Raw genomic sequence first — 56,415 nt, 5'->3', positions numbered from 1 at the left:
CGGCTTCTTGGTCAGGAACCCGGCGGCAGCCGCGGCGTAGCCTGCGTGCTGTTCGTGACGGAACGACAGGACGCGAAGGCCCTGCGCCTGTGCATAGCGCCCCAGATCGGTGATCGGAATGCCCGGAACGTTGTAGATCGTCTCGACCCCGTTCAGCTTCAGCGCGTCGATCAGCAAATGGAAGCCATCCGTCAGGTCGCGCTGGCTCTGGTCGTCCGCGGCCGTTTCCATCTTTTCGGCAGTTGCCGTGCTGCTCATGTGTATCCCCCCTCGGTCGAGTACTCAGTCGTGGTCTTCTTGATCCTGATACCGGGATTCCCAGCGGTACCAGGTGCGGCTGATATGGTCGTGAAGCCGCATCGTGTGCTCCAGCACACGTTCCGCGGCGAGATCGGCGTTGCGTTCCGCAAGCGCCGCGATGATCCCCATGTGATCGACGACCGAGCGCCGGGCGCGGTCGTTCTCGCGCAGGGCACGGCGACGGATCGCCTGCATGTGCGCGAACATCTCGTCCGCCGTGCTGCGCAGAAGCTTGCAGCCCGACAGATCGAGAATTCTTTGGTGGAACGCGATATTTGCGTCCGAATATTCCTGCAGATCAGCGCGGTCGGCCTCGACACTGTGCTTCATCGCGTAGGTGCGCAGCGATTCCAGCTCTTTGTCGGTGGCGTTGGCGCAGGCAAGGCGAGAGGCCATGCTTTCCAGCGCCGCCCACAGGATCACCATGTCCAGCACTTCTTCGCGCGTCTTGCGGCGCACGAAGACACCGCGGCGCGGCACGCTTTCGACTAGACCTTCGTGTGACAGCCTCGCCAATGCCTCGCGGATCGGCGTCCGTGAAACGCCCAGCCGGTCCGCGACCTTGCGTTCGTCCAGACGCAGATCCGCATCTGGCTGATAGATGTCGATTTCCAAGATCGCCGCGCGCAGGGCCTTATAGGTATAGTCCTTGAGCGTGAAGGTCTCGTCGATAGGCTTCAGCTTGTCGTTGATCGACATGATCGGCTTCCCCGCCCCACGCCCCTCCCGGGCGAATACTCCACTGCAGACGACCGTTTCCTCCCCGGCCGGTGCGTGTTCTTGGTATACCTTACACCAAACGCATGACCCGTCAAACCGATTTTTCTTCGCGTTTTTAAAGCCAACGCCAAAGCTTGCCGTTGACTTGAGAACGCTTGGCATACAATATACCAGATGAGCAGGAGGGGGAGGATTCATGCTCATCCGGTCCAATGATTCGGCGCTGGTCGTCGTTGACATGCAGGAACGTCTGGTGCCCGCGATGCAGGCGCCGGCTCGGACGATCAAGAACGCGCGCCTGCTGCTTCGCGCGGCGCGTCTGACCGGCGTTCCCGCCTTGCTGACAGAGCAATATCCCCAAGGTCTGGGTCACACCATCCCAGAGATCGCCAATGAGGCCGAGGGCGTGCAGGTCATGCCCAAGATCCACTTCTCCTGCATGGAGGATGAGGATTTCGCCGCGGCGTTTCACGGTCTCGGCCGCAGCCAGGTCGTGCTGTCGGGGATGGAGGCGCATATCTGCGTCGTCCAGACCGCCGCCAGCATGGTCGAGGCGGGCTATCAGGTCTTTGTCGTCTCGGACGCCACGGCATCGCGCACGATGGAAAGCGAACGCGCCTGCCTGCAGCGGCTGAATGCCGCCGGTGTGGGTGTGGTGACGACAGAAATGGTCATCTATGAGTGGCTTGGAAAAGCCGGAACGCCGGCTTTCAAGGAGATGCTGGCGCTGGTCAAGTGACCGGCCCGGCCAACGCGGAAGGGAGACAGGATGAACATTCACGAACATCAGGCCAAGGAGATCCTGAAAGGATACGGCGCCCCCGTCGCCAAGGGCGCGGCGGTCACCGACCTGTCGCAGGCCGAGGCGGCGGTCGATTCGCTGCCCGGGCCTGTCTGGGTGGTGAAAAGTCAGATCCATGCCGGTGGTCGCGGCAAGGGCAAGTTCAAGGAGTTGGGTCAGGACGCCAAGGGCGGCGTTCGCGTCAGCTTCTCGCGCGACGAGGCGCTTGAAAACATCCGCGAGATGTTCGGCAAGACGCTGGTGACGGCGCAGACCGGCGAAGGCGGCAAGCAGGTCCAGCGCCTGTATGTCGAGGACGGCGCGGACATTGATCGCGAGCTGTATCTGTCGATCCTGGTCGATCGCGCGGTCGGCAAGACCGCGTTCGTCGTCTCGACCGAAGGTGGGATGGACATCGAGACGGTCGCCCATGACACGCCCGAAAAGATCACCACTCAGCCGATCGATGCCAGCAACGGCTGCACCGAGGCCGATGCCGCCAAGCTCGCCGATGCGCTGAAGCTGGAAGGCAGCGCACGCGAACAGGGGATGAAGCTGTTCCAGACGCTCTACAAGGCCTTCGTCGAGAAGGACATGAGCCTGCTGGAAATCAACCCGCTGATCGTGACCAAGAAGAACGAAGTTCAGGTTCTCGACGCCAAGGTCAGCTTCGACGGAAACGCGCTGTTCCGTCACGACGATATCGCGGCCTATCGCGACGAGTCCGAAGAGGACGCCAAGGAAATCGAAGCCAGCAAGTACGACCTCGCTTATGTCGCGCTGGATGGTGACATCGGCTGCATGGTGAACGGTGCCGGTCTCGCGATGGCGACGATGGACATCATCAAGCTTTATGGCGCCGAACCCGCGAACTTCCTCGATGTCGGCGGCGGCGCGACCAAGGAGAAGGTCACCGCGGCCTTCAAGATCATCACCTCGGACCCGAACGTGAAGGGTATCCTCGTCAACATCTTCGGCGGGATCATGCGTTGCGACGTGATCGCCGAGGGCGTGGTCGCCGCGGTCAAGGAAGTCGGCCTGAAAGTGCCGCTCGTCGTCCGCCTGGAAGGCACCAAGGTCGAGGAAGGCAAGAAGATCATCAACGAAAGCGGCCTGAACGTGATCGCGGCGGACGACCTGGACGACGCGGCGCAGAAGATCGTCAAGGCTGTGAAAGGGTAAGCGCATGTCCATCCTGATCGACAAGAACACCAAGATCATCGTGCAGGGTCTGACCGGCAAGACCGGGACCTTCCACACCGAACAGGCGCTGGCCTATCACGGCACCAAGATGGTCGCCGGGACGCATCCCAAGAAGGGCGGCGAGAAATGGACCGGATCGAACGGCGAAAGCCTTCCGATCTTCGCCTCGGTTGCCGAGGCGAAGGAGGCGACCGGCGCCACCGCCAGCGTGATCTACGTGCCCCCGGCTGGAGCTGCCGCGGCCATCGAGGAGGCGATCGACGCCGAGATCGATCTGATCACCTGCATCACCGAAGGCGTGCCGGTCCAGGACATGGTCCGCGTCAAGGAAAAGCTCGATGCCAGCAAGAGCCGTCTGGTCGGCCCGAACTGCCCCGGCCTGATGACGCCCGATGAATGCAAGATCGGCATCATGCCGGGTTCGATCTTCAAGAAGGGTTCGGTGGGCGTGCTGTCGCGCTCGGGCACGCTGACCTATGAGGCGGTGTTCCAGACCACCAACGCCGGCCTTGGCCAGACCACCGCGGTCGGCATCGGCGGCGATCCGGTGAAGGGAACCGAGTTCATCGACATTCTGGAGATGTTCCTGGCCGATCCGGCCACCGAATCCATCATCATGATCGGCGAGATCGGCGGTTCGGCCGAAGAGGATGCCGCGCAGTTCCTGAAGGATGAAGCGAAGGCCGGGCGTTCGAAGCCGGTCGTGGGCTTCATCGCCGGACGGACCGCACCTCCGGGCCGGACCATGGGTCACGCCGGTGCCGTCATCTCCGGCGGCAAAGGCGGCGCCGAGGACAAGATCGAGGCGATGGAATCCGCTGGCATCAGCGTGTCGCCGTCGCCCGCGAAGCTTGGCGAGACGCTGGTCGCGAAGTTGAAGGGCTGAATTCTCGTCGGGCCGGACAAAAGTCGTGCCGGCCCGACGAATGTACGCCTAAGTATACTGAAAAGACTGACTTTTCCTACTTCATTGGTCGCACAATGATGTGCTAGCATTTGACCATAGGCGCCATGTCGGGGAGAGGTTTCCCATGCGCCGTCAGACGTTCTGCCGGTGACGGCCGACACGGGTTTGAGGAGAATGCTCACCATGACTTATCGGGTTCTGATCTTGGGGGCCTCGTACGGCTCGCTGCTTGGCACCAAGCTGATTGCCGCGGGGCACGACGCCACGCTCGTCTGCCGCGACAAGACCGCGCGCCTCATCAACGAGAAGGGGACCGAGGTTCGCATCAAGCTGCGTGACGAGGATGATCATCGCGCCTTCCGCTCGGGCGATCTGCCCGGCAAGCTCGATGCGGTCACGCCCGAGGACGCGGATCCCGCCTCTTACGATCTGGTCTGCCTGGCCATGCAGGAGCCGCAATATTCCCACGCGGAACTGAAGGATCTGCTGCAGCGGATCGCCAAGGCGCGCGTGCCCTGCATGTCGATCATGAACATGCCGCCGCCGCCTTATCTGAAGCGGATCCCTGCGCTGAAGGATGCGTCGTTGGACGAGGCCTTCTGCGATCCGGCAATCTGGGATGCGTTCGATCCCGCGCTGATGACCCTGTGTTCGCCCGATCCGCAGGCTTTCCGCCCGCCCGAGGAAGACGCGAACGTGCTGCATGTCGGACTGCCAACGAACTTCAAGGTTTCGACCTTTGGCGATGACAAGCACGATGCGATGTTGCGCACCCTGGAAGCGGACATCGAGGCCGTGCGGGCCGACGGCAAGGACGTTCCGGTGAAGCTGCGCGTCTTCGACTCGCTCTATGTGCCCTTCGCCAAATGGGCCATGCTCGCCACCGGCAATTACCGCTGCATCCTTGATGACGGTGTCCAGCCGATTCGCGATGCGGTTCACAAGGATCAGTCGGCCTCGCGTGAGATTTACGGTTTCGTCAACGACGTCGTGGTCGGTCTGGGCGCCGCGCCGGAAGACATGGTTCCGTTCGAGAAATACGCTGCCGCAGCGGAAAAGCTGTTGAAGCCTTCGTCAGCGGCACGCGCCATAGACGATGGCGCGACCGGGATCGAGCGCGTCGACAAGCTGACGAAGCTGGCTGCTGGCGCGATCGGGCGCAATCACCCGGTTCTCGACCGGACGGTCGAGACGGTGGATTCCCGTCTCAAGCAGAACGCCACCGAGACGGTGTAAAGATGATGGCCGCGTCCCCTCTGCGTTGCTAGACCGACGCATGTGACGCGGCTCATTCTTTTCAACAAGCCTTTCGGGGTATTGCCCCAATTCACGGACCGCTCGGCCACGCCGCGCCCCGTGCTCGCCGATTATATCGATGTGCCGGGCGTCTATCCGGCCGGGCGACTGGACATGGACAGCGAAGGCCTGTTGCTGCTGACCGATGACGGGCGGCTGCAGGCCCGCATCGCCGATCCCGAACACAAGCTGCCGAAGACCTATCTGGTGCAGGTCGAAGGGATTCCGGATGACGCGGCCCTTGCGGCCCTCGCTGATGGCGTCACGCTGAAGGATGGTCTGACCCGTCCTGCCGAGGCACGACGGATCGAGCCACCCATGCTGTGGCCCCGTGATCCGCCCGTTCGCGAACGAAAAAGCGTTCCGGATTGCTGGATCGCGCTTATCCTGCGCGAGGGACGCAACCGGCAGGTGCGCCGGATGACCGCCGCTGTCGGGCATCCGACCCTGCGTCTCGTCCGGTGGGCTGTCGGTCAGTGGACGCTGGACGGGATCGCGCCGGGGACATGGCGCGACGCGCCATCGCCTCACCGCTAGCGGCTCTCGTCGTTTCCGGTGCTGCGTGATACCACAGGCTGAACCGGCTAAGGGACAGACACGTGGCGACCATAACAATGCGCGCAGCGAGGCGGGGGCGATGACGCCGAACGCGCGCGTCGCGGCCGCGATCGCGATCCTCGATGATGTTCTCGCAGGGGCGCCGGCCGAACAGGCCTTGCTGCGATGGTCGCGCGCGAGCCGCTTCGCGGGATCCGGGGACCGGGCGGCGGTGCGCGATCTCGTCTTCGACGCACTTCGCCGTCGTGGAAGCTGGGCCGCGCTTGGTGGCGGTCCCGATGCCCGCGCATTGATGATTGGCCGTTTGCGCGAGGAAGGAATTGATCCCGCTGCCGTGTTTACCGGGGCGGGGCACGACCCGTTGCCCCTGCTGGACACAGAGGGGTACGGTGACGCGACCGTCGAGCCCCTGCGCGATATTCCCCACTGGCTGATCCCGATCCTAAGCAATGACTTGGCCGACGATCTTGAACGCTTCTCCCAAATGATCCGCGATCGCGCGCCGGTTTGGTTGCGGGTCAACGCGCGACGCGGCAGCCCGACAGAGGCAACCGCGTCGCTGGCCCGCGATGGGGTGACGGCTTCGGCCCATGCCGACTGGCCCTCCGCTCTGGAAGTGACGGACGGTGCGCGGCGGATGACGCGAGCGACGGCCTATGTCGAGGGTCTGGTCGAGTTACAGGATCTGTCGCCGCAGATCGCCTGCCTGTCATTGCCGCTGGCGGACGGCGATCGCGTGCTGGACTATTGCGCAGGCGGCGGCGGCAAGGCGCTCGCACTGGCGGCACGGGCGCGCATCGACATCGAAGCCCACGACGCCGATCTTGATCGGATGCGGGATCTGCCCGCGCGCGCAGCGCGTGCGGGAACACCTGTCAAACCGGTCGACCGGCCTGACGGACTTTACGATCTGGTCGTTGCCGACGTTCCCTGTTCCGGATCGGGAACCTGGCGGCGGACGCCGGACGCCAAGTGGCGCCTGACATCGGAACGTCTGGCCGAACTCGTGGCTCTGCAAACGGCGATTGTTTCCCAGGCAGCGGACCATGTCCGGCCGGGGGGGCATCTCGCCTACATGACCTGCTCGGTGATCCGCGCCGAGAACGACGGGATCGTCGACCAGTTCCTCGACGCGCGGGACGACTTTACCCTGGTCTCGCGCGACCTGCTTCTGCCTCCCAAAGGCAGCGACGGTTTCTTCCACGCCTTGCTGCGGCGAACCGAAGATGGTTGAGCCGGTGCGCCGCGGACGAGCGTCCCCCGCGATTAACGCGATCTTAAGAAATCCGGCCCTAGACCTGCAGCAGTCGAAAGCTCGCTGGGTAAAGGTCGTGGCGCATATGGATGAACATCTGGGATTGTCGCGCAACGCGTTGTCCTTCGTGCCGATGCTGATGCTGCCGGCAGCGATCGGGGCCTTGGTCCTTCTCGCGTTTCCGGGCAGCGCAAGCGGCACCACCGCGATCATCTTCGCCTCTGTCGCGCTGTCCTGGTACCTGCTGGGCGGGGCGATATCGGCCAGCCACGCGCTGCGCGGCATCGCGTCGCGTCGGGCGCTGCGCGCGATCCGCGCGCAGGTGGTTGAAGCACCCGAGGCGCTGTGGATCTGCGACACGGCGGGGCTGGTCCTGCTGGAAAGCCCGTCCGCGCGTTCTGCCTTCGGCGAGATGACCGGGCGGCGTGTCGACGCGTTGGTCGGCCGTTTCCGTGCGGATGCGCAGGATGTCGTGGCTCGCCTTTCGGGACGCGCCTGTGAGGGTCGGCGCGCCGAACTGGACCTGCCCCATGGCGAGACGCTGGCCGTCAACCGCGTCGGCGGCTCTGATCTTCAGGTCTGGTCGCATCATCCGCGTGACGTCGTGCCGCCCCATGTCGAGGCCGATCCGCAGCCCGAGATTGCCAGCGACGTTGGCCCGGCTGCCGATTTCGAGCACCTGCCGGTCGCACTCGTCCAACTGGACGCAGCCGGTATCGTGCGCCAGGCCAACGCGGCGGCGCGCGCGCTGGTCGGTGGTCTTTTTGCGGATACGCCTCTGGGTGCGCTGCTGGAAGGCCCGGGCCGCGCGGTTGGGGACTGGGTTTCTGACGTCGCTGCGGGTCGCGCGGACAACCGGGTCGAAATCCTGCGACTGCGTCGCGACGACGCTGAACAATATTTCCAGGTTTCGCTTTCTGCGGACCGGGCCGATCCAACTGCACTGATCGCGGTACTGACCGATGCCAGCGCCCTGAAGAAGCTCGAGGTGCAGTTCGCGCAAAGCCAGAAGATGCAGGCGATCGGTCAGTTGGCCGGTGGGATCGCACATGATTTCAACAACCTGCTGACCGCGATCTCAGGTCACTGCGACCTGCTGATGCTGCGCCACGACAAGGCCGATCCGGATTACGCCGATCTCGACCAGATCAGCCAGAACGCCAACCGTGCCGCGGCACTGGTAAGCCAGCTGTTGGCATTCTCTCGAAAACAGACGCTGAAGCCCGAGGTTCTGGACCTGCGCGACACGCTGGCCGATCTGACTCATCTGCTGAACCGTCTGGTGGGCGAGCGGATCGCGCTGCGCATCCAGAACGAACCGGCGCTTCAGACGATCCGCGCCGACCGACGGCAGTTGGAACAGGTGATCATGAACCTGGTCGTCAATGCCCGCGATGCGATGCCAGAGGGCGGCGACATCACCGTCCGAACCCGGAACATCCATCTCGACCAGTGCGAAACCCGGGGCCGGGTCACCTTGCCGCGTGGAGCCTTCGTGCAGGTCGAGATCAGTGACGAAGGTACCGGCATCCCGCCAGACATCCTCGACAAGATCTTCGAGCCGTTCTTCACCACCAAGCGCGTGGGCGAAGGGACCGGACTTGGCCTCTCGACCGCCTACGGGATCGTCAAGCAGACCGGTGGCTATATCTTCTGCGACAGCGTGATCGGTCAGGGGACGGTCTTCACATTGCTCTTCCCGATCCACGAAGCCGCGCCCGATCAGATCGTCCGTCCCGGTCCGTCGCTCAAGGCTCAGGCCGGGCCGACGCCCGATCCCGAACAGCCCGCGACCGTTCTGCTGGTCGAGGACGAGGCGCCGGTCCGCGCTTTCGCTGCGCGCGCATTGCGCCTGAAGGGCTTCGACGTGCTGGAGGCGGATTGCGCCGAAGCCGCTCTGGACCTGCTGGCCGACGACCGCATCAAGGTCGATATCTTCGTCACCGATGTGGTCATGCCGGGTATGGACGGCCCAAGCTGGGTTCGCCGCGCGCTGAAGGACCGGCCAGAGGCGAAGGTCATCTTCATGTCGGGCTATACCGAGGACATTTTTGGCGAGGGGCATGCGCCGGTTCCGAACTCGGCCTTTCTCGCCAAGCCCTTCACGCTGGTCGAATTGACCGATTCCGTGTCACGCCAGCTGAGTGCGACATCGACGCGCGAGACGCGTCACTGAGATCGCGTTTTTAGCCCAGGGACCGGTAAAGCGTCACGTCGGCGTCCATCGCCTTCGTCAGCACCGCAGCCTGATCATCGGACAACGCGACGTCGACGCTGGGCGGCACGTTCAGGCGAGGCAGCTCGACCACACAGTCGAGCCGCTCTTCCAGGAAGTCGACGAAAGCGGGCATGTCCTCGTAACGGAAGATGCGATCGATCCTCGCACCGTCCTGGGTCAGCACGTCGGATTGGCGGCCGATCCCGAGCCGGTCGGGCCCGCCCAGGGCCGCATAGTCGCGAGCGAAATCCGCAAAGGTGATCCCGGCCATCGCATGAACGGGATCGTCTTGGTCGTCGCGCTGACGAAAGCGGTACCAGCTGCGTAGCCAGTCGATCGGCTCGCGCATCAGCGCGACGGTGGTAAACTCACGCCGATCCTCGGCGCCGAGCCAGGGTGCGACATGCGCGCGCCAGGTGGCTATCCCGGTATGCTTCAACGCGGCGGGTCGGGTGATCGCCACCGAAGCAAGCGGCTCCAGCGCGGCTTCGATCGCGGTCGACCCGGCCTTGGGCGTGGCCAGAAACACCAGTCGCTGGTCCCAGAAGATCAGCATCGTCCGTCCTTCCAATTCGGGCCGAGGCTGGATAGCGGCCGCAGATGGTCGTGTAAACGGCGAACAACGCATGCGTAAACGCTTTCTTAACCACGGATCGACAAAGATGAATTTGCGAATCGGCGCGGGCCGCGAAGATGCGATCCCGCTTGCAATTGCCGGGCTTTTCGCGCATTCAGGGCGAGAACAAGTGGCGAACATCCGCTTGGGTCGAGCAGATTGCCCCCAGAAAGGGGGTGTGAAATAACGGGTGAGAAAGCATGGCAATCGCGAGCATTCTTGACATGAACGACAAGCGGTCGGCGGACAGGCAGAAGGCCCTGGACAGCGCCCTGGCACAGATCGAACGCCAGTTCGGCAAGGGCTCGATCATGAAGCTGGGTGCCGACAACCCGGTCCAGGAGATCGAGGCGACCTCGACCGGCAGCCTCGGGCTCGACATCGCTCTGGGGATCGGTGGTCTTCCAAAGGGCCGGATCATCGAGATTTACGGGCCGGAAAGCAGCGGCAAGACGACGCTGACGCTGCATGCCGTGGCCGAGGAACAGAAGAAGGGCGGCGTCTGCGCATTCGTCGATGCCGAACACGCGCTGGACCCTCAATACGCGCGCAAGCTGGGCGTGAACCTGGACGAGTTGCTGATCAGCCAGCCCGATACCGGCGAGCAGGCGCTGGAGATTGTGGACACGCTGGTCCGGTCCGGCGCGGTCAGCATGGTGGTCGTCGACTCGGTCGCCGCCCTGACGCCCAAGGCCGAGATCGAGGGCGACATGGGCGACCATCAGGTCGGGGCGCAGGCCCGCCTGATGAGCCAGGCCATGCGCAAGCTGACCGCCAGCATCGGTCGCAGTAATTGCATGGTCATCTTCATCAACCAGATCCGGATGAAGATCGGCGTCATGTTCGGCAGTCCTGAAACCACCTCTGGCGGCAACGCGCTGAAGTTCTATGCCTCGGTCCGGCTCGACATCCGCCGCACGGGATCAATCAAGGATCGCGACGAGGTTGTGGGCAACTCGACCAAGGTGAAGGTGGTGAAGAACAAGGTCGCACCTCCGTTCCGGCAGGTCGAATTCGACATCATGTACGGCGAAGGCATTTCCAAGACCGGCGAGTTGATCGACCTTGGCGTGAAGGCCGGCGTGGTCGAGAAATCGGGCGCCTGGTATTCCTACGGTGACGAGCGCATCGGTCAGGGCCGTGAGAACGCCAAGCAGTATCTGCGCGACCACCCCGAGATGGCCTATGACATCGAGGACAAGATCCGCGCGAGCCATGGTCTCGATTTCGGCGCCACCCCGGACGAGGAAGACCTGACCGAGGATTGAGGCGGCAGTCGCCACGAATGTGACCCTTGATGCACCGCCGCGCCCCGCGCGGCGGTGTTTTCACATCGGCACACCCCTGCCATCTCTGCTCTTTCCATACACGGCCCCGTGATTTCCCCGAAGCGGATCGCTAAGCTGGCGCAAATCTCAGGGAAGGACGCAGCATGAAACATGTCTCCATCATCGCGCTAAGCCTTGCGCTGGCCGCCGGGCCGGCCTTTGCACAGGAAGGCTATCGCCACGCCGAAGAGGAGATCGGCACCGTCGAGCAGATCTATGACGGTGATCTGCTTCCCGATCTTGCCGTCAGCACGTTCCGCAACATCGACCGTCTGTTTCCGACAAGGACCGTGCCGGCCTCGGACAACCCGCATCCGCTGGAACCCGCCGCGACGCCGATGGGCGACGTCACCGCAGAGGCAAACGATCAGACCTACGAGATCGACGATTTCGTGGCGCTCGACAGCGTGACCGGGCTGATCGTCCTGAAGGATGGCAAGGTCGCCTACGAGATCTATCAACGTGGCAACGGACCCGACACGCGCTGGATGTCGATGTCGATCGCCAAATCGGTGACCTCGACGCTAATCGGGGCAGCGATCAAGGACGGCAGCATCTCGGGACTGGACGCGCTGGTGACCGATTACGTCCCCGACCTAGCCGGCAGCGCGTATGACGGCGTAACGGTCGAGCAGATCCTGCAGATGTCTTCGGGCGTCGAATGGGATGAAACCTACACCGATCCTGACAGCGACCGCCGTGACCTGCTGGCGGCCCAGATCGCGCAGGAACCCGGCGCGCTGATGAAGGTCATGGCCGGATTGCCGCAGGCGCATGAACCGGGGACCGCGCACAACTATTCGACTGGCGAGACCTCGGTCGCGAGTGAGATCGTGATTGGCGCGACCGGCAAGAACCTTGCCGACTACCTCGCCGAGAAGATCTGGCAGCCTTACGGGATGGAAGCCGATGCCGAATGGTGGCTGGATGCCGAGGGCGGTCACGAGATCGGCGGCAGCGGTCTGTCCGCGACCCTGCGCGATTTTGCGCGGTTCGGGCAGTTTTTCCTCGACGGGGGGATGATCGACGGACAGTCGATCCTGCCCGACGGCTGGACGGATACCGCAGGCCAGCCGGTGACATTGGCAAATGGCGAAACCGTCGAATACGGCCTGATGTGGTGGCCCGGCTGGACCGAGCCTTCGATCGCCGACAAGGCCTATCTTGCGATCGGAATCCAGGGTCAGAACATCTACATCAACCCGACGAAGAACGTGGTGATCGCGATGACCGCGGCGCAGCCCGAGCCGCTGGGCAAGGAGCCACTGGACCCGCTGGTGATGTTCGACGCCATCGCAGCCTCTTTCGACGAGGAATAAGTGCTGCTGCCGCCTAGCGGTCCGGGTCGATCGACATCGGCTTCTGGCCGCCGGGCGGCAGCCCGAAGAACCCCCGCACGGCGTCCAGAAAGGCGCCGTAGGGTCGGCCAAGCGCCATCATCAACGCCGCTGCACCCAGCGTGCCGCGCAGCAGTTCGGCAGCGCTGGCGCCGCCGGCCCAGATGATCGCCGCGTAGATCGGCACCTGAAACAGGAGCAACGCCGCAGTGTCCCAGCCCAGCCTGTGAAACCAACCGGACCTAGCGTGTGCCATCATCCAGTCGCGCCACACGCCGTAGGGTCGCGCGGTGAGCACCATCAGCGGCGCGCCGATCAGGCGCGCGCGAGCAACCTCGCCCCAGTCCATCCCGGCAATGAAACGCTCGTTCAGGGTCCCGGTGACGGTGAAGAACAACACCAGCGCGGTCGTGTCCGCCATGAAGGACAGTCCCGCCTTGCCCGAGTCGGTCTGCATGGATTGGCCCTTTCCACTTTACCCGTGCCGGGCCAGTGGCTAACAGTCAGGGTCGCCCGAGCCAAGGAAAACGCCATGCCCAGCCTGAACGACATCCGCTCGACCTTTCTGAGCTATTTCGAAAGAAACGGCCATCGCGTCGTCGATTCCAGCCCGCTGGTTCCGCGCAACGACCCGACGCTGATGTTCACCAACTCGGGCATGGTGCAGTTCAAGAACCTTTTCACCGGGGTCGAGACCCGCGATTACGTCCGCGCGACCACCTCGCAGAAATGCGTGCGCGCCGGCGGCAAGCACAACGATCTGGACAATGTCGGCTACACCGCGCGGCACCACACCTTCTTCGAGATGCTGGGCAATTTCAGCTTTGGCGACTACTTCAAGGAACAGGCGATCCCCTATGCGTGGGAATTGCTGACCCGCGACTTCGGCATTCCGAAGGACAAGCTTCTGGTCACGATCTACCATACCGACGACGAGGCGGCGGAAATCTGGAAAAAGGTCGCGGGTCTGTCCGATGACAAGATCATCCGCATCCCGACCAGCGACAATTTCTGGCAGATGGGTCCGACCGGTCCGTGCGGCCCGTGTACCGAGATCTTCTACGACCACGGCGACCATATCTGGGGCGGCCCTCCGGGTTCGCCGGACGAGGATGGCGACCGGTTCATCGAGATCTGGAACTTGGTCTTCATGCAGAACGAGCAGTTCGAGGACGGATCGATGCGCGCGCTCGACATGCAGTCGATCGACACCGGCATGGGGCTGGAGCGGATCGGCGCGCTGCTGCAGGGCAAGCACGACAATTACGATACCGATCTGATGCGCAGCCTGATCGAGGCGAGCGCGCACGCGACCTCCAGCGATCCCGACGGGCCGGGGAAGGTCCACCACCGCGTGATCGCGGACCATCTGCGGTCCACGTCGTTCCTGATCGCGGACGGAGTCATGCCCTCGAACGAAGGGCGCGGCTACGTGCTACGCCGGATCATGCGCCGGGCAATGCGGCACGCGCACATGCTGGGCGCACAGGATCCCGTCATGCACCGTCTGGTGCCGGCGCTGGTTCAGCAGATGGGTACGGCGTTCCCGGAACTCAGCCGCGCCAAGGCGCTGATCGAAGAGACGCTGCGCAGCGAGGAAACCCGTTTCCGCCAGACGCTGGACAGGGGCCTGCGGCTGCTGGACGACGAACTGGCAAAACTGCCCGAAGGGGCGACGCTGCCGGGCGAGGCGGCGTTCAAGCTTTACGACACCTACGGCTTCCCGCTGGACCTGACTCAGGACGCACTGCGCGAACAGGGCAGGTCGGTCGATACCGCCGGCTTCGACAGCGCGATGGCCGAACAGAAGGCCAAGGCGCGCGCAGCCTGGTCGGGCAGCGGCGAGACCAGCGATGCGGCGATCTGGTACGATCTGGCCGAGAAGCATGGCACGACCGAGTTTCTGGGCTACGACACCGAAGAGGCCGAGGGTCAGATCCTAACACTGGTCCGCGACGGCGCCGAGGCGGGTGAGGCGGGCGAGGGCGATCAGGTCCAGATCGTCGTGAACCAGTCGCCCTTCTACGCGGAATCCGGGGGGCAGGTCGGTGACACCGGGCTGATCAAGACGGAAACCGGTGCGGCGCGGGTGACAGACACGAAGAAGGTCGCGGGCGTCTTCGTCCACATGGCCGATGTGACGTTGGGCACGATCGCACGCGGGCAGGGCGCGCAGCTTTCCGTCGATCATGATCGGCGCGGGATGATCCGCGCCAACCATTCGGCCACGCATTTGCTGCACGAGGCGCTGCGGCGGTCGCTGGGCGAGCATGTCGCGCAGCGCGGCAGCTTGAACGCACCTGATCGGCTGCGCTTCGACTTCAGCCACAATCACGCTGTGTCCGCCGAGGATTTGTCGAAGATCGAGGGCGAGGTGAACGATTTCATCCGCCAGAACTCGGCCGTCGAGACGCGGATCATGACGCCCGACGACGCGCGCGGGATCGGGGCGCAGGCTCTGTTCGGCGAGAAATACGGCGACGAGGTGCGGGTCGTGTCCATGGGCCGGCAGGGCAATTCCGGCAAGGGTACGGACGGCCAGACCTATTCGCTGGAATTGTGCGGCGGCACGCATGTCGCGCGCACCGGCGATATCGGGGCCTTTGCGCTGCTTGGCGACAGTGCGTCCAGCGCGGGTGTCCGCCGGATCGAGGCTTTGACCGGCCAGGCGGCGCTGGATCATCTGCGCAATTCCGACCGCCAGCTTGGCGAGATCGCGGGTCTGCTGAAAGCGCAGGCGGGCGACGTGGTCAACCGCGTGCGTGCGCTGGCCGACGATCGCAAGGCGCTCGCCGCCGAGGTCGCGACACTGAAGCGTCAGCTCGCCATGGGCGGCGGTGGCTCGGACGAAGCCAAGGAGATCGGCGGGATCAAGTTCATCGGGCGCCGGGTCGAGGGCGTCTCGGGCAAGGAGCTTGGACCGCTGGTCGACGAGATGAAGGCGAAGCTGGGCAGCGGCGCGGTGCTGGTGCTGGCAGAGGCTGACGGCAAGGCCACGGTCGCGGCGGGCGTGACATCGGACCTGACGGATCGGGTCAGCGCGGTGAGCCTGGTTCAGGCGGCGACTGCGGCGCTTGGCGGCAAGGGCGGCGGCGGCCGTCCCGACCGCGCGCAGGGCGGTGCGCCGGACCTGCAGGCAGCCGATGCGGCCATCGCCGAGGTCGAGAAGCTGATCGGAGAAAGCGCATGACGGCCCTGTGGATCGCCCATGTCACGGTGACGGATGCCGAGGCCTATGGCCGCTACGCCAAGGCGGCGGGCCCGGCCATCGCGGCGTTCGGGGGCAAATTTCTGGCGCGCGGCGGGCGCTACAGGCAGCTTGAGGGGAACGATCGCGCGCGCAATGTCGTCGCGCGTTTCCCGAGCTTCGAGGACGCCGTCGCCTGCTATGAAAGTGATGAATATCAGGCCGCGCTGGCCCATGCGAAGGGCGCGTCAGAGCGCGATCTGGTGATCGTCGAGGAGACGCCGCAGGACGGCTGAGCGTTCGGATTCAGCTCGTCTCGCGCGGGATCTGATCCTGCCTTGGCATCGTCGACTCGGCCGGCTTTTCTGCTGGTATGTCAGTGACCTGAGGGCTGACCGGGGGCGTCGCGGGCGGCGTTTTTGGGGCCGGGGGAGGTGCGGCCTCGACCGGATATTCGGGCTGTGGTGTCCGCGACTTGGCGGGCTCTGCCACGCTGTCGAGAGCGGGCATCGCGCGACGGAACACCAGGATGTTGTGATAGATCGTCGTGCGGCCGGTCAGGCCGGTGCGCTCTTCGCTGGGCAGAACCTCGGCGCGGACATATTCCCAGCCTTCTGCCGCGAGGCGGTTCAATTCGCCTGAAAAGGCGACGGCGTAGCGGTCGACCGGCGTCTTGGCGCCCTTGGTCTTCTCGCCGCGGGTCGGGGCGGGAATGACGGTGTATTCGTAGCGCATGGGACGGTCCTGCCTTCGGGTCGCGCTCGTGATAGTCCAGATCAGGCGTTAAGAAAAGCGCGTGCAACGGCAGCGTACGGTGGTGCGCAACAGCGCAACACCTTGGAGTGCGAAAGGCCCAGCGTTTGCTGGGTCTGATGGGTCACAGTGTGTACACCGCGCGTACACAGGCTGTACACAACCTGTACACAGGCTGCGGACGTGCGGTTCGGACATTGTTAAGGTTTCCGGCTGTGCCGGAATGCCTCCGGCGGGGATATTTGCCTGACGGATGAGAGGGTTGACCCGCATCCCACGCCTCGCTGGCCGTTGCGTGCCGCCACTGGCCACGCTTGCACGTGTCGGTTGCGAGGTTCAGACTGACCGGATCAATCGAAACGGGGAGTGGAACGATGAAAGCGGGACAATCCGTGATGCTGGCTTTGCTGCTGTCGGGAACGGCGGCAGGGGCGCAGCAGGCGACCGACGCCGTGGCGCCGGAAGCCGCCACCGAGGCCGGGGCACAGACCGACGCGTTCGAGGGCCTGAGCGAGGCCGGCCGGGACGCGATGGCCGCGAAGATGGCGGGCCAGCCGGTCGCGGCCGAGAACTGGATGGTGACGGCGGCGAATCCGCAGGCAGTGGAAGCGGGGGCCGAGGTGCTGCGCGCCGGTGGCAGCGCCGCTGACGCCATGGTCGCGGTCCAGACCGTGCTGGGTCTGGTCGAGCCGCAAAGCTCGGGCCTGGGCGGCGGGGCGTTCCTGGTGTGGTACGACGCGGCCTCGGGCGAGATGACGACGCTGGACGCGCGCGAAATGGCGCCGGCCGCGGCGACGCCGAAGCTGTTCCTGAACGACGACGGCACCACGATGGAATTCGACGATGCGGTGGTCGGCGGCCGATCGGTCGGGGTGCCGGGCACACCCGCGCTGCTGGAAGAGGCGCACCGGCGCTGGGGCAAGTCGAACTGGGCGGGCCTGTTCGATGCGGGCATCCGCCTTGCCGAGGACGGTTTCGCGGTCAGTCCGCGTCTGGCCGAACTGGTCGCGGGCGAGGGCGAGGCCCTGCAGCGCGATCCGGCCGTGACCGAATACTTCTTCCCCGACGGTGCCGCGGTCGCTGCAGGCGCGACGATCACCAATCCCGAATATGCCGAGGTGCTGCGCCAGCTTGCGGCCCAGGGGTCGAAGGCCTTCTATACCGGCGAAATCGCGTCTGACATCGTCGCCGCGATCAAGGGTGCCGACTGGAATCCCGGCGTGATGACGGTCGAGGATCTGGCGCGCTATCGGGTCGTCGAACGTCCGCCGGTCTGCGTCGAATATCGCGAGCACGACGTCTGCGGGATGGGCCCGCCGTCCTCAGGCGCGCTGACGGTGGGACAGATCCTGGGGATGCTGGGCGGCTACGATCTGGCGGCGCTGGGACAGGACAGCCCCGATGCGTGGCGGCTGATCGGCGATGCGTCGCGCTTGGCCTTCGCCGACCGGGGCCGCTACATGGCCGACAGCGACTTCGTCCCGATGCCGACCGAAGGGCTGGTCGATCCGGCCTATCTGGAGGAACGCGGCCAGCTTCTGTCGGGCGACGACAGCCTGCCCGAGGTCAGCGCCGGATCGCCGGGCTGGAGCCATGCGATGCTGTGGGGGCAGGACGACGCGATCGAGTTCCCCTCGACCTCGCATATCTCGATCGTTGACGGTGACGGCAATGCGTTGTCGATGACGACGACGATCGAAAGCGGCTTCGGGTCGCGGATCATGACCAACGGCTTCCTGCTGAACAACGAGCTGACCGATTTCAGCTTCGAGACCCATGACGAGGCAGGCTACCCGATCGCGAACCGCGTCGAGCCGGGCAAGCGGCCCCGGTCGTCCATGGCGCCCACGATCGTGATGAAGGACGACAAGCCGGTCCTGGTCATCGGCAGCCCGGGCGGCAGCCGCATCATCGGCTATGTCGCAAAGGCGGTGATCGGTTATCTGGACTGGGGTCTGGACGTCCAGCAGGCGATCGGCCTTCCCAACGTGGTGAACCGCTTCGGAACGATGGATGTCGAGGAAGGGACCGGCGCGGTCGAGATGGTGCAGGCGCTGACCGATATCGGGTTCGAGGTGAGCGAGACCGAGCTGAATTCCGGTCTGCATGGCATCGCGATCACCCCGGACGGTCTGGAAGGCGGCGCCGATCCCCGCCGCGAAGGCATCGCCTTGGGCGAATGAGCGCTGTCGGGCGGCGCCGTCAGGTGCCGTCCGAAATTAAAATTTTATATTTCGAAAGAGTGCGGTATCCAATGATTTAAGGATGCCGCACTATTATCGTGGGCGATCCAATCGTAGCCGATAAAATATGCCTTTTACATCGATGTCGCGGAAATGCGAAAGGGGACGGCGAATGCGCGACAGGCAGCGATGGGGCAAGAATGAGTGATGATCGATCTGACATGGCGCGCGCTGGAAGTGACAGCCTGGACGCCAAGATCTGCTTCGACATCTACGCGACGAATCTGGCTTTTGCCCGATTCTACTCGGTCTGGCTGGAGCCGCACGGGCTGACCTATCCCAACTACCTGGTGCTGACCCTGCTATGGGAACGCGATGGCCAGAGTCTGGGCGAGATCGGGGCCGCGCTAAGCCTGAAGTCCAACACGCTGACCCCGCTGGTCAAGCGGATGGAGGCAGCGGGCCTGCTGGTGCGGGAACGGTCCTCGGTCGATGAGCGGCAGGTGATGCTGAAGCTGACCACCAAGGGCAAGGCGCTGCAGACCACGCTGGCCGATCTGCCCGCCTGCACCGTGGCGGCCACCGGCCAGAGCCACGAGACGCTGCGCGCGCTGCAGCTGCAATTGCGGCAGATTCGTGCCCATCTGGGGCGCGAGCCACGATAGAGCCGGTCGTCGCGCCGCGTTTTCCATTGTGCTGTCGCCGGTCTCTGGCGCACAATCGGCAAAAATCCGGCAGAATGACGGGACAGGCATGGACTTTCGAACAAGTTTGCGCGGCGCGGTCGCGCTGGCGCTGATCGGCGCGACGCTGATCGGCTGCTCACGAGGTGGCGGCGGCAATCGCGAACTGGATTGCATGCAGCGTGCCATCTACTTCGAAGCAAACCGGTCAAGTCGCGTGGGCATGATCGCCGTCGGCAATGTGGTGATGAACCGTGTCCGGTCGGATCAGTTTCCGAACTCGATCTGCGGTGTGGTGGGGCAGAAGAACCAGTTCGCGCCGGGTGTCCTGCGGCGCGAGATGCGGGCCTTGCCGGACGTCCATTCGGCAGCGGTGTCCGTCATGCGCGGCGAGCGTGCGCCGGGGATCGGCAATGCGATGTTCTTCCATACGCATGGCTATCGGTTTGGCTATGACAACATGCATTACGTGCTGACCGCGGGCGGCAATGCCTTCTACGAGAAGCGGAAAAGCCATCTGGTGCGGCAACGCGCGCCGCTGCCACCGATCGACGGGATCAGGGGCCGCTAGGGGCACGACATGAAAAAGGCGGCGGTTTGACCCGCCGCCTTTGATCTGCCGTCGATGGCCAGGCTTACATGCTGGCCTGATCGATCGCGTCGCTGAGCGTCATGTAGGGGCTGCTGCTGCAGGCCGACGCGACATCCTCGGCCGAGAAGCCCAGCATTCCGGACGCGTCCATGCTGCCCGAGGCGCTGTCGCCCGACGCGCTGTCCGAGGACGCCATGTCCGTCGATGCGGCGTCGGTCGATGTGGCATCGGCAGAGGCAGGATCGCTGCCGGTCGCGGCCATGTCGCTCGATGCGGCGGTGTCGGAGCTTGCCGCATCCGTCGAGGCGCTGTCGCTTGCCATGTCGGTGGTGGCGGCGTCGGTCGAGGCGCTGTCGGCCGCGGTGTCCATGCTGCCGTCCGAGGCCGCGGTCGCATCCGTTCCTGCGTCAGCGGCCGCCGTGTCGGTCGATGCGCCGGCATCGGCGCCAGCGGTGGCATCGGTGGACGCCGCCATGTCGGTCGAGCCGGCATCAGTCGATGCCTCGCCCGAACCTTCGGCCGCGGTGTCCATCGGCTCTTCGACGCCGACCTCGGCCGCGGTGCCGCCGCTGGCGGTGGACTCGCCCGAACCGCCGCCGCTCATCGCCATGCCGGCTTCCTCACCCGCCTTGTAGCCTGCGACGTAGTAGAGAACGCCGTGCATGCTTTCGCTGTCCATGCTGGTCACGTCGGCGCAGGTCATGCTGGCGGGGTCCATCCCGGCCATGCCGGCGCCGGTGCTGCTGTCGGCGCTTTGCGCCATCGCCATGCCGGCGGGCAGGGCACAGATTGCGGTCATCGTGGCGAGTTTCATCTTGAAGGTCATTTGCAACTCCTCCGATTGCGTGTGCGAAGCCAATGTCCCGAATGGGCCGATGTTCCATCATCATTTGTTGGTCCTTCGGCTGGGACGGACGCAGCAGAACGGCATGCGCCGCCAAGCGCCTGAAGTGGCGCCGTTATCCGCGTGAGGGAGGGGTCGGCGAAAACCGGCCGGGCGGTTCAGCCGCCGAGCTTGCGGGCAACGAGTTCGTTGACCACGGCCGGATTGGCCTTGCCGCCGGTGGCTTTCAGGACCTGACCGACGAACCAGCCCGCGAGCTTGGGGTTCTGCTTGGCCTTTTCGACCTGCGCGGGATTCTCGGCGATGATGCGATCGACCTCGGCTTCGATGGCGCCGGTATCGGTCACCTGCTTCATGCCGCGCGATTCCACGATCTCGGCCGGATCGCCGCCTTCGGTCCACAGGATCTCGAACAGGTCCTTGGCGATCTTGCCGGAAATCGCGCCCGATGCGATCAGGTCGATCACGCCGCCCAGCTGCGCAGCCGAGACGGGTGAGGTCTCGACGCTGAGCCCTTCCTTGTTCAGCCGACCGAAAAGCTCGTTGATGACCCAGTTCGCGGCCTGCTTGCCGTCGCGGCCCTGCGCCACGGCTTCGAAATAATCGGCGTTCTCGACTTCCGCGGTCAGCACGCCGGCATCGTATTCCGACAGGCCGAGTTCCTTCACGAAGCGGGCCTTCTTTTCGTCCGGCAGTTCCGGCATCCCGGCGCCGATTCCATCGACCCAGGCCTGCTCGATTTCCAAGGGCAGCAGGTCGGGATCGGGGAAGTAGCGGTAATCGTGCGCCTCTTCCTTGGACCGCATCGAGCGGGTCTCGCCCTTGTCCGGATCGTAGAGGCGGGTTTCCTGCACGATCTGGCCGCCATCCTCGATGATGGCGATCTGGCGGCGTGCCTCATGCTCGATCGCGGCCTGGATGAAGCGCATCGAGTTCATGTTCTTGATCTCGCAGCGTGTGCCGAGATGGCCGAAATCGCCGGTCTCCTGATAGCGCTCGTAGGCGCCGGGCTGACAGACCGAGACGTTGACGTCCGCGCGCAGGTTGCCGTTCTGCATGTTGCCATCGCAGGTGCCGAGATAGCGCATGATCTGGCGGAGTTTCGCGACATAGGCCGCCGCTTCCTCGGGGCCGCGGATGTCGGGGCGGCTGACGATCTCCATCAGCGCGACGCCGGTGCGGTTGAGGTCCACGAAGGACATGTTCGGGTCCATGTCGTGGATCGACTTGCCGGCGTCCTGTTCCAAGTGGATCCGTTCGATCCGGACGCGGCGGGCGACGCCGGGACCCATGTCCACGATCACCTCACCCTCGCCCACGATGGGGTGGTAGAGCTGGCTGATCTGGTAGCCCTGCGGCAGGTCCGGGTAGAAATAGTTCTTGCGGTCGAAGGCGCTGCGCAGGTTAATCGCAGCCTTAAGGCCGAGCCCGGTGCGCACCGCCTGCGCCACGCAGAATTCGTTGATGACCGGCAGCATCCCCGGCATCGCCGCATCGACGAAGGCCACATGGCTGTTCGGTTCTGCCCCGAAACCGGTCGAGGCACCGGAAAACAGCTTGGCGTTGCTGGCGACCTGGGCGTGGACTTCCAGACCGATGACCAGCTCCCAATCCCCCTTCGCGCCGGCGATGACCTTGGGTTCGGGGGCGGTATAGGACAGATGATCCAGCATGGCGGCCTCGTATTCGTTCGGGCGGGTTTTACGGCAGGGCCGCGGATGCGGCAAGGGCGCGACGGCGCGGCGATCCCTTGCCGGTCGCGGACGGCTTTCGGCAAGTCCTTGCCGATGCAGGCCTATTCACCGAAATGCGAGGGACTTGAGCGTTTGCGCAAGGCCATCGGCAGGCTAACGAACCCGAAGAGCAACAGATCTTCGAGCGTCCATGACCCGCCTACGCCGCCCCGCGCCCCGCCTCGTCCTCGCCACATGTCTCGCCCTGGCCGTCGCGGGATGCGACGCGACGATGCAGGATCAGGGCGGCATGAACATGCTGGTCAGCCGCGATGTGAAGCGCCCCGAAGCCGATGTACCGGCCGCGGCCCCCGCCGTCGCGATGCGGTGGGGCAACAAGGCCGGATCGGACGCGTGGACGCAGGCGACGCTGCAGGCGCTGGACCGTCACGGCGTTCAGATGGTGTCGAACGTGCCGTCGGATATCGGCGTCTATTGCCCCGGCTATGCCGCGCGTGGCGAGAACGGACGCAAGGCGTTCTGGGCCGGCCTGCTGTCGGCTGTGGCCAAGCATGAAAGTACCTACAACCCCAAGGCCAGCGGCGGCGGCGGCAAATGGCTGGGCTTGATGCAGATCTCGCCTGCGACCTGGCGCAGCTATGGCTGCTCGGGCGAGATGATGAACGGCGCCGACAACATGGCCTGCGCGGTCCGGATCATGTCCAAGCAGGTCGGCCGCGACAACGCGGTCGCGGGCGGCAAGGGCGGCTGGCGCGGGGTCGCACGCGACTGGGCGCCTATGCGCAGCGCATCGAAACGCGCGGACATCGCAGCATGGACCAAGCAGCAGAGCTATTGCTCGCCTAAGGCGTGAACGGGCAGGGGGCGTTGCCCCCTCGGCCCCATGCCGGGCCTTACCCCCAGGATATTTCCGGACGGATGAGCGCTTAAGGCTTTCTCAACCCGAATCGGACAGGATGTTGTCACGGTACAGGCGGGGACGCCGATGACCGTGACGGAAGACGCCGCGCGCCCGGCCCAATTGTGGACGGGCGCGCGTGTGCGTTTCATCCGTCCGCAAATATCCCGGGGGGCGAGGAGCGCAGCGACGAGCGGGGCGGAGCCCCGCCGTCATCGGCGCATTAGCGCAGCGCCCCAAGAATGCGCGCCCAGGAGCGCGCGCCCTTGGCGAAGCTCTCGACGTCGTATTTCTCGTTCGGGGAGTGGATCCGGTCATCGTCGCGGCCGAACCCGATCAGCATCGAATCCATCCCGAGGATACGCTTGAAATCGCCCGCGATCGGGATCGAGCCGCCGGCGCCGATATAGGCGGCCTCTCGTCCCCATTCCTCGCTGAGCGCGGCCTTGGCAGCGGCAAAGGCGGGGTCCGACGTGTCCATCACGCTGGCCGGCGCGCCGCCATGTTCGTGGAACTCGACGCTGCAATCTTCCGGCAGGAAGCTCTGCACGTGATCGCGGAAGGCTTTGCGGATCTTCTCCGGATTCTGCTGTCCAGTCAGGCGGAAGCTGACCTTGGCCCGCGCCTCTCCCGGCAGGACGGTCTTGAACCCGTCGCCTGCATAGCCACCGGCGATACCGTTGATTTCCGCCGTGGGCTGGTTCCACGCCATTTCCAGCGGCGTCCGGCCCTTTTCGCCGATCGGTGTCCTGAGACCCACACGCGACAGGAATTCCGACGCGTCGAAGTTCAGTGCCTGCCAGTCGCGGGACAATTCGTCGCTCAGGTCCTCGACCCCATCGTAGAAGCCGGGCAGGGTGACGCGGCCGTTCTCGTCCTTCAGCGCGGAAAGCGCGCGGGCCAGGATCATGATCGGGTTCGCGGCCAGCCCGCCGAAGCTGCCCGAGTGCAGGTCGCGGTCGGCGGCGCGGACGACCACCTCTTCCCCGACGAGGCCCCGCAGCTGCGTGGTGATCGCGGGCCGGCCATCGGCGTAAAGCCCGGTATCGCAGATCAGCGCGAGGCTCGCCGACAGCTCTTCGCGATTTTCTGTCAGGAACGGAACGAGCGAGGGCGAACCCGATTCCTCCTCACCCTCGAACAGCAGGGTCAGGTTGGCGGGCAGGCTTCCGTGGACCGACTTCCATGCGCGGCAGGCCTCGACGAAGGTCATCAGCTGGCCCTTGTCGTCGCTGGCGCCGCGGCCGCGGATCAGGCGGCGGCCGTTTTCCTCTTCCAGAGCGGGCTCGAAGGGCGGGCGATTCCACAGGTGCAGCGGATCGACCGGCTGCACGTCGTAATGGCCGTAGAAAAGAAGCGGGCGCCCTTCGCCTTGGGGCGAAGTTGCGACGACCATCGGGTGGCCGGCGGTGTCGCGGACCGATGCCTCGAACCCCAGCGACTGCAGTTCCGCGCAAAGCCAATTGGCCGCGTCGCGCACATCGTTCTTGTGCGCCGGATCGGTGGAAATGGACGGAATCCGCAGGAAGTTCAGAAGCCGGTCCAGGGCCGCGTCCAGGCCCTGATCGAGGCGGTCGAGCACCGCCGAATCGTCACGCTTGTTGTCCATCGCTCACCTCAACTTGTTCAATTGACGTAAGGAACAGGATGCTCCTTTGGTCCAACGCGGTGTTTTTGGCCTGTCAATTTCAATCAATGGAATGTAACAAGTCGGCACGCGCGTGATCGGACCATGATCGCACCCAGCCAGCTACGCAAGGGACACGCCCGGAATGAACTTTGACGCTGCCCTCGACCGGGCTCTCGGCAAGCTGCATAACGAGGGTCGCTACCGCACCTTCATCGACATCGAGCGGCGCAAGGGCCAGTTCCCGCATGCGATCTGGACGAAGCCGGACGGGACCGAGCGCGAGATTACCGTCTGGTGCGGCAACGACTATCTGGGCATGGGTCAGCATCCCGTGGTGCTGGACGCGATGCACGAGGCCTTGGACGCGACCGGCGCAGGCTCGGGCGGGACGCGCAACATTTCCGGCACGACGGTCTATCACAAGCGTCTGGAAGCCGAGATCGCCGATCTGCACGGCAAGGAAACGGCGCTGGTGTTTTCCAGCGCCTATATCGCCAACGACGCCTCGCTGTCGACGCTGACGCGGCTGTTTCCCGGTCTGATCATCTATTCGGACCGGCTGAACCACGCATCCATGATCGAGGGGATCAAGCGGCACGGTGGCGAGAAGCGGATCTTCCGCCACAATGATCTTGATCACCTGCGCGAGATGCTGGAGGCCGACGATCCGGCCGCGCCCAAGCTGATCGCCTTCGAATCGATCTATTCCATGGATGGCGATTTCGGCCGCATCGGCGATATCTGCGATCTGGCCGAGGAGTTCGGCGCCCTGACCTATCTGGACGAGGTCCACGCGGTCGGGATGTACGGCCCGCGCGGCGGTGGCATCGCGGAACGCGACGGGCTAGCGCACCGGATCGACATCATCAACGGCACGCTGGGCAAGGCGTTCGGCGTGTTCGGTGGCTATATCGCGGCCAGTGCGAAGATGGTCGACGCGATCCGATCCTATGCGCCGGGTTTCATCTTCACCACGTCGCTGCCGCCATCGGTCGCGGCAGGGGCCGCGGCCTCGATCCGGTTCCTGAAAGGGCTGGGCGGCGCGCGCCTGCGCGAGCAGCAGCAGACCAACGCGCGCATCCTGAAGATGCGGCTGCGGGGGCTGGGCGTTCCGACGATCGACCACGGCAGCCACATCGTCCCGGTCCATGTCGGAAATCCGGTTCATTGCAAGATGTTGTCCGACATGCTTCTGAACGATTTCGGCATCTACGCACAGCCGATCAACTTCCCGACCGTGCCGCGCGGGACAGAGCGTCTGCGCTTTACCCCATCGCCGGTCCACGACGCCAAGCAGATCGATCATCTGGTGCGCGCGATGGATGCGCTTTGGTCACGTTGTGCACTCAACCGCGCGGAAATCAGCGCGTAATACACTTCCAGGGTGTAGCAGTCTCGCTTCCGTGATAACCATTGCTTAATGAGGCAGTGATAGCCTTGCGATTCGCGCGGGGCTGCAAGAAGAACACGGATACCTTGGCATGAGCGGGCTGCGGGCCACGATCCCGACGGGGGAGGATGTCCCGATGGAGGACACCAACGCCTATTTCGATGAAGACACCCGGTTGGGTGATCTGATGCGGGGTGAGCGGGCCACCAAGGGCAAATCGCTGCTGGACGTGCAGCGCGAACTGCGCATTCGCGCGTCCTACATCGCCGCGATCGAGAATTGCGACATCACCGCCTTCGACACGCCGAGCTTCATCGCGGGGTATGTGCGATCCTATGCGCGCTATCTGGGGATGGACGCGGAATGGACGTTCCGTCGATTCTGCACGGAATCGGGTTTCCAGCCCAGCCACGGAATGGCGCCGGCCGCCGCGGGGCCGAAACCCACGCGCCGCCCGTCCGAGCCGGTCGAGGCGCTGGCCAATCCCAAGGCACTGTTCATCCCGCAGCCGGAAAGCTTCTGGTCCTCGGTCGAGCCGAAGGCGATCGGCTCGGTCCTGGTGCTGGCGCTGCTCGCAGGCGGTCTGGCCTTCGGTGGCTGGTCGGTCCTGCAGGAGGTGCAGCGCGTCAACCTGACGCCCGGTGACGACGCACCCGAGATCATCGCGACGCTGGACCCCGTCGCGGGCGGGGGCGACCTGTCCGGGCCGGCGGCCGATGACAGCGACCTGACCGCACTGACGCGCGGCATGGCCCAGCCCGAGGCGCTGGACCGGACCTATCGTCCGCAAATTCTTGAAGCGCCGGTGCTGACCGCGCGCGACAGCCCGATCGCGGCCATCGACCCGCGCCTGGAACCGCCGGTCCAGACGGCCACGGCCGACACCGGGACCGCGCCGCAAGGTGCGACCCAGACGGCGGGCGCGTCGCCCGAGCAGGCGATGGCCTATGGCCCACAGCTTCCCGCCGAACAGCTTGCGGTGCGCACCGTGGCACCAGATGCGCCGGATCTGGAACTGCTGGCCGCGCGCCCGGCCTGGGTCCGCGTGACCTCGGCCGATGGCACGGTGCTTCTGGAAAAGATCATGGACGCGGGCGAACGCTTCACCCTGCCCAACATGGAAGAACCGTCGCTTCTGCGCACGGGCAATTCGGGCGCCGTCTATTTCGCGGTCAACGGACGGACCTACGGTCCGGCCGCGCCGGGACCGCAGGTGGTCAAGAACGTGGAATTGTCGGCCAGCAGCCTGACGGCGAACTATGCTTTCGCCGATGTCGCGGCCGATCCCGAACTGGCCGAGATGATCGCCGTCGCGCAGGCGGGCCCGGTGCCCGTCGATCCCGAAGAGGGCGCGTCGCAGGCCGACTGAACGGCCGTGCCAAGCCCTTCCCGCGCTTGACCTTCTGCGGGTTTCGGTCGACGCTGAACGCCCAGATCAGCAGGTGCGCCATGACCAGACCGCCGGCAGATGTTCCCCATCTTCGTCCTGTCCCGGACACCGATCCTGGACGCGACGATGATGCCGCGCGCCAGCTGGCCGATGTCGCCACGCGGCGCGCTGAAGAGGCGCTGATCGTCGATGTCGATGGGTTCGAGGGGCCGCTAGACCTGCTGCTGATGCTGTCGCGCACGCAAAAGGTCGATCTGATGAAGATCTCGATCCTGCGGCTCGCCGAACAATATCTTGCCTTCGTCGAGCAGGCGCGGCGGCTGCGGATCGAACTGGCCGCCGATTACCTGGTGATGGCCGCCTGGCTCGCCTTCCTGAAATCGCGCCTGCTGCTGCCGCCCGATCCCGAGGATGAGGGTCCGAGCGCCGAGGACATGGCCGCGCACCTTGCTTTCCAACTGGAGCGCTTGCAGGCGATGCGGCAGGCGGCGTCGCGCCTGATGGGCCGTGATCGCCTGGGCCAGAGCCGGTTCCAGCGCGGCGCGCCCGAAGCCGTCGCGCGCAGCAGGCGCACGGAATATCAGGCCGGGCTGATCGACCTCATGCGTGCCTATGCGCGGGTCAAGACCAAGGACGAGTTCCGTCCCTACGCCTTCGACCGTGATGGCGTCTTCACCATGGAGCAGGCGCTGGATCGGGTCCGCAAGCTGATCGGCTTTGCGGGCGACTGGACCGATCTGGCCGATTTTCTGCCTGATGGCTGGTCCGCCGATCCCGCCCGGCGCCGGTCCGCGACCGCCGCGACCTTTGCGGCCACGCTTGAACTGGCGCGTGAGGGCAAGCTGGAACTGCAGCAGGACGGCACGTTCAGCCCGATCACCATCCGGCGCAAACCGCATTGAGCGCGATGGAGGACGCAGAGGACAAGGTCGAGGACGAGACGCAGGGCTCGTCCTTCCCGCCGCCCCCTCTCGAAGCGCAGGAGAGGATGGTCGAGGCGCTGCTGTTCGCCTCGGCCGAGCCGCTTTCGGTGCGCGCGATGGCCGAACGCCTGCCGCGCGGCTGCGACCCGGCCGAAGCGGTGCGCGCATTGGCCGCCCGCTATTCCGGTCGCGGGGTCGTGCTGGAACGGGTGGGCGAGGGTTGGGCCTTCCGGACCGCACCGGACCTGTCCTTCCTGATGCAGACCGAAACGGTGGAGACGCGGCGCCTGTCGCGCGCGGCGACCGAAACGCTGGCGATCATCGCCTATCATCAGCCCGTCACCCGTGCCGAGATCGAAGAGATCCGCGGCGTCGCCGTCAGCCGCGGCACGCTGGATCAACTGATCGAGATGGGATGGGTCCGGGTCGGCCGCAGGCGCCAGACGCCCGGTCGCCCGGCGACCTTCGTCGTGACCGAAGGATTTCTGGATCATTTCGGGCTGGAAAGCGCCCGCGACCTGCCGGGCCTGTCCGAGCTTCGCGCCGCAGGACTGCTTGAATCCCGGCCAGATGGTCCGCTGGCCCCCCTTGCTAGCGCCGCGGAGGAGGAGGATACCGGGGAGGAGACGGGCGCCATCGACGGCGATCTGTTCGAGGACGACTAAGCCTCGATCCGCCGACGGGCGACGATGCGAAGGGGGGAACGCGATGCCGAAACCGAACCTGATCCAGCGGATCGCCGCCTTGTTCCGGCGCGGCAAGGCCGATGGGAAAGCCGGTGGCAAGTCGGACAAGCCGGCCGCATCGACCGTGCGCGCCGAAGCCGCCGCCCGCGCGCAGGCGGCCGCTCAGGCAGCCGCCAAGCCCGCATCCGCCAGCCGCGCGGCTGCCAAACGCGGACGTCAGGCGGCGCAGCGCAACAAGCACCGCTGATCGTTCAGTCGCGGAAGTAGCGGCTGTCCTTGACCTGATCCCAGGCCCAGACGACTTCCGACAGCCGATCCTCATCCGAGCGGTCGCCGCCGTTCATGTCGGGGTGAAGATCCTTGACCAAGGACTTGTACTGCTTTCGGATTTCGGTCCGCGTCCAGCCGTCCCTGGCTTCCAGGATTTCCAGCGCCTTGCGTTCGTTCGGGGGCAGCTTGCGGCTGACGCGGGCGCGCGCTTCGGGGTTGGTGCCATTCGCGCCCAGAATCTCGTGCGGGTCACTGACGCCGTGGCGCGCCCAGGCCTGTTCCTGGGTGGCCTTGCCGAAAGGTTTGGTCGGCCGTTCCCAGACCGTCGCGTTGTCCAGAAACTCTTGAAACTCGGCTTCGGACTGACCTTGGAAGTAGTTCCAGTTCAGGTTGTACTCGCGCACGTGATCCTTGCAGAACCAGTAGTAATCATCGAGATTTCTGGGGCTTTTCGGCGCCCGGTACTGACCCGGCTCGTCACAGCCTTCCTTGTCGCAGATCCGGGTCGAGGTCTCGAACGCGCCAGACATTCCGCGCCTGCCCTTGGAGCGGCGTTTCTTGTCCTTGGCAACCGAGAGGTCGAATCCGAACGGGTCGTTGTTGGTCATGCGAAGGGCCCTTTGCGACTCGGGACACGGAGTTTAGGTGTTTTGGGGGCAGAAGGAAGGGGCCAAGGATGATCGAAGACGAGATGCAGACGAAGCTGGCGGATTTGCGCCCCGAGCGACTGGAGATCGTGGACGAAAGCGAACAGCATCGCGGCCATGCCGGCTGGCGCGAGGGCGGCTCGACCCATTTCCGCATCCGCATGGCGTCGAAGGCGTTCGAGGGACTGAGCCGGGTGGAGCGACACCGGCTGGTCCATCGCACGCTGGGCGACATCGTGCCGCGCATCCACGCGCTGGCGCTGGAGCTTGATGTGCCGGGCGCTTCTGCCTAGACACGCCCATGACATCAGATCGGAGCGCGCGCGGATGAACGGGAAGACCACGGATTTCAACGATCGGATGCTGTCCCTGGGCCTTGCCCGCGTCAGCGAGGCCGCGGCCCATGCCTCGGCGCTGCTGATCGGGCGCGGCGATGAAAAGGCCGCCGATCAGGCCGCCGTCAACGCGATGCGCGACCAGCTGAACATGCTCGACATCAAGGGCACCGTGGTGATCGGAGAGGGCGAGCGCGACGAGGCGCCGATGCTGTATATCGGCGAAGAGGTCGGCAGCGGGCAGGGGCCCGAGGTGGATATCGCGCTGGACCCGCTGGAAGGCACCACGCTGACCGCCAAGGACATGCCGAACGCGCTGACCGTGATCGCGATGGCCCCGCGTGGGACGCTGTTGCACGCGCCCGACGTCTACATGGACAAGCTGGCGATCGGTCCGGGCTACGCCACCGATGTCGTCAGCCTGGACATGGCACCGGCTGAACGCGTGCGCGCACTGGCCGCCGCACGCGGTTGCAAGGAAAGCGACATCACCGTCTGCATTCTGGAGCGCGAGCGTCACGAGGCGATGATCACCGAGGTGCGCGAGACCGGTGCCGCGATCCGGTTGATCACCGATGGCGACGTCGCAGGCGTGATCCATTGCGCCGAGGCCGAATTGACCGGGATTGACATGTATATGGGGTCTGGCGGCGCGCCCGAGGGCGTTCTGGCCGCGTCCGCGCTGAAATGCATGGGCGGTCAGATGTGGGGCCGGCTGCTGTTTCGCAATGACGACGAAAAGGGCCGCGCCGAAAAGGCCGGCATCACCGATCTGGACCGCATCTATGCGCGCGATGATCTGGTGACGGCGGACGTGATTTTCGCCGCGACCGGCGTCACCAACGGCTCGATCGTGGCAGGGGTGAAGCGCGAGCCCGGCTACCTGACGACAGAGACGATCCTGATGCGGTCAAAGACAGGTTCGGTCCGCAGGATGATCTATCGCAACCCGGTGAAATAAGGGGCTCTGCCCCGTCCCTGCGGGACTCCCCGGGATATTTCTGGACGGATGAGACACGCATGGCGGCATTTCTGGGCGTCGAACGCTCGCTGACCGGGCGGCGCTGGATCGGCCCGGACACGGCACTGGAACGGCGCGCCGAAGGGTTGGCGCAGGCCGCGTCGCTGCCGCTGGCTGTCGCCCGCGTGCTGGCCGAACGAGCGGTCGAGCCCGACGGCGCCGCGCTGTACCTGAACCCGCGCCTGCGCGATCTGCTGCCCGATCCGCTTTCGCTGCGTGACATGGCGCTTGCGGCGGAACGGCTGGTCGCGGCGGTGACGCGGTCCGAGCGGATCGCGATCTTTGCGGATTACGATGTGGATGGCGGCGCCTCGGCCGCGCTGCTGATCGACTGGCTGCGGCTGCAGGGCAAGGCGGCGACGCTGTATGTGCCGGATCGGATCGATGAGGGCTATGGCCCGAACCCAACCGCGATCGCCGCATTGGCTGCGGATCACGACCTGATCGTCTGCGTCGATTGCGGCACGCTGAGCCATGAGGCGCTGGCGGCGGCAGCGGGCAAGGCCGATGTGGTCGTGCTGGACCACCATCTGGGCGGCGAGACGCTGCCGCCCGCCTTGGCGGTGGTAAACCCGAACCGGCAGGACGAGGATGGCACCCTGGGCCATTTGTGCGCGGCCGGGGTGGTTTTTCTGACGCTGGTTCAGGCCGGACGCGTCCTGCGTGAACAGGGTCTGCCAGAGCCGCCGTTGTTGCCGATGCTGGATCTGGTGGCGCTGGCGACGGTCGCCGACGTGGCACCGCTGGTCGGTGTCAACCGCGCCTTCGTGCGCACTGGGCTGCAGGTGATGGCCGACCGCCGACGGCCTGGCCTCGTCGCCCTGTCGGATGTCGCGCGGCTGGACGGGCCGCCAAGCGCGTTTCATCTGGGTTTCCTTCTGGGTCCGCGGATCAATGCAGGCGGACGCGTCGGTCGCGCCGATCTGGGCGCGCTGTGCCTTGCCGCGACCGAGGCGGTCGAGGCGGGGCGGCTTGCGGCCGAGCTGGACGGGCTGAACCGTGATCGGCGCGGGATCGAGGCTGCGGTGCGACTGGAGGCGATCGCGCAGGCCGAGGCGCGCGGTCAGGCGGGCCTGGCCTGGGCGGCGGGACCGGGCTGGCATCCGGGCGTCGTCGGCATCGTCGCGGCTCGGCTGAAGGAGGCGACGGGCCTGCCGTCTGTCGTGATCGGCGTGGAAGGCGGGATCGGCAAGGGCAGCGCCCGATCGGTGCCGGGCGTCGATCTGGGCCACGCGATCCACCGCCTGGCCGACGAAGGCTGGCTTCTGAAAGGCGGCGGTCACGCGATGGCGGCTGGTCTGACGGTCGAGGAGTCGCGGATCGAGCCTGCCATGGCGCGGCTGGCCGAATTGCTGGCGCCGCAGTTGCAGACGCGGCAGGGCAGTGCCGACCTGCGATTGTCGGGGTTGATCGAGGGCGCGGCGGCCACGCCCGAACTGATGCGGCAGATCGAGGATGCGGGACCGTTCGGGCAGGCCGCGCCCGCGCCGCGCTTTGCCTTTGCGGATCACCTGATCGACAGCGCGGGCCAGATGGGCGACGGGCATCTGCGACTGCAATTCCGTGCCCCTGGCGGTCCGGCGATGGAGGCGGTCGGCTGGAACGCGATGGCCGGTCCGCTGGGGCCGGAACTGGTCGGCGCGCGGGGTCGGCGGTTCCACTTGGCCGGAAAGTTGGAGCTGTCCACGTGGAACGGTCGCGCGCGGGTCCGCCTGCGGCTGGACGACGCCGCGCCGGCCTGAGGGCCTTTCGCCCTCCGGATCGCAGCGCTAGGGTCCGGACAACGTCAAAGGAGAATGCGATGAAACTGACCTGGCTTGGCCATGCAGGATTCCGGCTGGAGATCGAGGATGCGGTCCTCCTGATCGACCCCTGGATCAGCGGCAATCCGACCTTCCCCGACGGGCGCCGGGACGAGGCGATCAAGGATGCGACCCATATCCTTCTGACCCACGGACATGGCGATCATTCGGGTGACGTGCTGTCGATCGCCAAGGAACTCGGAATACCTGTCGTGGGGATCTTCGATCTGACTTCGGCCTGGGAAAAGCGCGAGGGGATCGAGGTCACGGGCTTCAACAAGGGCGGCACCGTCGATCTGGGCGGTGCGAAGGTCACGATGGTGAACGCGACTCATTCCTCGTCCATCGAGGGGAGCGACGGGCCTGTCTATGCGGGTCACGAATCAGGCTACATGATCGCGGGCGAGGGGCACGTGATCTATGTGTCGGGCGACACCGACATCATGGCCGACATGGAATGGATGGGCGAGTTGCATCAGCCCGATATCGGCATCCTGTGCGCCGGCGGGCATTTCACCATGGACATGAAACGTGCGGCCTGGGCTGCAAGGAAGTATTTTGATTTCAAGACCGTGATCCCCTGTCATTACAAGACTTTCCCGCTGCTGGAGCAATCGGCCGACGCCCTGGTCGAGGGCCTGCCCGGCGTCGATGTCCTGACGCCCGAGGTGATGGAGACGATCACGCTGTGAGCGGATTTCAGGATTTCGATCAGGCGGGTGCCGGGGGCGATCACGCGGCGCGGCTGCGCGGCCTTCGCGCGCGGCTGGAGGCGGCGGGGCTCGACGCGTTCATCGTGCCGCGCGCCGACGCGCATCAAGGCGAATACGTGGCCGACGCCGATGCGCGGCTGGCCTGGCTGACAGGGTTCACCGGCAGCGCCGGTTTCGCGATCATCACGCAGGACCGCGCCGGGGTGTTCATCGACGGCCGCTATCGCGTCCAGGTCCGGGCCGAGATCGATGGCGAGCACTTCACGCCCGTTCACTGGCCCGAAACTCGGCCCGCCGACTGGCTGAAGGACGCGCTGCCGGGCGGCGGCAGCGTCGGCTTCGAACCCTGGCTGCACACACGGCGCGAGATCGAGACACTTGAAAGCGGCCTGTCCGGTAGCGGGATCGAGCCCGTTCCGATCGAGGAAAATCCGATCGACGCGATCTGGACCGATCGACCCGCGCCGCCGGTAGGGGCCGCGCGCATCCATGACGACACAATCGCGGGTGAGACGTCAGCGGACAAGCGAGCGCGCCTGGCGGCCGATCTGCGCGAAGCCGATCAGGCCGCAGCGCTGATCTCGCTTCCCGATTCGATTTCCTGGCTGCTGAACATCCGCGGCGCCGATCTGCCGCGCAATCCGGTGGTGCAGGGTTTTGCGATCCTCGACGCGGACGGCCATGTGGCGCTGTTCGCCGATCCGGCGAAGTTCGACGATCAGGTGCGCGCGCATCTGGGCAACGCGGTGACGATCCTGCAGCCCCATGCGCTGACCGCCGCGCTGAGCGAGATGGCGGGGCCGGTTCGGCTGGACCCGCAGACCGCACCGGAACAGGCGTTTCGGTTGCTGGAGGATGCGGGCACGACCATCGCGCGCGGGCCGGACCCGGCGATTTTGCCCAAGGCGCGCAAGAACGACGCGGAACTGGACGGGATGCGCGAGGCGCATCTGCGCGACGGGGCGGCGATGGTTCGACTGCTGGCCTGGCTGGACCGGCATGGCCCGGACGGCCTGACCGAGATCGATGTGGTCGAGAAGCTGGAAAGCTTTCGGGCCGAGGCAGGGGTCACCGACATCAGCTTCGACACGATCTGCGGGTCGGGGCCGAATGGCGCGATCGTGCATTACCGGGTCAACCGCGCCAGCAACCGCGCGCTGTCGGCGGATGAGCTGCTTCTGCTCGATTCCGGCGGGCAGTATCCGGACGGCACCACCGACATCACCCGCACGGTCGACATGGGCTCTGCGCCTCAGGAAGTGCGTGGCCCGTTCACCGCCGTTCTTCGGGGGATGATCGCGATCAGCCGCGCGCGATTTCCGAAAGGGGTCGCGGGTGCGCATCTGGACGCGCTGGCGCGGCAGTTCCTGTGGGCCGAAGGGTTGGATTACGACCACGGCACCGGCCACGGCGTCGGCGCGGCCTTGTGCGTCCATGAAGGCCCGGTGCGCATCAGCCGGGTCAGCGACATGGCGCTTGAGGCGGGGATGATCCTGTCGAACGAGCCGGGCTATTACCGCGAGGGCGCATTCGGCATCCGCATCGAGAACCTGATCGTCGTTCAGCGGGTCGAGGCGGAAGCCGGCCGCGAGATGCTGGGCTTCGAGACGCTGACCTTCTGTCCGATCGACCGCCGACTGGTAGACGCGGAGGCATTGTCCCGCGATGAGCGTGGCTGGCTCGACGCCTACCACGCCGACGTTCTGGCGAAGATCGGTCCGCGCCTTGAGGGTGCGGACCGTGAATGGCTGGAGGCAGCGACCCGGCCAATGCAGGATCGCTGAAGCCGAGATCAGTTGGTCGGGACGGTTTCCGCTTCGGGCTCCGGCTGGGTCAGCGCGTCGAGTGATCGTTGCGCGCGGTCCAGCGCGCCAGATGCCGCAGCGCCTGCATCGTCAAGCGCCGCGCCGGCCGCATCCTCGATCGCGTCGGCGGCGTCGCGATACGGGTTCGCCTCTGCCTCATCCTGCGTGGCCGCCTCGACATCGGCGGCCGCTTCCGCCTCGGCCGCGGGGTCCGGCGTATCCTCCTGAACGGGCGCAGCTTCGGTTTCGGCGGCCTCTTCAGCGGTGCCTTCGACGACCGGATTCTCATCCATCGTCGCATCGGCATTAGTGGCGGCTGCGGCTTCCTCAGCCATCGTCACATCGGGAACCGCGGCATCGCCGCCCGACACGGTCAGCCCCAGAAGCCGCCAGGTCTGCATCCCGCCGCGATAGTAGCGGATGTTTTCGGCCGGAAAGCCGGCCTCGATCATCGCGCGGATCGCGGTGGGTGATTGACCGCACCACAACCCGTTGCAGAACAGGATCACCCGCTCTGCATTGGTGCAATCGAATTGGCCGTCGAAATCCGGGTCGCAGCCCAACTCGCCCAGCATCTCGACCGCTTGCAGATAGGGGATGTTGATCGCGCCGGGGATGGTGCCGGTCGCGAACCAGTCCGAGGTGCGTGAATCCACGACAATCGCGTCGCCCGATTCCAGCGCGTCGAGCAACTCCAGTTCTCCGATCGTCTCGACGCCGGGTGCGGGCTCGTGCGGCTGGATGCAGAAGGGTGGACAGTCGCGATTGACCACCGCCCATTCGCCCTCAAGCTTGGCACCTTCGGTCTGTTCGCGAGTGATCGTAACGGGGCCGCGCGTGGTCTCGACCGTGACTTCGGACATTTCGGGGGTGATGCCGACGCGCGGCGCCTCCGTGGCTTCCTGCGCACCGGCTAGGGCCGGGGCGGCAATCAGACAGGTCGTCAGAAGAAACTGGCGCATGGTTCATCCTCCCGCATTTGCTGAAGGGTGAACCCGTCAGGCCCACAGGTGTTCCCACCCGTTCAATCGAAGCGGGCCAGAACCTCATCCGTCAGGGCGTCGATCTCGGTTCTTGCGGGCGAGGCGCGGCGTTCGGCGACGCCTAGACCTTGGCCCAGCATCTCGGCAAAGGCCACGCGGTTCGACAGCTCTGCCGTGGCGACGGCCGCGCCCAGATCGGCGGCGCTGCCCGCGATTTCGGCGCCAAGCCGTGTGCCCTGCCGGGTGCGGTTCATCACCACCAGCACGTCGGCCTTTTCGCGCCGCGCCAGATCAAGCACACCCTCGGTCGCCCACAGATCGACATGGCTGGCTGACACGGGCACCACGACCAGATCGGCCACGCGCAAGGCGGGTCGCAGGTCGCTGTCGATCTTGGGGGGAGTGTCGATCAGCACGAAATCGAACCGCTTCTTCAGCTTTTCTGATTCGTAGCTGGCACCCCAGGCCGACGAGGTGGAAAATTCCAGTTCCTCATCCTCGCCGGTCCGCTCCATCCGTTCCATGAACCAGCGGCCCATGCTGCCCTGTGGGTCGGTGTCGACCAACGCCACGGAAAAGCCACGCTGACGCAATGCGATGGCAAGGTTCACCGCGATCGTGGTCTTGCCCGAGCCGCCCTTCTGCTGGGCGATGGTGATGATGCGTCCGGCCACGGCAGATCCCCTGTCAGCAGTTTCCGCAGTGCAGCATAAGTGGCAAAGATCCTGATTGCACGGAGAATTGCGCGATCAGAACACCGCCTGAACCTCGTACATGACTGGCTCGAAGCTCTTGCACATGCCGTGGATGACGCGGTTGCGCTCTCTCATCTCGGGGGTGCGGAGCATGGCCTGATAATCCTTGCGATCGCGCCATTGCGAATAGGTGCAGACGCGCGTCTGCGCGTCGTTCAGATGCACGGCGCCCGCGATGAAGCCCGGTTGCCGGCTGATCACGGTCGACCAAGCATCTTGCAGCAGATCGACCACGTCCTGCGCTGATCCGGGCGTCACCTCGAAGGTGCAGATCACGGTCTGGCCGTCGAAATCTTGGCGGATGTCAGGCATGGCGCGGTCCTCCCTGGCTGGCCCTGGGTCAAGGGTAAGGCGAAAGGGCCGGTCCTGCAAAGCGGCATTGAAGCCGTCGCGCGACGGGTGCAGGGTCGCCGCCGAGCAAGAAGGAGCGAACGATGATCCCGGTCTTCGACGGACATAACGATTTCCTGCAGCGGATGGTGGCGGCCGGACCGAACGCATCCGACCTGTGGTTGAACGGCGACGGAACCGGGCATCTTGATCTGCCGCGGATGCAGGCGGGCGGAATGGTTGGCGGCTTCTTCGCCATCTGGGTGCCGATGCCCGAGGGGCTGAACGATGGCCGCGCCGTCGAGATCATGCAGAACCCGCCCTTCGCGATGCCGCTGCCCGATGCTGCCGACGTGGCCGAGGCGGTGGGCCATGCCTTCGCACAGGCCAGCAAGCTGGTCGCGATGGAGCGGACGGGCACCGTCCGGATCGTGCGGAGCGCCGCCGATATCCGCGCCGCGATTGACGAGGGCAAGATCGCCGCGATCCTGCACATGGAAGGCGCCGAGGCGATCACCGACATGGATGCGCTGCACCTGTGGCACGGTGCCGGGCTGCGTTCGCTGGGGCCGGTCTGGTCGCGGCCGACGGCGTACGGGCACGGCGTGCCTTTCGCTTTCCCGTCCAGTCCCGACACGGGCGAGGGGCTGACGCCGGCCGGGCACGATCTGGTCCGCGAATGCAACGCGCTGCGGATCATGCTGGACCTGTCGCATCTGAACGAGAAAGGGTTCAACGATGTCGCGCGCCTGTCGGATGCGCCGCTGGTCGCCAGCCATTCCTGCGTCCACGCGATCAGCGAAAGCGCGCGCAACCTGACCGACCGGCAGCTTGGCCTGATCCGCGATTCGGGCGGCCTCGTCGGTTTGAACTACGCCGTCAGCTTCCTGCGCGAGGATGGCCGGCGGCAGACGTTCGACGGATATGATCCGCTGCTGCGCCATCTTGACCATCTGTTGGAAAAGCTGGGCGAGGATGGGGTCGCGCTTGGTTCGGACTATGACGGGGCGCTGGTCCCGACGGATCTGGAAGACCCCTCGCGGCTGCCGGATTTCCTGGATGCGATGCGGGCGCATGGCTATGGCGAGACGCTGGTGCGCAAGATCGCGGCCGAGAACTGGATCTCGGTGCTGGAACGGACCTGGGGAGCGTAGGGAAGGGCGGCTAGACCGCGACCCCGGTCAACGCCATGAACTCGCGGACAAGGGCCGCCCGATCGTAAGGTGCGGGCGGCTTTCGCAAGGCCAGCGCGGCGTCTGCGCGGCGCTGTGCGTCGGCCGTCATCGCGCCGGCGGCGGCGACGACAGGCTCCATCGCGGCAACGTCGCCGTTGCAGTGAAGGGCCAGATCGCATCCCGCGGCAATGGCGGCGGCAGCGCGCTCGGCCTCGGTCCCTGACAGGGCCTTCATCGTGATGTCATCGGTCATCAGAAGACCGTCGAAACCGATCCGGTCGCGGATCACCGCGATCGTCTCGGGTGAGGCCGTGGCGGCGCGATCGCTGACAACATCCAGACGCATATGGCCGGTCATGCCCATCGGCAGATCGTTCAGCGCCCGGAAAGGGGCGAAGTCGCAGGCATCCAGATCGTCCAGCGATACGCCGATCCGGGGCAGGTCGTGGTGGCTGTCGGCCACCGCGCGGCCATGGCCCGGCATGTGCTTCATCACCGGCAGGACACCGGCATCGAGCAGCCCGTTGGCGCAGGCGCGACCGAGGCGCGCGACCTCGGACGGATCGGTGCCGAAGCAGCGGTTGCGCAGAAACGGGTGCGTTTCATCCTGCGCCACGTCCAGCGTGGGCGCGCAATCGCTGTCGATCCCGATCGCACGCAGTTCCTGCCCGATCAGGTGATAGCGCAGCCACATCGCACGCGTGCCCGCCCAGGCCTGATCCAGCGGCGCGGCCCATTCGGTCCAGTGCGGCCCGCGCAGGCGCTGCACCCGACCGCCTTCCTGATCGACGGTGATGATCGCATCGCGCCCCACCGCATCGCGCAGATCGGCGGTCAGGCGACGGACCTGATCCGGCGTCTCGATATTGCGGGCGAACAGAATGAAGCCGAACGGATCGGCCGAGCGGAAGAAGTCCCGCTCGGCCGGTTCGAGGGTCAGTCCGGCGATGCCGCCGAGAATGGTCGCATTGGGGGCCATCCGCGCGCCTTACTGGCCCGCGGGGATGCAGTCGGTGCCGGCGTCGATCAGAGCCTTGCAGAACTGACGTGCCTCGTCGCGCGAGCCGAAGCCGGCGACGCGCAGGCGCCAGAAGGTGCGGCCGTTCGATTCGTGCTTCTGGATCACCTGGCCCTTGCCGGAAAACAGGCTGCCATGCTTGCCAGAGACGCGGCCCCATTCGCTGGCGGCGATGGCATCGCTGTCAAAGGCGCCAATCTGGACCTGCGGTCCACCCGAGGCGGACGCGGTCTGGACCGGAGCGGGGGCGGGCGCCGGCGCGGCAGGCGCCACGGCTTGGTCGCGCGATGCGGGACGGGACGCTGCGGCAGGCGCGGGCGTTGCGCTGACGGTCTGCACCGGTGCTGCGACGGCAGCGCGGCGCGGACGCGGCGCCGGACGGGCGGAAACCTGCACGCTGCCGGTTGCGACCGTGTCTGCTTCAGGGGCGGCGATCGGACGCTGCGCCTGCGCCAGCGCCTCGTTGATCGCGTCGGGTTCGGCGATCTGGCCGTTCTCGTCGGTCACGGCGGATGTCACGGCGCCTTCGGCGGCCGGTGCATCGCTGACCTGCGCTGCCTCGACCGCGAGGGCCGCGGCTTCGGCTGCGGCGCGAGCCTCCTCGGCTGCGGCCAGCTGCGCATTCGTCATCGCGATCTCGGGCGCGCCCTCGAAGTTCAGCGGTGTTTCGCTGTCGACCAGCGGTTCGCGTGCGGTTGCGCCCAGTGCGCCCATCGCCACATCGCTGTCGTCCAGTCCGGTCGTTTCAGGGGCGATCGCGACTTCATCGGCGGGTGTCCGTGCTACCCCTTCCGCGACATCGTTGACGGCCAATCCAGTATGACCGGTCAGCTCCCCGCCGGGTTCCTCGGGCGAGGTCCGAGCTTCGCCCTGCAGCGCCGCGATGACCGGCACGCCCGAAACGTCGCGCATCACCAGCTGCCATCCCCAACCCAGCAGTCCGACCATCAGACCGACCGAGAGGACCGCGCCAAGGTAATGCGTCAGCCGTCCCAACCGTGAGGGAAGATCCTCGACGGACGGATTGGCCGCGAATCGACGATGGTCCCGCGGCGCGTCTTCCGCGTCCTGCTCATCCCAGCCGAACTGTTCGAAATCCTCGTTCCGCCGCGCCCGCTGCCGCGAACGCGTGAAGCCGAATCCGCCATCGCGGAAATCCATCACTGCCATCTCTGCCTGCCCCGCCGGTTCAGTTCCGGCATTGTGTTGACTGCTCGTTCCGCCTGCGGAGGCGCTGTATTTTCAGCGCATTTCTTCCGCAGGAGTGACGCCGAGGATACCCAGACCGGACGAAATGACAACGCCGACGGATCGCGCCAGGGCGATTTTCGATGCCGTTGTGTCCAAATCGCCATCCTGGACAAAGCGCAGCCCGGTTTCGTCGTTGCCCCGGTTCCACAGGGAATGCAGGCTCGATGCCAGATCGTAGAGATAGAAAGCCACGCGATGCGGTTCGTGTGCGCGGGCGGCGTGTTCGACCTGGCGTGGCCATTCTGCCACCTTGCGGATCAATTCCAGTTCGGCCGGGTGATCGAGCTTTGACAGATCCGCCTTGGCCAATGCCGCGTCCGAGACATCGACGCCCAGTTCGGCGGCCCGGCGCAAGACCGAATGCACACGCGCACTGGCATACTGGACGTACCAGACCGGGTTGTCCTTGGACTGTTCCAGCACCTTGGCGAAGTCGAAGTCCAGCGGCGCGTCATTCTTGCGCGTCAGCATGTGGAAGCGGGTCACGTCGGCGCCGGCCTGTTCGACGACATCGCGCAGCGTGACGAAGGTGCCGGCCCGCTTGGACATCTTGAACGGCTCGCCGTTCTTGAACAGCTTCACCAATTGGATCAGCTTGACGTCCAGGGGCACGCGGCCGTTGGACAGCGCCTTGACCGCCGCGTTCATCCGCTTGACGTAGCCACCGTGATCGGCGCCGAAGATATCGATCAGCTGATCGAAGCCGCGGTCGATCTTGTCCCAGTGGTAGGCGATGTCAGGCGCGAAATAGGTCCAGGCACCGTCCGATTTCTGGATCGGACGATCGACGTCGTCGCCGAATTCCGACGACTTGAACAGCGTCTGTTCGCGGGCCTCCCAATCTTCGGGAAGCTTGCCCTTCGGCGGCTCGAGCGTGCCGCGATAGATCAGGCCGGCGCTGCGCAGGCGTTCGATGGCGGCCTCGATCCGGCCGGTGCCATATAGCGCACGCTCGCTGGAAAAGATGTCCATCGAGATGCCCAGCAGGGCCAGATCACCCCGGATCAGGTCCATCATCTGCGCGGTGGCGAAGTCGCGGATCTCGACCAGCCATTCCTCTTCCGGCTTGTCGATGAGGCTGTCGCCGTAGCGCGCCTTCAACGCCTCGCCCACGGGGATCAGGTAGTCGCCCGGATAAAGCCCCTCGGCGATCTGCGGTTCCAGCCCGTTGGCCTCGCGGTAGCGTTCATAGGCGGACCGCGCCAGCACATCGACCTGCGCGCCACCATCGTTCACGTAATATTCGCGGGTGACGTCGTGCCCCGAGAAGCCCAGCAGGCTCGCCAGCGCATCGCCGAAGACCGCGCCACGCAGATGGCCCACATGCATCGGGCCGGTGGGGTTGGCGCTGACGAATTCGACGTTGACCTTCTGACCGGCACCATAGGTGCTGCGGCCGAAATCCTCCCCTCCGTCCAGCGCCGCGCGAACCTGGTCCTGCCAGATGCCGGGCGCAAGGCGCAGGTTCAGGAAGCCCGGGCCCGCGACTTCGACGCTGGCTATGGGACCATCGGTCAACCGTGCCGCCAGTTTCTCGGCAATGTCGCGCGGTTTCATGCCGGCGGGCTTGGCCAGCACCATCGCGGCGTTGGTCGCCATATCGCCATGCGCGGGATCGCGCGGCGGCTCGACCGTCACGTTCGCGAAATCCAGTCCCTGCGGCAGATCGCCCGCCGCCACCATCGCATCAAGCGCGTCGATCACCCGCGCGCGGATATCGTTGAAGAGGTTCATCACATCATTCCTGCTGATGTGCCGCACTAGCGCTTCGCAGGCGGAAAGGTCAACCGCGCGGGCAGGGCAGGCTCATGTCTGGTAGTCGGCCTCGCCGTTGTTCTTGCGCACCGCCTCAGCCTGATCGCGGGCCTTTTCCTTCTGATCCTCGGTCTTCTTCGCCTCTGCCTCGTTGCTGATGCGCTCGACCAGATCGGGCGGCAGAAGCGAGACGATGCGCATGCCCGGCACGAACTCGAACTCATCATCGGGGGCGACCATGCGTAGACCTTCGCCGTCGGGGTCCACGATCACCAGCGGGACGGCGCCGGGACGTGCTTCGTGCCAATCCTCAAGCGTGTATTCCTCGGTCAGGCGCGTGGTGCGAAAGGCCCAGCCCTCGGCCAGCATGTCCAGATACTGCGCAAGCGTCCGATTGCCGGCGATGGGCTGACCGCCAAGCTGGCTGGGAAGGGCGTGTCGGGCGCGATCCTCCTTGTGGCGCGCGACCTGCCAGATCGAGTCGCGGCCGAATTCCGGTCCCAGGTCCGAAGCGACGAGCGTGTTGTAGGCGTCGTTGTCCGACGCAGCGAGGATGGCGCCGAAGGCGAGAAACTCCACGTTGTTTTCGGCCGCTTCGCCCAGGATGTCGCCGTAGAATGTGGGCAGCCCGTCGGCCCGTGCGCCGCGCAGATGGTCGCGGTTCGAATCGGTGATTAGCACATTGACCTCGGCCCGCTGCAGCGCCGCGGCCAGCCCGGTCGAGAATTGCGAGCCGCCCACGATCAGCAGCGCCGGCTTCTCGCCCGATGTCAGGCCAAGCTTGCTGGCCAGCGGTTTCAATGTGAAGCCGTGCAGCAACACCGTGGCCAGCACCAGCACGAAGGCCAGGGGCGCGATCTGTTCACCGTCCGCGATGCCGTTTTCGACCAGCCGCTCGGCGAAGATGCCCGCGACCGCGACCAGCACCACGCCGCGCGGCCCGGTCAGCGCGATCAGGATCTTTTCGTTCCAACTGAGATTCGTGCCGATCAGCGAGATCAGCACCGTCAGCGGTCGCGCCACGCAGACCACAAGAACCACGAACAGGGTCGTGCGGGCCCAGTCGAGGCGGGCGAGCGTGTCGAATTCGATCCCCGCCGCCAGCAGGATGAATACACCCGACACCAGCAGGATCGTCGCGTGTTCCTTGAACCGATGCATCTCGTAATAGCTGGGCAGGTCGGCATTCGCGATCACCAGCCCCATGATCGTCACGGCCAGCAGGCCGCTTTCATGCAGGATCGAATCTGAGACGGCGAAGACCGCCAGGACCGACACGAACAGCAGCGGCACCTTCATGTATTCGGGGACCCAGTTGCGCCGGAACACCCGAACCAGCAGGACGCCGCCAGCCACGCCAAGTGCGGCTGCGAAACCCAGCCCGAGGCCGAATTCGGCCAACGCGCGCCCGATGGCCAGATCGCTGTGCCAGACCGTCACGCCGACCATCGCAAGAACCGCGACCATCGCGCCGATCGGGTCGTTGACGATGCCTTCCCATTGCAGGGTCTGCGCCGGGCGCGAGGTCAACTTGGCTTGCCGCAGAAGCGGCCCGATGACGGTAGGGCCGGTCACGATCATGATCCCGCCGAAGACGAGAGACGATTCCCATCCGAGCCCGGCGCCGTAATGCAGCACCAAGGAGGACAGCGCCCATCCCATCGGCGCCCCGACATAGACCAGACGCCGGACGGCCGGACGCGCATCCGCCAGTCTCTTGAAGCTCAGCGTCAGCCCGCCCTCAAACAGGATGACTGCAACGGCGAGGGAGATCATCGGCGGCACGAGGGCGCCGATATCCCGGCTGGGAATGAAGATACCTGTGACGGGGCCCAGGATCAGACCGGCGGCTAGCATCAGGACGATCGCTGGCAGCCTGAACCGCCATGCAAGCCACTGGGCGCCGACGCCCGCGACGCCCACGCAGGCGAACGCCTCGATCGGGCTCAGGCCGCCCAGTGCTTCTGTTGCCATGTGTCGATCTGTCCCCGTCCTGTCGTTGCCTGCCAACCGCCCGCGCAGCGGGCTGGTTCCATCATGCCCCGGAACCGCAACGGAAATCCGGGAAATCTTGACGAGAGCACCACTTTCGTCTAGGTCGCGCATGCCTGCATCCGGCAGGCAAAGGCGGGGCGTGCGAGATGCGTCCCATGATCGCCGGCACGACACCGATCGACGGGGTCACGGCAGGGACCATCGCGCCAGACACGGCGCAGGCATCAAGAAAGCCCCGAATGACGAAATTCTCCGACCTGAAACTGGACCCGAAGGTCCTGAAAGCCATCGCGGAAGCGGGATATGAAAACCCGACACCGATCCAGGCGGGTGCGATCCCCCATGCGCTGGAAGGTCGCGACGTACTGGGTATTGCGCAGACCGGCACCGGCAAGACCGCCAGCTTCACGCTGCCGATGATCACGCTGCTGGGGCGCGGACGCGCCCGCGCGCGGATGCCGCGCAGTCTGGTGCTGTGCCCGACGCGCGAACTGGCCGCGCAGGTGGCCGAAAACTTCGACACCTACGCGAAGCACACCAAGCTGACCAAGGCTCTGCTGATCGGCGGCGTCAGCTTTGGCGAGCAGGACAAGCTGATCGATCGCGGCGTCGACGTGCTGATCGCAACCCCGGGCCGGCTGCTTGACCATTTCGAACGGGGCAAGCTTCTGTTGACCGGCGTACAGATCATGGTCGTGGACGAAGCCGACCGGATGCTCGACATGGGCTTCATCCCGGATATCGAGCGCATCTTCCAATTGACGCCCTTTACCCGCCAGACCTTGTTCTTCAGCGCGACGATGGCGCCCGAGATCGAGCGCATCACGAACACCTTCCTGCACTCGCCAGAGCGGATCGAGGTCGCGCGTCAGGCCACCGCCAGTGAGACGATCACCCAGAAGCTGATCGAGATCCGGCCCGCCCGCCGTGACCAGAGCGCCAAGCAGAAGCGCGAATTGCTGCGCGCCCTGATCAACGCCGAAGGCGACGCGCTGAAAAACGCGATCATCTTCTGCAACCGCAAGACGGAAGTCGATATCGTCGCCAAGTCGCTGAAGAAGCACGGTTTCGATGCAGCGCCGATCCATGGAGATCTGGATCAGTCGCAGCGCACGCGCACGCTGGAAGGCTTTCGCGAAGGAACGCTGAAGCTGCTGATCGCCTCGGACGTGGCGGCGCGTGGGCTCGACATCCCGGCGGTGAGCCATGTCTTCAACTTCGACCTGCCGAGCCACGCCGAGGATTACGTTCACCGGATCGGCCGGACCGGTCGCGCGGGACGGCAGGGCACGGCTTTCAGCCTGGCCACGCCAGCGGACGAGAAATACCTGCAGGCGATCGAAAGCCTGCTGAAACAGGCGCTACCGCGTGCGGACCTGCCCGAAGGTTTCTCGCCCAGCGAGGGCGGCGGCGATCGCGGCGATGACCGTGGCGACGGACGCCGGGGTCGTGGTGGCCGCGACGAACGGCGTGGACGCGGCCGCGGTGGCCGGCGCGAGGAGCGGGCAGACAACGAAACGCAGGATGCGCGTCAGGAAAAAGCGGAACAGCCTGCCGCGCAGCAGCCTGCGCGAGAGGAAGCGGGCGAGAGCCGGCGCGATGAGGGAGCGCCGCGTGACGATCGCGAGAGCGGTCGTGACGAAGGGCGGGGCAACCGTGATCGCGGCGAGCGTGGGCAGGACCGACGCGAGCGCGGTGAGCGGGATCGCGGTCGCGGCGGTCGTGATCGTCGCGACGGTGGCCGTGACAATGGCCGTGATGGCGGGCGCGAGCGCGTCGTCGGGATGGGTGACCATGTGCCGGAATTCATGCGCGCGAGCTTCCGTCCCTCGACCGTGACGGGGGCCGATGAAGATGAAGCCGCGCAGGACGCGGGCTCTTCCGCCGACGTGAAGGTGGCGGAACAGCCCAAGCAGGAAGAGCCGAAACCAGCGCGTGGCCGTGGTCGGCGCAAGGCGAAGGCCGATACTGCTCCTTCCGAGGACACGTCCGTCGAGATCGCGGAAAAGCCTGTCGATGAAAAGGCTGCGTCAGAGCCTGCGGCCGACACGCTGGAGCCAGCGGCACCTGAAGCTGAGGCGAAACCCAAGCCGCGCCGCGCACGCCGCAAGAAGGCCGACGATGCGGCCGAGGGTGATGCCAAGCCTGCCGAAGATGCGGCAGCCGCGTCCGAAGAGGCGCCTGCGCCCAAGCCTCGTCGTGCCCGTCGCAAGAAGGCGGATGATGAGGCTGCGACGAAGCCTGACGCATCGGAGCTCGCCGAGCCCGCGGCCAAGCCGCGTCGGACCCGCCGGAAGAAGGCCGACGCCGACGCGCCAGCCGAAGGGTGAGGTTTCGCTTCGGGTGAATGTTTGCCTGACCGCCTGACACCGCCGCGCATCCGTGCCCGCCGCGTGGGTTGGTTGGGGCTTGCGATGGACGCAGCGCTCGGCGCACTGGCCGCAACCGGCCAGGCGCCGCTGTCGCTTTGGGCCGCGACACTAATCGCGCTTGCGATCCTGTTGTGGCGGTTTTCACGGGCCGCAAGCCTGCGCGGCATCTTTGCCTCCGGTCTGGCCGCCGGGGTCGGCTGGTTCGCCCTGTCGCTTAGCTGGATCGTCGAGCCGTTTCTGGTCGAGCCAGAGATCTACGGATGGATGGCGCCGTTCGCGCTGATCCTGATGGCGCTTGGCGGCGGTCTGTTCTGGGCGATGCCGGTTGCGTGCGGCTGGCGGATCGCTGCCGGGTGGCGCTGGCGGATCGTCGCGATCGCGGCTGCGCTGGTGCTGTCGGACTGGCTGCGCGGCTGGATCTTCACCGGCTTTCCCTGGGCCTCGATCGGGCATGTCTGGATCGGAACGCCCATTGCTCAAGCCGCTGCGTGGATCGGCGCGCCGGGGCTGTCGGCCTTGTCCCTGGCCGCAGCTGCTTTGCCCGTCATCCTGTGGCGACCGTCAGAGCGCACGGTTTACGGCTTCGCGCCGGGCGCGGGTCTTTCTGTCTTGATCCTTGGCGCAATCTGGGCCGGCGGGCTTTCACGGCTGGACCGACCCTTGCCGCCCGATACCGGTGTGCGGCTGCGGCTGGTCCAACCCAATGCCGAACAGCGCCTCAAATGGGACCCGCAATGGGCCGCCGAATTCTACCGTCGCTTGCTTGATCTGTCGTCGGAACCCGGCGCGCGGGATCTGGTGATCTGGCCGGAATCGGCGGTCAACTTCCTGCTCGACGATGCCGGTCCGGTGCTGTCCCAGATGTCTGGCGCCGCCGGCGCGCCGCTGATCCTTGGCATCCAGCGGCGAGAGGAGGCGCGGTTTTTCAATTCGCTCGCGGTTCTCACGGCGGACGGCGCAGTCGGACCGATCTACGACAAGTTCCACCTCGTCCCCTTCGGCGAATACATTCCGTGGGGCGATGCGCTCGCGCGTTTCGGCATCCGCGCCTTTGCCGCGCAGGAAGGGTTCGGCTATTCCAGCGGACCGGGGCCGATGGTTCTGGACCTGCCGGGCCTGCCGCCCCTGCAGCCGCTGATCTGCTACGAGGCGATCTTTCCCCAGCATCTTCGCGCGATCGAGACGCGGCCCGGATGGCTGCTGCAGATCACCAACGACGCGTGGTTCGGGCAATTCTCCGGTCCCTACCAGCATCTTGCGCAGGCGAGATTGCGCGCGGTGCAATCGGGTCTGCCGCTGGTGCGCGTGGCGAATACCGGCGTTTCGGCTGTCATCGATGCGCGGGGGAACGTCCGGGCGACGCTGGGTCTGGACCAACAGGGCAAGATCGACGCGGTCCTGCCAGCCGCACTGCCTGCGACATTCTGGATGCGGTGGGGTGACTGGCCGGTCGTGGGACTGATGGCTCTGCTGCTGGCCGGCGCGGGCATCGCGCGCAGCCGCAAGCGCAAGACCTAGCGGAACTGCTTGGCGAGCTTCAGGCCTTGGCCCTGATAGTTCGATTTGATGCCGGCGCCGTACAGCGTCTCGGGCGGTCCGGCCATGCGTTCATAGACCAACCGTCCGACGACCTGTCCGTGTTCCAGCACGAACGGCGCCTCGTGGCAGCGGACTTCAAGGACGCCGCGCGCGCCGCGTCCTGCCTCGCCCACGCCGAAGCCGGGGTCGAAGAAGCCTGCATAGTGGACGCGAAATTCGCCGACCATCGCCAGATAGGGCGCCATTTCAGCCGCGTGGTCCGCCGGTATGGCAACCGCTTCGCGGCTGACGAGAATGTAGAAGGCGCCGGGATCGAGGATCAGCCGACCATCGGCGGTACGCAGTTCGTCCCAGAATTCGCGCGCGTCATAGGCGCCGATCCGGTCCAGATCGATCACACCGCTATGTGGTTTGGCACGGTAGCCGACCAGGTCGCCAGCCTTGGGCTTCAGGTCCACGGAAAATCCCAGCCCCTGATCGATCAGTGCCGGTCCGCCGCTGACCAACGGCTCACGCGCGTGAAGGTCGCGCAGCGCGTCGTCGTTCAGCATCGCGTCGCCCCGGCGCAGGCGCAGCTGGTTCAACCGCATCCCGGGACGCACCAGTACGCTGAAGGACCGCGGGCAAATTTCGGCATAAAGCGGACCGTCATAGCCTTCGGGCAGGCGGTCGAATTCGGTGCCGTCATCGGTCACCAGCCGCGTCAGCAGGTCGAGCCGCCCGGTCGAGGATTTCGCATTGGCGAGCGCCGTCAGCCCCGACGGCAGCGCCAGCCGTTCCATCAGCGGAACCAGATAGACGCAGCCCTTTTCCAGGACCGCACCGTTTGTCAGATCCATTTCGTGCATCTGCAGGTCGGGCAGTCGGTCGGCCACATTGCGTCCCTTGCCTGCCAGGAAGCTTGCACGCAGCCGCCACGCCCGGGTGCCAAGCCGAAGATCGAGGCTTGCAGGCTGGATCTGTTCAGGTGTGATCGGGCTGTCGGCCGTGATCGCGCCCGCATCGATCAGCGCGCGCAATTCGCGGTCAGGCAGGACGCCGTTCATCGTGCTCGTCATCCCGGACCCTCTGCGAATACACCGACGCCCACCCCCGGGCAGGGGTGGGCGTCGGCGAAATGGTCGGGCTGGCGAGATTCGAACTCACGGCCTTCCGTCCCCCAGACGGACGCGCTAACCAGGCTGCGCCACAGCCCGACGCCGGCCATATAGATCGAAGGGTGCGGTCTGCACAAGGCCCGCCGGGCGGAAATCTGGACTGTCATTTCAGTCGCGAGAGGATAGCGCGTCGCGCAGATCTCGTGCCGGCCTGACGGCAAGGTGGGGCAGCGCGCCTGCATCCGCATGGGCCCGCAACGCTGCGGCAGTTTCTACCAGATGGACAAGCCAGTGTCGGTCGATGACATGCGGCGTCGTCCCACCCAAATCGCGGAACAGCGGAAGCGCTTCGTCGTGCGACGACAGGCTCCGCATACGCTTCCGGCTAAGCGTCGGTCGACTCGTGTCGGTCGGTGATGAGGCTGCCGCTCCGTTCGCATGATCGCGCGTGGCTTGTCGCGTTTTTTGAGGCTGGTCGGCGGAAGGCTCGGGCTGCAACGCTGCCCCCAATGCTTCGCCAAGCCGCGCTGCGCCGCGTGCCCGGACGGCTTCGCCGCGATCGCGGGACAGCATCTTGCGGGCGCCACGGATCGTCAGTCCCTCTTCACGCAGGATCTCGCATAGACCGGCGACCAACCGAACATCGTCCGGGCGATAATAGCGGCGCCCGTCGCGTCGCTTCATCGGGTTCAATTGGCTGAACTGGGTTTCCCAGTATCGCAGGACATGGGGCGCGACCCCGACCAGCTTGGCGACTTCGCCGATGGATCGGAATGCGTCAGCGCCCTTTTCCATGCAGGATCCGTATCTAGTCGTGGTTGCCCGCCGCCACCCGGTCTTTCATCAGATGGGACGGACGGAACGATAGCACACGACGTGGGGTGATCGGAACTTCTTCGCCCGTCTTGGGATTGCGGCCGATCCGCTCGTTCTTGTCGCGCACGCTGAACGTGCCGAACGACGAGATCTTGACCTGTTCGCCCCGGACGAGGGCATCCGAGATGTGTTCCAGCACGCTTTCGACAAGCTGTGCCGATTCGTGTCGCGACAGGCCGACATCACGGAACACAGCCTCGGCCAGATCCATGCGGGTCAGGGTGTTGTCGCTCATGGGGTCACCTTTCGACTGCGGGGAGGATGGTCATTTTTGGTATCCCTGTCAACGACAGGGGCGGCGGAATCGTTCCGCCGCCCCGTCGAATTCACCCACGATTATCTTGCGTTTTGCGCGGTTTATCGCCGCAGCGTCAGCCCGCGCAGCCTTCGATTGCGGCAAGGTCCGGCCCCGCCGGGGTCCGACCCAGATTGAACGGCGCCGAGGCGTCGCGCCATTGGGCGTAATCCTGCAGGTAGGAAATCATGCTGGCGTAGACCTTGGCCGCCAACGGATTTTCGCAGGCGACCTCCTCGATCGTGGCGTTGGCCTGTTCCTGAATATTCTGAAGCGTGGCGTCGTCCAGCCGGGTGATCTCGATCCCGTCATCCTTGAACTTCTGATAGGCCTCGGTCGCGCGCTTTTCGGTGAACGACAGGCTCCACAGCAGGTTCGCATCGGCCGCGACCTTCAGCATCTCCTGTGTCTCTGGGCTCAGCGCGTCCCAGTTCTCCTGCTTGATCATCACACCGAAAACGGAAGCCGACTGGTGCCAGCCTGGCGTGGACCAGTATTTGGTGACCTGCTGGAAGCCGCCCGAGTAATCGACATTGGGGGTCGAGAATTCGGCCCCGTCGATCACGCCACGTTCCAGCGCCTGATAGATCTCGCCGCCGGCCATGCTGACCTGGCTGCCGCCCAGTTTCTCCAGAAGCTTGCCTTGCTCGTAGCCGGAGAGGCGAAGCTGAAGACCCTGCAGATCCTCGGTCGTTCTGATCGGCTTGTCGACGGTGCGGAAGCCGGATTCGTTGTTGGTCACGCCGTAGGGCAGGTAGACCATGCCGAACTTGCCGTAGACCTCGTTGTACAGCTCGGCCCCGCCCCATTCCTTGATCCAGTTGACGTAGTCGATCGCGTTGAAAAGCGACGAGGTCGTGGCCAAGGGCGAGAAGGCGCTGTCGCGGCCGGCCCAGTAGCCCGGCCAGTCGCCGCCGGCCTGGATGGTGCCGGATTCGACCGCGCCGAAGACTTCGCCTGCAGGAACCAACTCACCGCCGTCAAAGAACTCGATGGTCAGCTGATCGTCGGGGATCATGTCGTTGGCGAGCTTGACGAAGTGGCGGTCGATCTCGATCAGCTCGAGGCTCGACGGCCAGGTCGTCGTCATCGTCCAGTTTTCGGCCAGCGCCGGGGCCGTGGTCGCGGCCAGCGCGAGCGCGGTGGTGGCGATCAGTGTCTTCATGATTTTTCCTCCCATTTGGTCTTAATTGTAGAGCGTCGCGGGCAACCAGGTCACCAAGCCGGGAACGGCGATGATCAGGATGCACATCAGGATGATCAGGACGATGAAGGGCAGAACGCCCCGGATGATGTCACCGGTCGCGACATCGGGTGGCGCGATCGCGCGCATGTAGAACAGCGCATAGCCGAAGGGCGGTGACAGGAAGCTGGTCTGCAATACGACGGCCATCAGGACGACGAACCACAGCGGATCCACCCCCATTTCGTTCACCAGAGGCAGGAAGATCGGGAAGGACAGAAGCACGATCCCGGTCCAGTCCAGGAACATGCCCAGCACGAACACCACGGCCAGCATCAGCAGCGTCAGCGTGAACGGATCGTCGGCCAGCCCCCGCATCAGGTCCTGAGTCGCGCGCAGACCGCCGGTGATGTTGAAGACGCCGGTGAATGCGGTGGCCCCGACGACGATGAACAGGATCATCGCGCTGGTTCGGCCCGTCTCCAGCAGCGCCGAATAGAAGGTCGAGAATTCGAACCGGCCGCGCAGGATGACGATCAGCAGGGCCAGCACCGCGCCGATGGCGCTGGCTTCCGTCGCGGTGGCGATCCCCGCCAGCAGCGAGCCGAGGATGCCCAGGATCAGGACCAGCGGCGGCACCGCCTCGACGATCAGCATCCGCCACATCGCGCTTCGGCTGATCTGCTCCTCTTCCCGCACGGGCGGCGCCCACTCGGGCTTCAGCCAGGCAATGGCGGCGATGTAGATCGCATACATCAGCCCCAGGCAGATGCCGGGCACCATCGCACCGGCGAAAAGCTGGCCCACCGACAGGCCGGGCGCATAGGACGACATCAGGATCAGCATGATCGAGGGCGGGATCAGGATCCCAAGGCAACCCGACGCCGCGATCAGCCCGGTCGCCAGCCGCTTGTCATAGCCGTATTGCAGCATCGGGCGCAGCGCCATCATCCCCATGACGGTAATGGACGCGCCAATGATGCCGGTCGTCGCGGCCAGCAGGATCGAGATGAAGACCACGGCCAGACCCAGGCCCCCGGTCACGCGGGCCATCAGGTGGCGCAGCGCCTCGAACATGCGGTCGGTGACGCCGCTGTCCGACAGGAACCGCGCCATCAGCACGAAGAGCGGAATGGCGATCAGGACGTAGTTGTCCAGCACGTCGCCGAAGATGCGGTTGATGACGATGCCAAGCACCATCGGCTTCCCGGCGATGAAGGCGCCCAGAACCGCAGTCCCACCCAGAACGAAGGCCAGCGGATGGCCCATGAACAGGCCGACAACCAGCATCCCGGCCATGATCAGGCCGATCGTTTCACCGGACATGCGTGATCTCCGGCTCGATATGCGGCGCGCGGTCAAGGATCAGCTTCAGGAACTCGCTGATGCCCTGGATCAGCAGCAGCACGGCCGCCACAAACATCGCCATCTTCAACGGATAGACCGGGATCGACACGGCACCGTAGGTGACCTCGCCCTGGTTCCAGGACGTCATGGCGAACTTCCAGCTTTCGCGGGTGAAGATCCAGGCGAACGGGAAGAAGAAGATCAGGTAGCCCGCAGCCTCGGTCCACCGACGGACGGGCAGGGTCATCCGCGCGGTCAGCAGATCGACGCGGACATGGGCCTGATGGCGCAGCGCGTAGCCCCCAAGCAGGATGAAGTAGAAGCCGTAAAGCTGCTTGGTCACGTCAAAGGCCCAGCGGGTCGGCTGACCCAGCGCCGAACGCATGAAGACGTCGTAGATGATGATGCCGGCAAAGATGATCGCCACGACGGATACGATCCGGCCCACGATCTCGTTGACGGTGTCGATCACACGGATGATCGGCACGATCGCAGCCCTCCCCCTTGGCCTTTGTTTGCCGGGAAGCTTTCCAAAGGGCGCCGGTGCTGTCAACCGAACCCACGGGTTTGAAAGCGCGGGCGGCGCAATTATATTTCTTCGTAACGCGACGGAGGTTCGGCATGGCAGGTGGATGGGCCCGCGACGATGCGGTGAACGATCAGATCGAGGTTTCGACCAGCGAAGCGATCGAGCGGGCGCGGCTGCGTGCGAGAACGGCAGCCACGGTGCCAAGTGCCGAGTTCTGCGCCGAATGCGACGAACCGATCCCCGATGCCCGCCGTCAGGCGATCCCGGGCGTCCAGCTTTGCGTCGATTGCCAGTCGGGCCGCGACAGGGCACGCCGACCGGCCGGTGGGATCAACCGGCGCGGCAGCAAGGATTCACAGCTCAAATAGCCCTCAGCGGCATCCGGCGCAGAACCGCCGGATTCGAGCGACGGCGTCGGTCAGTTCTTCATCGCTGGTCGCATAGCTGATGCGAAAGTGCGGGCTGAGACCGAAGGCCGCGCCAAAGACCACGGCGACACCGGTTTCCTCCAGCAGCGCGTTGGCGAAATCCTCGTCGGTCGTGATTTGGGTGCCGCCGTCGGACGTGCGCCCGATCAGCCCCGTGATCGAGGGATAGACGTAGAACGCGCCCTGCGGCGTCGGGCAGGTGATGCCCTCGCACTGGTTCAGCCCCGAGACGACCAGATCGCGCCGCCGTTGGAAGGCTGTGCGGCTTTCGGCGATATAGTCCTGCGGACCGTCCAGCGCCGCCAGCGCCGCGTGCTGTGAGATCGACGACGGGTTGGAGGTCGATTGCGATTGCAGCTTGGCCATGGCCCGGATCAGTGTCTCGGGGCCGGCGCCGTAGCCGATGCGCCAGCCAGTCATCGCGTAGGCCTTGCTGACGCCGTTCATCGTCAGCGTGCGATCCTTCAGCCGCGGCTCGACCTGCGCCGGGGTGCAGAATTCGAACCCGTCGAAAACCAGATGTTCATAGATGTCATCGGCCAGCACCCAGACATGCGGCGCGTCCAGCAGCACATCGGTCAGTGCCTTCATCGCGGTGCGGTCGTATCCCGCGCCCGAGGGATTGCCGGGTGAGTTCAGGATCAGCCACTTCGTCCGGGGCGTGATCGCGCCCTTCAGCGCCTCGGGTGTCAGCTTGAAGCCGGTCTCGGCCGGGCAGGGCACCATGACCGGAGTCGCGCCGGCAAGCCGCACCATGTCTGGATAGCTGACCCAGTAGGGCGCCGGCACGATCACCTCATCCCCCGGGTTCAGCGTCGCCATCAACGCATTGTAAAGGATCTGCTTGCCGCCGGTCCCGACGGTGATCTGCGCGGGCGTATAATCCAGCCCGTTCTCGCGCTTGAACTTGCGCGCAACCGCCGCCTTCAGCGCGGGCATCCCGTCCACCGCTGTGTACCGCGTATGGCCGGCGTCGATCGCGTCCTTCCCCGCCTGGCGGATGTGGTCCGGCGTGTCGAAGTCGGGCTCGCCCGCCGAAAGGCTGATGATGTCACGCCCTTCGGCCTTCAGCTCGGACGCCCGCTGCGTCATCGCGATGGTGGGTGAGGGCTGAACCCGCGCGATGCTGTCTGACAGGAACGTCATGCGCCCTCTCCGATTTGAATTTGGACCGCCGCTGTCTTAGGCTCACCGCGCGTAACAGACAAGCGAGGGCGATGTGGCAGAGAACTGGTACAGTGACGACAAGGCCACCCTGGGCGACCGGATTCACGCCGCACGCGACGCAGCCGGGCTTTCGGTCGAGAAGATGGCGCGAAAGCTGGGACTTCGTGCCAAGACGGTCAGTGCCTGGGAGCACGACGAGCGAGAGCCGCGCGCCAACCAGCTTCGCATGATCGCGGGCCTGACCGGCGTGTCGCTGATCTGGCTTCTGACGGGCGAGGGCAATCAGCCCACGACAGCGGGCGCAGAAACGGCTACGGGCGTTGACGCAGGCCGAGAGACGGCCCTGACCGAATTG

52 protein-coding genes, 1 tRNA gene and 1 pseudogene (2 of these 54 cut by a window edge) are annotated in these 56,415 nt (G+C 65.6%); 30 read left to right on the top strand and 24 right to left on the bottom strand.

All coding sequences use genetic code 11. The annotated features are described in order from the left end of the window. Both oxc and MLD63_RS14500 read right to left on the bottom strand, forming a co-directional pair. Positions 1-258: the start of an oxalyl-CoA decarboxylase gene (oxc, locus tag MLD63_RS14505; protein ID WP_255330625.1), read on the bottom strand. The gene continues 1,521 nt to the left of window position 1, outside the view; only the first 258 of its 1,779 coding nucleotides appear in the window; it begins with the start codon at positions 256-258; its stop codon lies off the left edge, out of view. 24 nt (positions 259-282) lie between these two features. Further along, the gene (locus MLD63_RS14500) at positions 283-999 is read right to left on the bottom strand and encodes a GntR family transcriptional regulator (RefSeq protein WP_255330624.1); all 717 of its coding nucleotides are present in this window, start codon (positions 997-999) and stop codon (positions 283-285) included. A gap of 217 nt (positions 1,000-1,216) precedes the next feature. Between MLD63_RS14500 and MLD63_RS14495 the strand changes: the two genes are divergently transcribed. The 7 genes from MLD63_RS14495 (at position 1,217) to MLD63_RS14465 (ending at position 9,196) form a co-directional block, all read left to right on the top strand. Then, complete coding sequence (locus MLD63_RS14495; protein WP_255330623.1) at positions 1,217-1,759, top strand: hydrolase; 543 nt, start codon at positions 1,217-1,219, stop codon at positions 1,757-1,759. 30 nt (positions 1,760-1,789) lie between these two features. Then, entirely contained in the window at positions 1,790-2,983 is a 1,194-nt protein-coding gene (gene sucC / locus MLD63_RS14490) for an ADP-forming succinate--CoA ligase subunit beta (protein WP_255330622.1), read from the top strand. A gap of 4 nt (positions 2,984-2,987) precedes the next feature. Further along, entirely contained in the window at positions 2,988-3,890 is a 903-nt protein-coding gene (sucD, locus tag MLD63_RS14485; RefSeq protein ID WP_255330621.1) for a succinate--CoA ligase subunit alpha, read from the top strand. A gap of 204 nt (positions 3,891-4,094) precedes the next feature. Continuing rightward, positions 4,095-5,147, top strand: coding sequence for a ketopantoate reductase family protein (locus MLD63_RS14480; RefSeq protein ID WP_255330620.1), 1,053 nt, complete (start codon positions 4,095-4,097; stop codon positions 5,145-5,147). Positions 5,148-5,189: 42 nt separating this feature from the next. Next, the gene (locus MLD63_RS14475; protein ID WP_255330619.1) at positions 5,190-5,744 is read left to right on the top strand and encodes a pseudouridine synthase; all 555 of its coding nucleotides are present in this window, start codon (positions 5,190-5,192) and stop codon (positions 5,742-5,744) included. A gap of 100 nt (positions 5,745-5,844) precedes the next feature. Then, complete coding sequence (locus MLD63_RS14470; RefSeq protein ID WP_255330618.1) at positions 5,845-6,999, top strand: RsmB/NOP family class I SAM-dependent RNA methyltransferase; 1,155 nt, start codon at positions 5,845-5,847, stop codon at positions 6,997-6,999. Between the two features lie 106 nt (positions 7,000-7,105). Next, the gene (locus tag MLD63_RS14465) at positions 7,106-9,196 is read left to right on the top strand and encodes an ATP-binding protein (protein ID WP_255330782.1); all 2,091 of its coding nucleotides are present in this window, start codon (positions 7,106-7,108) and stop codon (positions 9,194-9,196) included. A 10-nt stretch (positions 9,197-9,206) separates the two neighbouring features. On the opposite strand, the gene MLD63_RS14460 is transcribed toward MLD63_RS14465, so the two are convergent. Further along, the gene (locus MLD63_RS14460; RefSeq protein WP_255330617.1) at positions 9,207-9,794 is read right to left on the bottom strand and encodes a sulfotransferase family protein; all 588 of its coding nucleotides are present in this window, start codon (positions 9,792-9,794) and stop codon (positions 9,207-9,209) included. Between the two features lie 260 nt (positions 9,795-10,054). On the opposite strand from MLD63_RS14460, the gene recA reads away from it, so the two are divergent. Together recA and MLD63_RS14450 are read left to right on the top strand one after the other, a co-directional pair. Continuing rightward, entirely contained in the window at positions 10,055-11,122 is a 1,068-nt protein-coding gene (gene recA, locus MLD63_RS14455) for a recombinase RecA (RefSeq protein WP_255330616.1), read from the top strand. Between the two features lie 164 nt (positions 11,123-11,286). After that, a complete protein-coding gene (locus MLD63_RS14450) occupies positions 11,287-12,501 on the top strand; it encodes a serine hydrolase domain-containing protein (RefSeq protein ID WP_255330615.1) in 1,215 nt (404 codons plus the stop codon). A gap of 13 nt (positions 12,502-12,514) precedes the next feature. On the opposite strand, the gene alaE is transcribed toward MLD63_RS14450, so the two are convergent. Then, the gene (gene alaE, locus MLD63_RS14445) at positions 12,515-12,976 is read right to left on the bottom strand and encodes an L-alanine exporter AlaE (RefSeq protein WP_255330614.1); all 462 of its coding nucleotides are present in this window, start codon (positions 12,974-12,976) and stop codon (positions 12,515-12,517) included. Positions 12,977-13,051: 75 nt separating this feature from the next. On the opposite strand from alaE, the gene alaS reads away from it, so the two are divergent. Further along, entirely contained in the window at positions 13,052-15,709 is a 2,658-nt protein-coding gene (gene alaS, locus MLD63_RS14440; protein WP_255330613.1) for an alanine--tRNA ligase, read from the top strand. Further along, positions 15,706-16,002: a DUF1330 domain-containing protein gene (locus MLD63_RS14435; RefSeq protein ID WP_255330612.1), complete on the top strand. Its 297-nt coding sequence runs from the start codon at positions 15,706-15,708 to the stop codon at positions 16,000-16,002. Before alaS ends, MLD63_RS14435 begins: the two co-directional genes overlap by 4 nt. 10 nt (positions 16,003-16,012) lie before the next feature. On the opposite strand, the gene MLD63_RS14430 is transcribed toward MLD63_RS14435, so the two are convergent. Continuing rightward, the gene (locus tag MLD63_RS14430) at positions 16,013-16,441 is read right to left on the bottom strand and encodes a DUF4177 domain-containing protein (protein WP_255330611.1); all 429 of its coding nucleotides are present in this window, start codon (positions 16,439-16,441) and stop codon (positions 16,013-16,015) included. 392 nt (positions 16,442-16,833) lie between these two features. Between MLD63_RS14430 and ggt the strand changes: the two genes are divergently transcribed. From ggt to MLD63_RS14415, 3 genes are all read left to right on the top strand, one after another. Then, positions 16,834-18,642, top strand: a complete 1,809-nt coding sequence (gene ggt / locus MLD63_RS14425; RefSeq protein ID WP_255330610.1) for a gamma-glutamyltransferase — start codon at positions 16,834-16,836, stop codon at positions 18,640-18,642. A 200-nt stretch (positions 18,643-18,842) separates the two neighbouring features. Continuing rightward, on the top strand, positions 18,843-19,307 hold the full coding sequence (locus MLD63_RS14420; RefSeq protein WP_255330609.1) for a MarR family winged helix-turn-helix transcriptional regulator: 465 nt from the start codon (positions 18,843-18,845) through the stop codon (positions 19,305-19,307). Between the two features lie 88 nt (positions 19,308-19,395). Further along, the gene (locus MLD63_RS14415; RefSeq protein WP_255330608.1) at positions 19,396-19,896 is read left to right on the top strand and encodes a cell wall hydrolase; all 501 of its coding nucleotides are present in this window, start codon (positions 19,396-19,398) and stop codon (positions 19,894-19,896) included. A gap of 64 nt (positions 19,897-19,960) precedes the next feature. On the opposite strand, the gene MLD63_RS14410 is transcribed toward MLD63_RS14415, so the two are convergent. Together MLD63_RS14410 and gatB are read right to left on the bottom strand one after the other, a co-directional pair. Then, positions 19,961-20,743 (bottom strand): HdeA/HdeB family chaperone, encoded by a 783-nt coding sequence (locus MLD63_RS14410; RefSeq protein ID WP_255330607.1) that lies wholly within the window; start codon positions 20,741-20,743, stop codon positions 19,961-19,963. A gap of 176 nt (positions 20,744-20,919) precedes the next feature. Next, positions 20,920-22,434, bottom strand: a complete 1,515-nt coding sequence (gene gatB / locus MLD63_RS14405) for an Asp-tRNA(Asn)/Glu-tRNA(Gln) amidotransferase subunit GatB (protein ID WP_255330606.1) — start codon at positions 22,432-22,434, stop codon at positions 20,920-20,922. Between the two features lie 211 nt (positions 22,435-22,645). On the opposite strand from gatB, the gene MLD63_RS14400 reads away from it, so the two are divergent. Beyond that, positions 22,646-23,308 carry a lytic transglycosylase domain-containing protein gene (locus MLD63_RS14400; RefSeq protein ID WP_255330605.1) on the top strand — a complete coding sequence of 221 codons (663 nt, stop codon included), beginning with the start codon at positions 22,646-22,648 and terminating at the stop codon, positions 23,306-23,308. A 268-nt stretch (positions 23,309-23,576) separates the two neighbouring features. Here MLD63_RS14400 and MLD63_RS14395 read toward each other — a convergent pair whose 3' ends face one another. Beyond that, positions 23,577-24,962 carry a dipeptidase gene (locus tag MLD63_RS14395; RefSeq protein ID WP_255330604.1) on the bottom strand — a complete coding sequence of 462 codons (1,386 nt, stop codon included), beginning with the start codon at positions 24,960-24,962 and terminating at the stop codon, positions 23,577-23,579. A gap of 163 nt (positions 24,963-25,125) precedes the next feature. Between MLD63_RS14395 and hemA the strand changes: the two genes are divergently transcribed. The 5 genes from hemA (at position 25,126) to MLD63_RS14370 (ending at position 29,619) form a co-directional block, all read left to right on the top strand. Next, entirely contained in the window at positions 25,126-26,355 is a 1,230-nt protein-coding gene (hemA, locus tag MLD63_RS14390; RefSeq protein WP_255330603.1) for a 5-aminolevulinate synthase, read from the top strand. 109 nt (positions 26,356-26,464) lie between these two features. Continuing rightward, positions 26,465-27,742 carry a helix-turn-helix domain-containing protein gene (locus tag MLD63_RS14385; protein WP_255330602.1) on the top strand — a complete coding sequence of 426 codons (1,278 nt, stop codon included), beginning with the start codon at positions 26,465-26,467 and terminating at the stop codon, positions 27,740-27,742. An 80-nt stretch (positions 27,743-27,822) separates the two neighbouring features. Then, positions 27,823-28,665: a segregation and condensation protein A gene (locus MLD63_RS14380; RefSeq protein WP_255330601.1), complete on the top strand. Its 843-nt coding sequence runs from the start codon at positions 27,823-27,825 to the stop codon at positions 28,663-28,665. A 5-nt stretch (positions 28,666-28,670) separates the two neighbouring features. Then, on the top strand, positions 28,671-29,351 hold the full coding sequence (gene scpB / locus MLD63_RS14375) for an SMC-Scp complex subunit ScpB (protein WP_255330600.1): 681 nt from the start codon (positions 28,671-28,673) through the stop codon (positions 29,349-29,351). 43 nt (positions 29,352-29,394) lie between these two features. Then, entirely contained in the window at positions 29,395-29,619 is a 225-nt protein-coding gene (locus MLD63_RS14370) for a hypothetical protein (protein WP_255330599.1), read from the top strand. 4 nt (positions 29,620-29,623) lie between these two features. On the opposite strand, the gene MLD63_RS14365 is transcribed toward MLD63_RS14370, so the two are convergent. Continuing rightward, complete coding sequence (locus tag MLD63_RS14365) at positions 29,624-30,250, bottom strand: J domain-containing protein (RefSeq protein ID WP_255330598.1); 627 nt, start codon at positions 30,248-30,250, stop codon at positions 29,624-29,626. Between the two features lie 68 nt (positions 30,251-30,318). On the opposite strand from MLD63_RS14365, the gene MLD63_RS14360 reads away from it, so the two are divergent. From MLD63_RS14360 to MLD63_RS14340, 5 genes are read left to right on the top strand one after another with little or no spacing between them, the layout of a single operon-like run. Beyond that, positions 30,319-30,582: a BolA family protein gene (locus MLD63_RS14360; RefSeq protein WP_255330597.1), complete on the top strand. Its 264-nt coding sequence runs from the start codon at positions 30,319-30,321 to the stop codon at positions 30,580-30,582. A 34-nt stretch (positions 30,583-30,616) separates the two neighbouring features. Then, positions 30,617-31,585, top strand: coding sequence for a class II fructose-bisphosphatase (glpX, locus tag MLD63_RS14355; RefSeq protein WP_255330596.1), 969 nt, complete (start codon positions 30,617-30,619; stop codon positions 31,583-31,585). Between the two features lie 59 nt (positions 31,586-31,644). After that, on the top strand, positions 31,645-33,387 hold the full coding sequence (gene recJ, locus MLD63_RS14350) for a single-stranded-DNA-specific exonuclease RecJ (RefSeq protein ID WP_255330595.1): 1,743 nt from the start codon (positions 31,645-31,647) through the stop codon (positions 33,385-33,387). Positions 33,388-33,446: 59 nt separating this feature from the next. Continuing rightward, positions 33,447-34,139 (top strand): metal-dependent hydrolase, encoded by a 693-nt coding sequence (locus tag MLD63_RS14345; RefSeq protein WP_255330594.1) that lies wholly within the window; start codon positions 33,447-33,449, stop codon positions 34,137-34,139. Then, positions 34,136-35,944: an aminopeptidase P family protein gene (locus MLD63_RS14340; RefSeq protein WP_255330593.1), complete on the top strand. Its 1,809-nt coding sequence runs from the start codon at positions 34,136-34,138 to the stop codon at positions 35,942-35,944. Before MLD63_RS14345 ends, MLD63_RS14340 begins: the two co-directional genes overlap by 4 nt. An 8-nt stretch (positions 35,945-35,952) precedes the next feature. On the opposite strand, the gene MLD63_RS17985 is transcribed toward MLD63_RS14340, so the two are convergent. From MLD63_RS17985 to MLD63_RS14325, 3 genes are all read right to left on the bottom strand, one after another. Beyond that, the gene (locus tag MLD63_RS17985) at positions 35,953-36,927 is read right to left on the bottom strand and encodes a rhodanese-like domain-containing protein (RefSeq protein WP_369697008.1); all 975 of its coding nucleotides are present in this window, start codon (positions 36,925-36,927) and stop codon (positions 35,953-35,955) included. 62 nt (positions 36,928-36,989) lie between these two features. Then, entirely contained in the window at positions 36,990-37,622 is a 633-nt protein-coding gene (gene parA, locus MLD63_RS14330; RefSeq protein WP_255330592.1) for a ParA family partition ATPase, read from the bottom strand. Between the two features lie 75 nt (positions 37,623-37,697). Next, positions 37,698-38,015, bottom strand: a complete 318-nt coding sequence (locus tag MLD63_RS14325; protein WP_255330591.1) for an antibiotic biosynthesis monooxygenase family protein — start codon at positions 38,013-38,015, stop codon at positions 37,698-37,700. A gap of 122 nt (positions 38,016-38,137) precedes the next feature. Here MLD63_RS14325 and MLD63_RS14320 point away from each other — a divergent pair, with 122 nt between their 5' ends. Beyond that, positions 38,138-39,187: a dipeptidase gene (locus tag MLD63_RS14320; protein ID WP_255330590.1), complete on the top strand. Its 1,050-nt coding sequence runs from the start codon at positions 38,138-38,140 to the stop codon at positions 39,185-39,187. Between the two features lie 10 nt (positions 39,188-39,197). Here MLD63_RS14320 and MLD63_RS14315 read toward each other — a convergent pair whose 3' ends face one another. From MLD63_RS14315 to MLD63_RS14300, 4 genes are all read right to left on the bottom strand, one after another. After that, complete coding sequence (locus tag MLD63_RS14315; protein WP_255330589.1) at positions 39,198-40,187, bottom strand: glycoside hydrolase family 3 N-terminal domain-containing protein; 990 nt, start codon at positions 40,185-40,187, stop codon at positions 39,198-39,200. Between the two features lie 9 nt (positions 40,188-40,196). After that, complete coding sequence (locus MLD63_RS14310) at positions 40,197-41,396, bottom strand: SPOR domain-containing protein (RefSeq protein ID WP_255330588.1); 1,200 nt, start codon at positions 41,394-41,396, stop codon at positions 40,197-40,199. 72 nt (positions 41,397-41,468) lie between these two features. Continuing rightward, complete coding sequence (argS, locus tag MLD63_RS14305) at positions 41,469-43,211, bottom strand: arginine--tRNA ligase (RefSeq protein ID WP_255330587.1); 1,743 nt, start codon at positions 43,209-43,211, stop codon at positions 41,469-41,471. Positions 43,212-43,283: 72 nt separating this feature from the next. Then, entirely contained in the window at positions 43,284-45,206 is a 1,923-nt protein-coding gene (locus MLD63_RS14300; RefSeq protein WP_255330586.1) for a cation:proton antiporter, read from the bottom strand. Positions 45,207-45,466: 260 nt separating this feature from the next. Here MLD63_RS14300 and MLD63_RS14295 point away from each other — a divergent pair. Further along, positions 45,467-47,101 (top strand): annotated as a pseudogene (locus tag MLD63_RS14295) (DEAD/DEAH box helicase); the annotation flags it as partial. A gap of 477 nt (positions 47,102-47,578) precedes the next feature. Beyond that, positions 47,579-49,117, top strand: coding sequence for an apolipoprotein N-acyltransferase (gene lnt / locus MLD63_RS14290; protein WP_255330585.1), 1,539 nt, complete (start codon positions 47,579-47,581; stop codon positions 49,115-49,117). Here lnt and MLD63_RS14285 read toward each other — a convergent pair. From MLD63_RS14285 to MLD63_RS14255, 7 genes are all read right to left on the bottom strand, one after another. Next, positions 49,114-50,184 (bottom strand): 2'-deoxycytidine 5'-triphosphate deaminase, encoded by a 1,071-nt coding sequence (locus MLD63_RS14285; RefSeq protein WP_255330781.1) that lies wholly within the window; start codon positions 50,182-50,184, stop codon positions 49,114-49,116. The genes lnt and MLD63_RS14285 overlap by 4 nt on opposite strands. Before the next feature lie 72 nt (positions 50,185-50,256). Beyond that, positions 50,257-50,334: transfer RNA gene (locus MLD63_RS14280), tRNA-Pro, on the bottom strand. Between the two features lie 69 nt (positions 50,335-50,403). Continuing rightward, the gene (locus tag MLD63_RS14275) at positions 50,404-51,030 is read right to left on the bottom strand and encodes a MerR family transcriptional regulator (protein WP_255330584.1); all 627 of its coding nucleotides are present in this window, start codon (positions 51,028-51,030) and stop codon (positions 50,404-50,406) included. Positions 51,031-51,043: 13 nt separating this feature from the next. Continuing rightward, the gene (gene ihfA, locus MLD63_RS14270; protein WP_255330583.1) at positions 51,044-51,346 is read right to left on the bottom strand and encodes an integration host factor subunit alpha; all 303 of its coding nucleotides are present in this window, start codon (positions 51,344-51,346) and stop codon (positions 51,044-51,046) included. 136 nt (positions 51,347-51,482) lie between these two features. Then, positions 51,483-52,571, bottom strand: coding sequence for a TRAP transporter substrate-binding protein DctP (dctP, locus tag MLD63_RS14265; RefSeq protein WP_255330582.1), 1,089 nt, complete (start codon positions 52,569-52,571; stop codon positions 51,483-51,485). A gap of 21 nt (positions 52,572-52,592) precedes the next feature. Further along, on the bottom strand, positions 52,593-53,915 hold the full coding sequence (locus tag MLD63_RS14260) for a TRAP transporter large permease (protein WP_255330581.1): 1,323 nt from the start codon (positions 53,913-53,915) through the stop codon (positions 52,593-52,595). Beyond that, complete coding sequence (locus MLD63_RS14255) at positions 53,905-54,423, bottom strand: TRAP transporter small permease subunit (protein WP_255330580.1); 519 nt, start codon at positions 54,421-54,423, stop codon at positions 53,905-53,907. Before MLD63_RS14255 ends, MLD63_RS14260 begins: the two co-directional genes overlap by 11 nt. Before the next feature lie 134 nt (positions 54,424-54,557). Between MLD63_RS14255 and MLD63_RS14250 the strand changes: the two genes are divergently transcribed. Continuing rightward, a complete protein-coding gene (locus tag MLD63_RS14250) occupies positions 54,558-54,833 on the top strand; it encodes a DksA/TraR family C4-type zinc finger protein (RefSeq protein WP_255330579.1) in 276 nt (91 codons plus the stop codon). 3 nt (positions 54,834-54,836) lie between these two features. Here the strand turns inward: MLD63_RS14250 and MLD63_RS14245 are convergent, their stop codons facing one another. Further along, complete coding sequence (locus tag MLD63_RS14245; RefSeq protein ID WP_255330578.1) at positions 54,837-56,039, bottom strand: pyridoxal phosphate-dependent aminotransferase; 1,203 nt, start codon at positions 56,037-56,039, stop codon at positions 54,837-54,839. Positions 56,040-56,112: 73 nt separating this feature from the next. Between MLD63_RS14245 and MLD63_RS14240 the strand changes: the two genes are divergently transcribed. Continuing rightward, positions 56,113-56,415 carry the 5' portion of a helix-turn-helix domain-containing protein gene (locus MLD63_RS14240; RefSeq protein ID WP_255330577.1) on the top strand. Its footprint extends 75 nt past the window's final position, so the window shows 303 of its 378 coding nt (coding positions 1-303); its start codon is at positions 56,113-56,115; its stop codon lies off the right edge, out of view.

The organism is Paracoccus albicereus (genome assembly GCF_024359525.1).
GTDB classification, from domain to species: domain Bacteria; phylum Pseudomonadota; class Alphaproteobacteria; order Rhodobacterales; family Rhodobacteraceae; genus Paracoccus; species Paracoccus albicereus.
The sequence above is the reverse complement of the archived record's forward strand: the minus strand, read 5'-3'. Positions and strand labels throughout refer to the sequence as shown.

What these genes read in the sequence shown, in the direction of transcription:
- MLD63_RS14450 (WP_255330615.1), top strand. Translation starts at nt 11,287, where the DNA reads ATGAAACATGTCTCCATCATCGCGCTAAGCCTTGCGCTGGCCGCCGGG.
- MLD63_RS14420 (WP_255330609.1), top strand. Translation starts at nt 18,843, where the DNA reads ATGAGTGATGATCGATCTGACATGGCGCGCGCTGGAAGTGACAGCCTG.
- MLD63_RS14410 (WP_255330607.1), bottom strand. Translation starts at nt 20,743, where the DNA reads ATGACCTTCAAGATGAAACTCGCCACGATGACCGCAATCTGTGCCCTG.
- MLD63_RS14480 (WP_255330620.1), top strand. Translation starts at nt 4,095, where the DNA reads ATGACTTATCGGGTTCTGATCTTGGGGGCCTCGTACGGCTCGCTGCTT.
- MLD63_RS14260 (WP_255330581.1), bottom strand. Translation starts at nt 53,915, where the DNA reads ATGTCCGGTGAAACGATCGGCCTGATCATGGCCGGGATGCTGGTTGTC.
- MLD63_RS14495 (WP_255330623.1), top strand. Translation starts at nt 1,217, where the DNA reads ATGCTCATCCGGTCCAATGATTCGGCGCTGGTCGTCGTTGACATGCAG.
- argS (WP_255330587.1), bottom strand. Translation starts at nt 43,211, where the DNA reads ATGAACCTCTTCAACGATATCCGCGCGCGGGTGATCGACGCGCTTGAT.
- MLD63_RS14320 (WP_255330590.1), top strand. Translation starts at nt 38,138, where the DNA reads ATGATCCCGGTCTTCGACGGACATAACGATTTCCTGCAGCGGATGGTG.
- MLD63_RS14325 (WP_255330591.1), bottom strand. Translation starts at nt 38,015, where the DNA reads ATGCCTGACATCCGCCAAGATTTCGACGGCCAGACCGTGATCTGCACC.
- scpB (WP_255330600.1), top strand. Translation starts at nt 28,671, where the DNA reads ATGGAGGACGCAGAGGACAAGGTCGAGGACGAGACGCAGGGCTCGTCC.
- MLD63_RS14400 (WP_255330605.1), top strand. Translation starts at nt 22,646, where the DNA reads ATGACCCGCCTACGCCGCCCCGCGCCCCGCCTCGTCCTCGCCACATGT.
- MLD63_RS14470 (WP_255330618.1), top strand. Translation starts at nt 5,845, where the DNA reads ATGACGCCGAACGCGCGCGTCGCGGCCGCGATCGCGATCCTCGATGAT.
- MLD63_RS14500 (WP_255330624.1), bottom strand. Translation starts at nt 999, where the DNA reads ATGTCGATCAACGACAAGCTGAAGCCTATCGACGAGACCTTCACGCTC.
- recJ (WP_255330595.1), top strand. Translation starts at nt 31,645, where the DNA reads ATGGCGGCATTTCTGGGCGTCGAACGCTCGCTGACCGGGCGGCGCTGG.
- MLD63_RS14345 (WP_255330594.1), top strand. Translation starts at nt 33,447, where the DNA reads ATGAAACTGACCTGGCTTGGCCATGCAGGATTCCGGCTGGAGATCGAG.
- glpX (WP_255330596.1), top strand. Translation starts at nt 30,617, where the DNA reads ATGAACGGGAAGACCACGGATTTCAACGATCGGATGCTGTCCCTGGGC.
- MLD63_RS14395 (WP_255330604.1), bottom strand. Translation starts at nt 24,962, where the DNA reads ATGGACAACAAGCGTGACGATTCGGCGGTGCTCGACCGCCTCGATCAG.
- ggt (WP_255330610.1), top strand. Translation starts at nt 16,834, where the DNA reads ATGAAAGCGGGACAATCCGTGATGCTGGCTTTGCTGCTGTCGGGAACG.
- MLD63_RS14370 (WP_255330599.1), top strand. Translation starts at nt 29,395, where the DNA reads ATGCCGAAACCGAACCTGATCCAGCGGATCGCCGCCTTGTTCCGGCGC.
- MLD63_RS14315 (WP_255330589.1), bottom strand. Translation starts at nt 40,187, where the DNA reads ATGGCCCCCAATGCGACCATTCTCGGCGGCATCGCCGGACTGACCCTC.
- MLD63_RS14310 (WP_255330588.1), bottom strand. Translation starts at nt 41,396, where the DNA reads ATGGCAGTGATGGATTTCCGCGATGGCGGATTCGGCTTCACGCGTTCG.
- MLD63_RS14465 (WP_255330782.1), top strand. Translation starts at nt 7,106, where the DNA reads ATGGATGAACATCTGGGATTGTCGCGCAACGCGTTGTCCTTCGTGCCG.
- alaE (WP_255330614.1), bottom strand. Translation starts at nt 12,976, where the DNA reads ATGCAGACCGACTCGGGCAAGGCGGGACTGTCCTTCATGGCGGACACG.
- ihfA (WP_255330583.1), bottom strand. Translation starts at nt 51,346, where the DNA reads ATGAGCGACAACACCCTGACCCGCATGGATCTGGCCGAGGCTGTGTTC.
- MLD63_RS14385 (WP_255330602.1), top strand. Translation starts at nt 26,465, where the DNA reads ATGAGCGGGCTGCGGGCCACGATCCCGACGGGGGAGGATGTCCCGATG.
- MLD63_RS14365 (WP_255330598.1), bottom strand. Translation starts at nt 30,250, where the DNA reads ATGACCAACAACGACCCGTTCGGATTCGACCTCTCGGTTGCCAAGGAC.
- MLD63_RS14435 (WP_255330612.1), top strand. Translation starts at nt 15,706, where the DNA reads ATGACGGCCCTGTGGATCGCCCATGTCACGGTGACGGATGCCGAGGCC.
- MLD63_RS14250 (WP_255330579.1), top strand. Translation starts at nt 54,558, where the DNA reads ATGGCAGGTGGATGGGCCCGCGACGATGCGGTGAACGATCAGATCGAG.
- gatB (WP_255330606.1), bottom strand. Translation starts at nt 22,434, where the DNA reads ATGCTGGATCATCTGTCCTATACCGCCCCCGAACCCAAGGTCATCGCC.
- MLD63_RS14245 (WP_255330578.1), bottom strand. Translation starts at nt 56,039, where the DNA reads ATGACGTTCCTGTCAGACAGCATCGCGCGGGTTCAGCCCTCACCCACC.
- MLD63_RS14460 (WP_255330617.1), bottom strand. Translation starts at nt 9,794, where the DNA reads ATGCTGATCTTCTGGGACCAGCGACTGGTGTTTCTGGCCACGCCCAAG.
- sucC (WP_255330622.1), top strand. Translation starts at nt 1,790, where the DNA reads ATGAACATTCACGAACATCAGGCCAAGGAGATCCTGAAAGGATACGGC.
- MLD63_RS14275 (WP_255330584.1), bottom strand. Translation starts at nt 51,030, where the DNA reads ATGGAAAAGGGCGCTGACGCATTCCGATCCATCGGCGAAGTCGCCAAG.
- MLD63_RS14430 (WP_255330611.1), bottom strand. Translation starts at nt 16,441, where the DNA reads ATGCGCTACGAATACACCGTCATTCCCGCCCCGACCCGCGGCGAGAAG.
- alaS (WP_255330613.1), top strand. Translation starts at nt 13,052, where the DNA reads ATGCCCAGCCTGAACGACATCCGCTCGACCTTTCTGAGCTATTTCGAA.
- MLD63_RS14360 (WP_255330597.1), top strand. Translation starts at nt 30,319, where the DNA reads ATGATCGAAGACGAGATGCAGACGAAGCTGGCGGATTTGCGCCCCGAG.
- dctP (WP_255330582.1), bottom strand. Translation starts at nt 52,571, where the DNA reads ATGAAGACACTGATCGCCACCACCGCGCTCGCGCTGGCCGCGACCACG.
- sucD (WP_255330621.1), top strand. Translation starts at nt 2,988, where the DNA reads ATGTCCATCCTGATCGACAAGAACACCAAGATCATCGTGCAGGGTCTG.
- recA (WP_255330616.1), top strand. Translation starts at nt 10,055, where the DNA reads ATGGCAATCGCGAGCATTCTTGACATGAACGACAAGCGGTCGGCGGAC.
- hemA (WP_255330603.1), top strand. Translation starts at nt 25,126, where the DNA reads ATGAACTTTGACGCTGCCCTCGACCGGGCTCTCGGCAAGCTGCATAAC.
- MLD63_RS17985 (WP_369697008.1), bottom strand. Translation starts at nt 36,927, where the DNA reads ATGCGCCAGTTTCTTCTGACGACCTGTCTGATTGCCGCCCCGGCCCTA.
- MLD63_RS14380 (WP_255330601.1), top strand. Translation starts at nt 27,823, where the DNA reads ATGACCAGACCGCCGGCAGATGTTCCCCATCTTCGTCCTGTCCCGGAC.
- MLD63_RS14415 (WP_255330608.1), top strand. Translation starts at nt 19,396, where the DNA reads ATGGACTTTCGAACAAGTTTGCGCGGCGCGGTCGCGCTGGCGCTGATC.
- MLD63_RS14285 (WP_255330781.1), bottom strand. Translation starts at nt 50,184, where the DNA reads ATGAACGGCGTCCTGCCTGACCGCGAATTGCGCGCGCTGATCGATGCG.
- MLD63_RS14300 (WP_255330586.1), bottom strand. Translation starts at nt 45,206, where the DNA reads ATGGCAACAGAAGCACTGGGCGGCCTGAGCCCGATCGAGGCGTTCGCC.